Source organism: Aeromonas sp. Y289-2 (assembly GCF_027705925.1).
Lineage (GTDB): Bacteria > Pseudomonadota > Gammaproteobacteria > Enterobacterales > Aeromonadaceae > Aeromonas > Aeromonas veronii.
The window spans coordinates 522,079-579,749 of sequence record NZ_JAPDCH010000001.1; the positions used below are offsets into that span (position 1 = coordinate 522,079).

Below are 57,671 nucleotides of genomic sequence, written 5' to 3' on the forward strand. Positions count from 1 at the left end.
CGGCAATCAACTCGATCGCCTCATCAAAAGGAATGTCGCGGCTGCTGGAAGCTGGCGGCGGTGCAAAGAGATCCTCCGGCCCCAGATCGTCGAGACCAAGGCGCTCGGCCATCAGCTCCAGGGCGCGCTGGCCCAACCCACGGGCTCGCCAGGTTTCGCTCATCAGGGCATCGAGGGTGGCTCGCTCGATATGACTCTGGTGGCAGGAGAGATCCAGCGCATCGAGCACACGGGTTTTACCGCGCTGACGGGCCAGCTCCAGCCGCCAGCCGTTGAGGGCATTGAGGATGGCGGCCACCGTCTCCTGCTCTCCCTCCCAGCCAGCACTGATGGCATCAAAGGCTTCTAAACGCAGCGCACGTATCGGGCTGGAGAGCAGATTGCTCGCCTCGGCCAGCCCCATCTCGCGGCCATCAATGGTCAAGCGGATCTTGCCCACCAGATCGTTATAGAGGTTGCCCCAGGCGTGCAGACCATCGGTGCCCAGACCAATCACCAGCTGCTCCGCCGCCACCGGCAAGCGCTGATCCTGCAAACGACGCTCATGGCCCAAGCGGTACGCCTCCTCGCCGAGCAGCGGATCACTCATCAGCGCGGCAAATTCAACTTCCGGCAGCGCCAGCATCAGATCTTCCACCGGCGCCAGGATCTTGAACAGATCGGCGTTAAGGGCGCGGGCACGGGACGCCAGCTGTTTGGCCTGCGGATCCCGCGCATCCTGACTGCCGCGGCACGCGGCCAGAATGGCGACGTTCCAGCCGATATGGCGAATATCGCGGGCGCGCAGCCGCACTTCCCGCAAGAAATCCTGCAGCGCAGCGTCATCGCCGCGCACCCCGTCCAGGCCTGCCATATAGCTGGCCAGCTCTTCCAGCGCGTGGCGGGCGGCGCGCATGTCCGCTTCCAGCTCGGGGCTGTCGAGGCCCGGGTAGATATGGTCGTTATTCCACTGTTGTTGATACATAACTTCTCGCAAAGACCTTTATCGGGAGGTGCAGCAGACCTGCGGGCAGCAAGTCAGAGACCGGGCAACCCGAAGGCCAAAAAATGAAGAGAGGAAAAAAGAGACAATGGCCCGCAAGCTCGCTTATCCCTTGGCCGGGGCAAGACGGCTCACCAGCGTCATCACGGCAACCAGCAGCAGACCCGCCACCACACCGGCCACGGCGTTGAGCAGAGTCGGCGTCACCGCCGCCAGTACGGCCCCTACTGTGGGCAGGGTGGCAACGACAGCGGCTGCGCCTTCAATCAGGTGATGGGCAAAGGGCCAGCCATGCACCAGAATGCCACCGCCCACCATAAACATGGCGATGGTGCCGACCAGTGCCAGCAGGTGCATCAGACGAGGAGCCGTCACCAACAGTCCCTGCCCCACCCCGCGACGCAGGGCGCTGCCATCGGGCTTTTGCAGCAGATGCAGACCGATGTCATCGAGCTTGACGATCAGCCCCACCAACCCGTAGACCCCGATGGTCATCAGCAGGGCGATGCCCGCCACTACCGAGAGCTGCAGCGCGAGGCTTGCTCCCTGTACCGTGCCAAGGGCGATGACGATGATCTCGGCAGAGAGAATAAAATCGGTGCGGATCGCTCCCTTCACCTTCTGCTGCTCAAACGCCAGCAGATCATCGGGAATAGGAGCAGTGTGTGCCTCCCCCTCACTCGCCTCATGGGGCAGGAACTTGTGGGCCAGCTTCTCGGCCCCCTCAAAGCAGAGGTAGGCGCCTCCCAGCATCAATAGAGGCGTGATAAGCCAGGGCACCAGCGCACTTATGGCGATGGCGGCGGGCACCAGAATCAGCTTGTTGCGAAATGACCCCTTGGCCACCGCCCACACCACCGGCAGCTCCCGCTCGGCACGCACCCCGGAAACCTGCTCCGCGTTGAGGGCCAGATCATCCCCCAACACCCCGGCGGTCTTCTTCGCCGCCATCTTGGTCATCAGCGCCACGTCATCAAGCACGCTGGCGATATCGTCGAGCAGGGCCAACAAACTGGTTCCAGCCATATCAAAGATCCCTTATATCAGTGAGAAACGTCTTCCCGAAAAATGTCTCGCGCTTGTTCACCACGAACTTGGTCATCAGCGCCACGTCATCAAGCACGCTGGCGATATCGTCGAGCAGGGCCAACAAACTGGTTCCGGCCATATCAAAGATTCCTTATATCAGTGAGAACAACCCCGGGAGAGAGGTGTACGTCCCGATAACCACCAAGGTCAACAGGACCACCTCATGGCGATTGCAGGCCATCATCGGCCGAGCCAAGAATTCGGCGCTCGCCATCGGGGGGTTACGTCTTTCGGGCAAAAGATGGCACAGTGTAACGAGAAGCCGCCGTTTCGGCAGCACCCCTGAGCCATTTGTTCCTGGTTCCCTCTGAATCACCTCAAGGAGTTCCCATGCAACCCTGGCAACCTCTGCTCGATCTCTGGTTTGGCGACGAGGCCGATGATGTCCTGCGGGCCACACGGCAAGCCCCCCTCTGGTGGGGAAAAAGCAGCGAAACGGATGCCCTGCTGGCCAGCCGCTTTGGCGAGCTGGCAGAGGCGGCAGCCAAGGGCAGCCTCGCCCACTGGGCCGATGCTCCTAGCGGTCGGCTGGCGCAGATCCTGCTGCTTGACCAGCTGTCCCGCAATATCCATCGCGGCACGCCTGCGGCCTTTGCACAAGATCCGCTGGCAAGGGATCTCTGCCTGAAAGGGCTGTCCATCGGGGCGGACAAATCCCTCTCACCACTGGAGCGGGTCTTTTTCTATCTGCCGCTGGAGCATGCCGAATCCCGCGAACAACAAGCCAGAAGTGTGGCCCTGTTCGAGGCACTCGCTGCCGAGCAGGCTGGCACACCGGCGCAGGCGACCTTTGCCGGATTTGCCGACTTTGCTCGTCGCCATCAGGTGATCATCGAACGCTTTGGCCGCTTCCCCCACCGCAACGACATTCTGGGTCGCACCAGCACACCGGAAGAGGCGGCATTTTTGCAGCAACCGGGCTCAGGCTTCTAAGCAAGCCATATAAAAAATCCCCGCCAGCTGGCGGGGATAGCAGATGGATAACAACCGTCAGTATTACTGAATGCGGTAACGGGATATCTGCTGGTGGATGCTCTCGGTGGTGACATTGAGCTCCTCGGCTGCGGCAGAGGTCTCCTCTGCTGTGCTGCTGGTTTGCTGCACGACCTGAGCTATCTGCTCCACCTGATGAGCAATCGACTCGGCTGCCGAGCTCTGCTCGCGGATGGCATTGGTGATCTCGCCCACCTGCTCCATCACCCGGTGCGACGCACTGCGGATCTCGGCAATAATGGCGCCACTCTCGGTCGCCATGGTGACCCCCTGACTCACCTTCTCCTCCACCAGATGCATGCGGGAGACCGTATTGTTCGACTCCTGCTGGATCGCCTCTACAGTGGCAGATATCTCCTGAGTGGATTGGGCTGTGCGCTCAGCCAGTTTGCGCACTTCATCTGCCACCACCGCAAAGCCACGGCCGGACTCCCCGGCCCTCGCCGCCTCAATGGCCGCGTTCAAGGCCAGCAAGTTGGTCTGCCCCGCCACATCACGGATCACGTTGACCACACCGCCAATGCGCGAAATGCCCTCACCCAGCGCAATGACCTCGACCGAGGCCTGCCGAATGGAGTCGGCGATCTCGTTGATGGCATGGACTGTGCGCTCGATGGTCCGGCCCCCCTCGGTCGCCAGCTGCCCCGACTCGTTGGTGATACGGCTCGTCTCCTGGGTACGCTGGGAGATATCGGTGATGCTGACCGTCATCTCTTCCACACCAGCGGCTATCAGACTGGTGGCATCATTGGCCTGATTAGCCGAGCTGGCCAGGTGCTGCGCTGCCTGAGAGAGGGATTCGGCGGTGCTCTTGATCTGCAAGCTGCCGACGGAAAATTCGGTAAATGTCTGTTGCAGCGTATCGAGCAGCCGGTTGACCGCATTGAGGGTCAGGCCAATCTCATCCTGCTGTTTCACATCTGCTCTCAGGGTAAAGTTGAGGTCGCGCTGGATCCGGGTCAGGGTATCCATGGCGGTGCGAAGGGGATTGGCCACCTGATTGAACAACCAGACAAACAGCCCCATCGTCAGTACGGTGGCACCACCGGCGATAAACAACAGGGTTTGCAGGCTGTTGTCATAATTCTCCTGGCCCTGCTTCTTGAGCGCCAGTCCCAAATCCATATTGAAGTTGACGTGGAGCTCGATTGCCTTGGCAAACTGCTGGAACACTCTGGTGGCCTCTCCTGCCAACATGTCTCGCGCTTCATCGTTTTTGTTTTGTCTGGAGAGCTGCAGAACCTTGTCTATCTCCTGATAATATTGCGCAATAATGCGTTGATCATCGTCGGTCAGGCGCCGGTCTTCGTCATTGGAGAGCATCTCTGCTTTATATTTCTCCAGTTGCGAATTGATCTGTTTGCGATGCTCGGCAATATCCGCTTCTATCTGCTGCATCTTGTCATTGTCGGTGTTGAGGATATGGCTTTGAACCCGGGAGTGCAGCTCATAGAACGCAGCCTGCACCTCCTTGATCAGCGCAATACTGGGCACCGTATTGTCCGTCACATAGCTCAAGTCTCGATTGCCAGCCCCAAGGCGGTTGATACTGAACCAGCTGAGGAAAACAAGCGCCAGCATAACCAGCAGCGCTATCAGTTGAAGCCGACGAGCAATGTTCATAACCGTACACTCCAGATGAAAACTATCTAGCAGTGTAGACGAGCCATAAACAACAACGGCCCGCATTGGCGGGCCGTTGTTGTTTATTTTTCATGGCGTTGTGATCAGGCTTTGGCTGGCTCACTCTCGCCCAGCGCGACGGTTTCACCCAGACTGTCTTCGGTCTTGGCGACCACGCTGGCGGCGATGGCGTTGCCCAACACGTTGGTGGCAGAGCGGCCCATGTCGAGGAAGTGGTCGATCCCCAGCAGCAGCAGAATGCCCGCTTCCGGAATATGGAACTGGTTCAGGGTGGCGGCAATCACCACCAGAGAGGCGCGCGGTACCCCGGCCATCCCCTTGGAGGTGACCATCAACAGCAGCAGCATGGTGATCTGCTGGGCCATGGAGAGCTCGATACCATACGCTTGGGCGATGAACATTACCGCGAAGGTGCAGTACATCATGGAGCCGTCGAGGTTGAAGGAGTACCCCATCGGCAGCACGAAGCTGGCAATGCGCTTGTCACAACCGAACTTCTCGAGACGATCCAGGGTCTTCGGATAGGCCGCTTCGGAGCTGGCGGTCGAGAAGGCCAGCAGGATGGGCTCGCGGATCATCGCCAGCAGCTTGATGACGCGACCACGCAGGAAGACGCTGCCCATGGCGATCAGCAGCAACCAGAGGCAGGCCAGCGCGATATAGAACTGGGCCATAAAGCTGCCGTAAGTGACCAGAATACCCAGCCCCTCTTTGGCCACCATGGCGGCGATGGCGCCAAATACCGCGAACGGTGCAAAGTTCATCACATAACCGGTCACTTTCAGCATGATCTCGGCAGCGCTGGCCATCAGCACCACCACCGGCTTGGCCAGATCGCCGAGCGCGGCGGCAGCCAGACCGAAGAAGAGGGAGAAGACCACGATCTGCAGGATCTCGTTGGTGGCCATCGCCTCGACCACGCTCTTGGGGATGGCGTGGGTCACAAAATCTTTCAGGGTAATGGCACCGGCAGCAATGCCCGAGCTGGCGGTGTCATTGGGCAGGGAGAGCGAGAGACCCACACCCGGCTGCATCAGGGTCACCATCACCAGACCCAGGCTCAGGGACATCAGGGAGGCCAGCATGAACCAGCCGAGGGTCTTGGCACCGATACGCCCCACGGTGCGGGTGTCGCCCATCTTGGCGATACCGACCACCAGGGTAGTGAAGACCAGGGGAGCGATGATCATCTTGATCAGGCGCAGGAAGATATCGGTCAGGATCGTGATGTTATTGGCGAAATCCGCAGCCTGATCTGCGGCAAACATCCGATAGCCCTGGCCGGTGAGGATGCCAAACATCATGGAGATGAGGATGGCGACCGTCAGTTTATTCATTTTCATGGGGGAGTCCCGGTTTTGATTGGTGCAAGCCGTAAACAGTGGCGTGGGAGCCACTACAGTCCGTTTTTGTGATCCGAGCCGTTGATTCCTGGCGGCTGGTATGCTGGGAGAATGCCTAAAAGCAGGGGGTAAATCTAGAGGCTTTATCCAGAATTTTATCCTGCCATTAGGTGTATGTGATATAGATCTTGCAAACCACCAATATTAATCACTGTTTATTTTGATTTCGGCGAGATATTTCGCATTCAGAGTTCGCTCATCGAGTGCCCGTGGCAACAGGCGAAAAGTGAGCAGCGCCGAGATGGTATGCTGCACCTGCATCTGGGCCATAAAGAGATCAGGTTCATCTTCGTCAAAGCCGAAGATCGGCCGTGATGGGGTCACCCTGACGGCATCGCGGTTAATGGTCAGCTCATCGACCTTGAGCCAGGAGTAACCCTCTGCCAGTGCCAGCTCCCCTGCCCGCTTGAGCACATATTTGCGGGCGGTCTCCCTGTCCACCAGATCGTTGCCGACAAACTCCAGTTGCCACTTGTCCGGGCCAAGCCGAGTCTGGGAGAAGCCGGTCTGGCCGTTCCAGAATGACTTTTCACTCTCGTAAGGGGTGGCGCAGCCCACCAGCAGCAGGGTGAGCATCAGCAGACAACAGGGTTTAGATACGGATGCAGACACGAGAAACCTCGCCAGGCAAATGAGCAACAGAGTCGTTACTACAACATAAAGCGCAGTGGCTGCACAATCCGCTCGCGCCAGCAGCGACCAGCATGCATCACCACTGGCTTCACGCCTGTGCGGCAAATCGCAGGCAAAAGAAAAGGCCTTGTCGTTTGACAAGGCCTTTACCGGGGAATTTGGTCGGTGTGAGAGGATTCGAACCTCCGACCCTCTACACCCCATGCAGATGCGCTACCTGGCTGCGCTACACACCGACGGAGTCAGCTCGGCTGACGGGGGCAGAGTTTATGGAGATGACCCTGCCCTGTCAACAGGGAAACGCCGCCAATTCCTCGGCCACGGTGCGTTCGCCTGCTTTGCGAACAATCAGCGGTTAAAGGTCAGCCGCTTGCCCAGGATCTGGTCAGTCACCTGCCCGTTTTGCCAGGCGATCTGGCCATTCACCAACGTCATCTCCACCGTGCTGTGGAAGCGGTAGCCGTTGAAGGGCGACCAGCCACAGTGGTAGAGGATGTTGTCATCGTTGACCACATAGGGCTTGCCCAGATCCAGCAGCACCAAATCGGCGAAATACCCCTCGCGGATATAACCGCGATCCTGCACCTGGAAGCGCTCGGCCACCGCATGGGAGGTCTTCTTGACGATAGTCTCCAGGGTAAACACGCCGTTGTGGTAGAGCTCCAGCAGCGCCTGCAAAGAGTGCTGCACCAGCGGCACACCGGACGGCGCCTTGAAGTAGCTGTTCTGCTTCTCTTCCCAGGTGTGGGGAGCGTGGTCGGTGGCGATGATGTCGAGCACGTCGTTACGTACCGCATCCAGCAGTGCCTGCTGGTCGGCGGCACTCTTCACCGCAGGGTTGCACTTGATCAGGCTGCCCTGGGTCTCGTAATCGGCTTCATTGAAGAAGAGGTGGTGCACACACACCTCGGCGGTGATGTTCTTGTCCTTCAGCTCGCTCAGGTCGTGGCTGGCGGTAAACAGCGACAGCTCCTTGGCCGAGGTCAGATGCAGCACATGCAGCTTGGCACCGTATTTTTTCGCCAGCGCCACCGCCATGCTGGAGGATTTGTAGCACGCTTCGTCGCTGCGAATGCGGCCGTGCTCGCCCATCGGCACATTCTCGCCCCACTTGGCCCGCGCCGCCTCTTCGGCCTTGGCGATGGTCGGAGTGTCTTCGCAGTGGGTGACGATCATCACCGGACTTTCGCGGAAGATGGCCGCCAGGGTCTCCTGATTGTCCACCAGCATGTTGCCGGTCGAAGAGCCCATAAACACTTTGACCCCGCAGGACTGCTTGGGGTCGAGACGCTTGATCTCTTCCAGGTTGTCGTTGGTGGCACCGAGATAGAAGCTGTAGTTGGCGACGGAGGTGTTGGCAGCGATCTGGTATTTGGCTTCGAGGGCGTCGAGGGTGGTGGTCTGGGGATTGACGTTGGGCATTTCCATGAAACTGGTGGTACCACCGGCGACGGCGGCGCGGGATTCGCTGGCGATAGTCCCCTTGTGGGTCAATCCCGGCTCCCGGAAGTGGACCTGATCATCGATCATTCCGGGGATGAGATGGCGACCTGCGGCATCGATCACCAGCGCATCGGGCGCCTCGATATCCGGGGCGATGCGGGCAATCCGTTCCCCCTCGATCAACACATCGGAGGCATAGATGCGGCCTTCGTTGACCAAGGTGGCATTCTTGATAAGCAGTTTGTTCATGGGGGGTTCCAGTTCCTTTGCCGATAATCGCGGGTCATAATAGCGCAAAACTGCCCTTTCTCTGTAGCAAGGCCTGACTGATGAAGTTATTTGTAAGAGATTTGACCGTGATCGACTCCAGCTACCTGTGCGAACGCCGCGGCATGGTGGGCGAGAGCTGGCTGGTAGATATCGAAATGAGCGGTGAGCTCAACGAAATGAGCATGCTGCTGGACTTTGGCCGGGTAAAGAAGCTGATCAAGTCGATCATCGATGAAGAGGTGGACCACAAGCTGCTGGTGCCGACCGAGTGCCCGCTGATCCACGTCGAGACACTGGATGGTGACGAAAGCACAGTGGATCTGCTGCGCCCGGGTCGCTCCATCCATCTGCGCTGCCCATCCCAGGGCTTTGCCTTTATCCCGGCCCCGCAAGTTGATAAAGAGTCGGTGACCCGCTACCTGCTGGCGGTGCTGGCCAAACGGCTGCCGGGCAATATCAAGGATCTCTCCCTGACTCTGCGTCAGGAGGCGATCACCGGTGCCTTCTACCACTACAGCCACGGCCTGAAAAAGCACGATGGCAACTGCCAGCGCATCGCCCACGGCCACCGCTCTCCCATCGAGATCCACGTCGATGGCGAGCGCGACCATGAGCTTGAGCTCAACTGGGCCGAGCGCTGGGGCGATATCTATCTCGGCACCGAGGAGGACAAGGTGGCGCTGACCGAGCTCGCTTTGAGCCCCCGTGCCAATGCCCAGCTTGGTGCGCATCACTGCGGCTTCAAATATGTGGCGCCGCAAGGGCTGTTCCAGCTGGCCATCCCCAGCGCCGAGGTGGAGATGATCGACACTGACACCACGGTTGAGCTGCTGGCCTGCTATATCGCCCGCGAAGTGAAGAAGATGGTGGGCGACAAGTTCGTCAAGATTGTCGCTTATGAAGGGGTCGGCAAGGGCGCCATTGCCTACGCCTGATCCTCTTATCACTTACCCAAATAAGCAGGCCCCGCGACTGCGGGGCCTGCTGTTGTCAGCTCGTTGCCATCAGGCACTGAGGCGGAAACGCTTGACCAGGCTCTCTTGCTGCTCGGCAAGGGAGTCCAGCTGCTGGCTGGTCTCGGCTACCCGCTCAATCCCCTGATAGTTGAGATCCGAGATATCGGAGATGCGGTTGAGGTTGGTGGCGATATCGGCGCTGGTGGCCTGTTGCTGCTCGGCGGCAGAGGCGATCTGGCTCGACATGTCGCTGATCAGCACCACAATCCCCTGCACCTCCTCCATGGCGTTGTTGGCGTGAGAGCTCTGATCCACGCAGCTGTCCATCTCGCGAGAGCACTCCTGCATCACGGTCACCGCCTTGGCTACCCCCTGCTGCAGGTTCTCGATCATGGTCTGGATCTCGCTGGTGGACTGGGCGGTGCGGCCCGCCAGACTGCGCACCTCATCGGCCACCACCGCAAAACCGCGCCCCTGCTCGCCGGCCCGCGCCGCTTCGATGGCAGCGTTGAGGGCCAGCAGATTGGTCTGCTCGGCGATGCCGCGAATGACATCGAGGATATTGCCGATCTGGCTGCTCATGGCGCTCACATCGCCAATCACCTTGCCGGTCTGTTGCAGCTTGCCCGCCAGTTGATGAGTGGTGGTGATATTGCCTGCCATCACCTTGCGTCCCATCTCGGAGGCCTTCTCCACATCCTGCACCCGCTCCAGGGTCTGGTTGGCAGCCTGCGCCACCTCGCGCACCGAGGCCTCCATCTGGGTCATGGCGGCGGCGACCGAGGCGGTCTCCTGCCGCTGTTTCTCCAGATCTGCCCGCACTGATTCGGTGGTGTGGCGATTGCCGTGGGCGGCATCGTTAAGCTGGGCCGACGCTTGTGAAAGCTGCGCCAGCACCTCCCCCATCTGGGCAATCAGCAGGTTGATCTGGCTGCCCAGCTGACCAAATTCATTCTTGCTGCGAAAACCGATGCGCTGGGTCATGTCGCCCTGAGTCACTTCGGTCAGCACCCGCAGCAACTCCCTGAGCGGACGGCGAATGGCCTTGCCCAGGGTATAAGCCACCAGCATGGCGATCAGGATGGCGACGACGATGCTGGTTCCCTGTGTCAGGGTGCTCTGGCTCTGTGTGGCTTTGGCGTGCTGAATGCTTTGACTCATCAGCTGCTGACTCTGGCCGGTGATCCGCTCAAGCCGGTTCTGGATCTCGACGATCAGGGCACTCGCCTGCTTGCTCTTCTCCCGCATCTGTTCCTGCTGCTTCATCAGCGCCAGATACTGTGAGAGCACGCCTTCGCTTGCGGTGGTGTCGCGCACGAAGCCGTGAACATAGTGGCCCATGTCGTTCTCGAAGTTCTTCAGCTCCCCCTGCAGATCCTTGATGGTGCTGTTGAACCCCTCGATCTGCATCTTGTTGCGCTTGAGCGCCCCTTCGATGGGAGCCGGAATAGTCTGATTGAGGGCGTCCATGGTGGAGAGTTCAATGGCGGAGAGCTTGGTGGTCAGGGTCTCGGAGAGCATCTTGATAAAGCTGTCGTCGATGGTAACCATCATGTCACCCAGACTCTTCTTGAACTGGGGCAGACTGACCTGAAACTGCCCCTTGGCCAGATTGACCTTGTGCAGTCGGGTGAGCAGCGCCTCGTGTTCGCCGGGCAGGGTATCGGTCAGTTGCAGGTAGCTGTCGACCTGCTGGCTGAGGTTGCTCATCTCCCCTTGCAGTTCGGGGTGGTGGGCGACCTGCTGGCGCAAGACATCAAGGCTCTGGCCCACCGCGGCCTTGGCTTGTTTCAGTTCGGCCACTTCGGCCGGCAGCTGTTTGGGGTCCTGCTCGGTGAGCACATCCCCCAGCCACTTGTTGGCGCTGAGCAGGGTGATCTGGGTCTGGCTGCTGGCAATCACCAGCGGCATAGACTGCTGGGTCACCTGCTCCAGTGCGTTCCCCAGGGTCTCCTGACTACGAAATGTGAGCAGTGAACTGGCCACCATCACGGCCACCAGGATCGCGAAGCCAAGGTAGACTCGCTGCAAGATGGAGAGATCCGACATTGTTTGTTTCATTATTGTCCCGCTGTATATGCAAAAGTCCCTTGCCTGAGTACCCCGTCCTTTTGATACCCTGCAGACCACCCTGAACAGGCGCTGCAGATGACGTCCCTCTGGCTATCGGTATTTTTAACAATAACTGAAGGGAATGGGACATCAGCTGTGTCAAATGTCGGCTTGTGTCACACTTGGCGTGCTGCTCGCCCCCCTTTCGGGAGCCGCTTGGGGTTCTAGTTCAATTTTCTGTTTCATATAAGGGAGTTAGCCATGGCGCAAGAAACCATTTTCAGCAAAATCATCCGTAAAGAGATCCCCGCCGACATCCTTTATCAAGACGATCTGGTCACCGCATTCCGGGATATCCAGCCCAAGGCCAAGACCCATATTCTGATCATCCCCAATGTGCTGATCCCCACCGTCAATGACGTGAAAGCCGAACATGAACTGGCCCTTGGCCGGATGTTCACCGTGGCCCGCAAACTGGCAAGCGAGGCGGGCATCGCCGAAGATGGCTACCGCCTCATCATGAACTGCAACCGCCACGGCGGGCAGGAGGTCTACCACATCCACATGCATCTGGTCGGTGGCCAGCCGCTGGGACCGCTGCTCAGCCTGTAATGAATCGCCACGCCTCAACCTGCCGCAGCGCCCTGTTGCTCTGCGGTGCCCTGCTGTTGCTGGGAGGCTGCGCCTCCCGCTGGCAGGATATGTTCGTCTCCTACTCCGATCAGATGGTGCCCCTGCGCAACCAGCTGCTGCTGGGTCATGCCGCCGAGGCGCTGCCCGAGGTGCGTGACTCCACTCTTGGGGATGACACCTTTGTGCTGGATCGGCTCGAACAGGGGCGCATTGCCTGGCTGGCGGGTCAGGATGCGGGCAGCAAGCAGGCGTTTACCGCCGCCGACAGCCGCCTTCAGTGGGAAGACAATCAGGCCGAATACCGGCTGAGCCATGGTCTGGATCAGGTGGGCAGTCTGCTCACCAACGACCAGTCGATGGCCTATCTCACCCCCGATTACGAACGCACCATGCTGCACCACTATCTGGCCCTCAACTACCTGCAACGGGGAGATGCCGATGGCGCCTTGGTGGAGGTACGCCGGGCCAATCAGGTGCAGGAGCAGGCCCTGAAACGGCGAGCCGATGAGGTACGCAAAGCGAAGGATGAGAGCGAAGAGGCCGAAGCAGAAGGCGAGATGCGCCAGCTGATGTCGCGCGGCGCACCGGATCTCGACCGGTTGATCGGCAAGGTCAAGAACGGTTTTCAGAACGCCTACACCTTCTATTTTTCCGCCGTGCTCTATGAGGCGGCCGGGGATCTCAACGATGCCTGGGTCGACTATCAGCGCGGCTACCAGATAGCGCCGGACAACCGCAGCCTGCAAGATGCCTTGCTGCGTCTGGCGCGGCTGCGTGGCTCACCGGACGAGATCCGCGAGACCGAGAAAAAGATAGGCCGCAAAGCGCCGCCGCTTGCAAAAGATCAAGGCCAACTGGTGGTGCTGTTTGAAGATGGTTTGATCCCGGCGCGGCGCGAACTGTTCCTGCCGCTGCCCATCTCCACCTCCCGCGGCGATTTTCGCACCTTTACCGTCGCCATCCCCTATTACGATAATCGGGCCAGCGACACCGGCCCGCTGACGGTGGAAGTCGGCAAGCGGGCCTGGCAGACCAGCGAACTGGTGCGGCTGGAAGCGCTGGCCGCCAAAGATCTGCAGGAGCGGCTGCCCGGCATGCTGACCCGCCAGGCGCTGCGGCTGGTGGCCAAGGAGCAGATGCGCCGCACTGCCGCCAAAGAGGGGGGCGATGTGGGCAATATTCTGGTGGGGATCTTCAACACCCTCTCGGAGCGGGCCGATACCCGCAGTTGGCTGACGCTGCCAGCTCAGGCATCGAGCTGGCAGGGAATGGTGCCGGCCGGTGACATCAATCTCACCCTGGGCGCGGGGGCAGCGCAGCGGCAATTGCCGCTCACCATCCACAAGGGACGCACCACCCTGGTCTGGGTACAGCGCCTCGGCGCCGGTCTGACCACCCGGGTGATGCCGCTCTGAGCAGATGGCGAAGAGATATGAGCAAGACAATTAACCGGGCAGGCTCACACGCGGCCCCACTCACCCCGATTAAGGAGAGCAAGATGAAAGCATACGGGTTGGCCCTCGGGCTCGCGCTGCTGCTGACCGGCTGCGCCACCAACACCTCCGGCGTGGCGCTCTATGGCCCGGCGGGCGGTGCACCCACGCTGGAGCAGCATCAAAACGTCAACGTCACCCTGACCGAGCTGAGCCGCCGCCAGCAAAATGGCCTGCTGCAGGTCAATGTAGCCGCCGCCAGCACCCAGCGCGGCGATAACAAGCTGCAATATATCTTCTATTGGTATGATGAGGCCGGTCAGGAGGTCGCCAGCGATGGCTGCGGCTGGACCCCCATCAAGCTGCATGGCTATCAGACCCGCACCCTCTCGGCCCTGGCGCCCAGCCCGGCGGCGCAGGGTTACCGGATTTACGTACGCGAAGTGATTGAGGAATCCTACTGATGAAAATGAATCATGCCCTGCTGATATTGACCTCTGCATTGCTCTTGGGCGGCTGCTCCAGCACCACGGTCAGCTATGGCGATCCCACTGAAACCGAAACCGTCACCGTCGATTACGGCTCAAGCGATCTGCAGGCCATCGCCGACAAGATGGCAGACTCCATGCTCGCCTCCCCTGCCACCAGCGAGATCACCGCAGGCGGCCGTCCGGTGATGTTTATGGACTCTATCCGCAACAAGACCTCCGAGCACATCGATACCGAAGCCATCACCGACACCATCCGCACCAAGTTGCTGCGGGCCGGCAAGTTCCGCTTCGTCGACATGAGCAAAGTCGCCGCCGTCAAGCAGCAGCTCGAATATCAGCAGAGCAGCGGCATGGTGGATCCTGCCTCCATGGTACGTCTGGGCAAGCAGACCGGTGCCCGCTACATGGTCTATGGCAACCTCGCCAGCATCGTCAAAGACAATGGCAAGGTGAAGGATGTCTACTACCAGATGACCATGAACCTGATGGATCTGCAAAACGGCGAACTGCTGTGGGCCGATCAGAAAGAGATCCGCAAACAGGCGAAGAAATCCACCTTTGGCTGGTAACAGGCTCCCGCAGACAGGCAACTGTGATCCGCTACTGGCCAGCCTGCCCGCCCCCTGGCGGGAGGGGCAGCTGGAACCACTCGGGTTAGGCCTGACCAACTGCAACTATCGACTGCGCCTCCCCTCGGGGCGCAGTTACTTTTTGCGTCAGGGGCACCCCGACCCGGTGCGCCTTGGTATCGACCGTCCCACCGAGTGGCAGCTTTATCAGGGGGCGATGGCCGAAGGGTTGGCGCTGCCTTGCCACTATGGCGATCCCGCCAGCGGTCTGATGCTGCTCGAATGGTGCGATGAGCCAAACTGGGTACACGCGGCGCCACCGGCAGTCGATCAGCCCCGTCTGCTGGCTGAGGTGCTGCGCAAGCTCCATCGCTTGCCGCTGCCTGCGGTGGTGATGGCGGTGCGAGCCCACGCCGCGGGCTATCGCGCCCGACTGGCCCACATTCCCTCCTGGCTGCCCGCCCTGGAGCGGGGCTTGCTCGCCAGCAGTGAGCCAAATGATTGCTGGCGCCCTTGCCACCATGATCTCAATCCGGCTAACTTGTTGGGAAGCAAACCCTGGGTCATCGACTGGGAGTATGGCGCGGCAGGTCACCCCGGCTTTGAGCTCGCCAGCATCCAGCGCACCCATGAGTGGCCCGCCGAGCGGCGCGACGAGCTGGAAGCGCACTATCTGCAGGCCGTGCCGCGCCACCAGTGGCCCGATTTTCAGAGCGAGGCATTTTTACCCTGGGTCGACTATATCGGCCTGCTCTGGGCCCTGCTGATGGCAGAGCAACAGCCCTCACTCGACTATGACACCCTGATCGCCATCAACCGGCAACGACTGGAGTAACAGATGATAAACAAGGTGCGCTGGCACAAGCCGAAAACCTGGGGTCTGCTGCTGATCGGCCTGCTGCTGACCGGCTGCTCCACCCGGGTGATCTACTACTGGCTCGATACCGCCATCATCTGGCAGCTTGATGACTACTTTGCCCTCTCCTATTCGCAGAAGGATCTGCTCAGCCGCGAAGTGAAGGGGCTGATGGCCTGGCATCGCCAACACGAGCTGCCGCGCTACGCCAGGGATCTCGATGCACTGGCCAAGGCGGTGGCCAGCCCCATGACGCCGGAGCAGATCTCGACCAATCTCGATGCGGTGCAGCAGAGCCTGACCCGCACGCTGGAAAACACCATCCCCCGTGCGGTCAGGCTGGCGCGCACCCTGACCGACGAGCAGGTGGCCCGCTTTATGACCGATCGGGTCAAGCGGCAACAGGAGCGGCAAAAGGACTTTGCCACTGAGCCCAAAGAGCAGATGCTGGCGGAGTTTCGCGACAAGATGAACAAGCGGCTCGAGTTCTGGATTGGTGAGGTGAAACCGGCACAGGCGCCACTGGTGGCCCAGTGGGCCGAATGGCAATACGAGCTGATGCCCCCCTGGCTCGAGTTTCAGGAGTCCTGGACCCAGGAGCTGGACAGGTTGATGAAGCAGCGCCAGAGTCCCGACTTTACCCGCGAGTTGACCAACCTGCTGGCCGAGGGGGATGGACTGATGGATGGCCGCTTTACCGGCTATACCGAGCAGTCACGCCAGCGTACCGTCAATTGGCTGAGCGCCATGAGCCAGTCGCTGGATATCTCCCAGCGAGCCCATCTCTACTCCCTGCTCAAGGGCTACGCCCGCGACTTCAAGCAGATGAGCGGCAGCTGACGAGCGGCACCGAATGGTGCCATGCGCCCGGGCAACCTTGTTCAAACCGGGCGCTTATGGTAGTTTGCCCTTCCTATTTATCGGGAATTAACTTTTGCGCCTTATCGACAAAGTAAAACTGGTGCTGGTAACTCTGGTTATCGCCCTCACCCTGCTTTGTTCCATCGCCCGAATGGAAGGCCCGCTGCTACCCGCATCTCCCCAGAGTGAACAGCAGCAGACTCAGGTGTTCAATCAGCTTAGCGACAGCGATGATGGCATCATCAAGTTTGTCGGCAGCCATCAGAATCACCTGCTGCGTCTCGAACAATCCCTGCGCAGTGACAACCAGCCCAAGAGTGTGGTCTACGAGCTGATCCAGAGCTGGTCGGCCCAGGCCATCCTGCTGTTGCTGCTCGGCTGGCTGATGCTGGCACCCGAGCTCTATCACAAACAGAGTTTTCGCGAGCGCTTTGGCGCGATCCACCGGCGCCATCTACAGCGCCAACATCTGCAATATCGCTTCACCCAGAGCTATCTGAGCGCCTGACCCCGGAGGGGCTGGCACATCCACTGTTTGCTCATCTCCTCTTCCTGACGGATCCGGCAACTGCCTGATCCGCATCTGATGCATCCCATTTTTTGCGCCTTGCCGAGCCTTGTTGCTATCGGCCCGGGCACCATTCTCCTGACAGAGGCTTGTTTGCCATGAGAAAGAGCAATCGAACAGTTCTCAACCGCATGAGCAAGTGGCAGTACGCACTGCTGCTGTTGATGCTGTTGACCTTTACCTTTTACTCCCTGCCCACCTTTTTCGGTGAGCAGCCCTCCCTCGGCCTGCACGGACAGCCGCGCCTGACCACCCAGCAGCAGATGCTGCTGAGCGACAAACACCTGACCCCGCTCAAGGTGATCGAGCAACCCGAGCGAGTCGAGCTGGTCTTTGCCAACCAGGGCGAACAGCAGCGCGCCAAGCAGTTGCTGGAGCAGCAAGGGGTCGACAGTGCCGCCCTGACCCTGGAGTTTCACTCCAACGCACCGGCCTGGATCACCCGCCTCGGCGCCGATCCCATCAAGCTGGGACTCGACCTGCGTGGCGGCTCCCAGCTGCTGATCGGGGTAGACGTGGACTTTGTCATCGACAATCAGACCAAGAATCTGGTGGATACCCTGCGCACCCGCTTCCGTGAAGCCAATCTGCGCGGCGCCAGCGTCACGCGCAGCGCACAGGGCGCCGTAGCCGTCACCCTGCCGGAGGTTGCCGAACAGGAGAGCTGGCTCGCCATCATCAAAGAGAGTGCCGGTACCCGTCAGGATCAGTGGAAGCTGACCCGCTCCGGCAATGATCTGAAACTGGTGCTGAGCGATGCTGAGCGTACCCTGCTGGTCAACAACGCCGTGACCCAGAACCTGTCGATCCTGAAAAAACGGATCAACGAGCTCGGCATCGTCGAGGCATCGGTGGTGCGTCAGGGCCAAGATGGCATCCGTATCGAACTGCCCGGGGTACACAACCCCAAGCAGGCGAAAGAGGTGATCGGCGCCACCGCCTCGCTGGCCTTCTACGAGGCCAAAGCCGACAGCCACTTCTATATCGCCGATCGCAACGGCCAGGCCGTCGGCATGGCGCGCAAGCCGGTACTCACCGGCGAGCACATCGTCGATGCCCGCGCCAACATGGGCGAGATGGGTCAACCCCAGGTCAATATCGTGCTCGACACCCTGGGCGGCAGCAAGATGAACCAGTTCAGCCGCCAGCATGTGGGCAAGCCGATGGCGACCGTCTTCACCGAGTACAAAACCAACGCCCAAGGCAAACTGCGCGCCCAGAGCGAGGTGATCAACGTCGCCACCATCCAGACTGCCCTTGGCAACCAGTTCCGCATCACCGGCATTGGCAGTCTGCCGGAAGCTCAGGAGCTGGCCATGCTGCTGCGTGCCGGCGCCCTCACCGCCCCTCTCAAGATCCTGGAAGAACGCAGTATTGGCCCGACGCTGGGGATGCAGAATATCGAGGCGGGCTTCACCGCGCTGGCCTTCGGCATGGCAGGCATGATGCTGTTCATGATGGCCTGGTACCGCAAGTTCGGCTGGGTTGCCATCACGGCGCTGGTCGCCAACCTGTTGATGCAAGTCGGTATGCTGGCAGTGCTGCCGGGCGCCGTGCTGACCCTGCCGGGGATCGCCGGTCTGGTGCTGACGGTGGGCATGGCTGTGGATACCCATGTGCTGATCTTCGAGCGGATCAGGGACCGTCTGCGAGAAGGGGGCTCACTGGCCAACGCCATCGACTTTGGCTATCGCTCGGCCTTCCACACCATTTTCGATGCCAACATCACTACGCTCATCTGCGCTGTGGTGCTCTACTCCATCGGCTCCGGGCCGCTGCAGGGCTTCTCCATCACCCTCATTCTGGGTCTGCTCTCCAGCATGATCACCGGGATCTGGGGAACGCGTGCCATCATCAACCCCCTCTGGGGACGCAGCAGCGAGCGCACGCTGAAGGTGTAACGGGACAGTTGTCCCTCTGATGAGCGGCTTTGGCTGCGCCATCGGCCATGGATATGGCCGGAGCGGCCAAAGCAGAACACTATTTTCCCGGCGTGTCGCGACACGTCGTGATGGGCCAACAGCCTGATGCTGGCTGGCCAAGGAGAGAATTATGTTGAGAATGATCGTTGCAATGGGGTTGACCCGTTGGCGTTATATCGGCCTGTGGGCTTCCATCCTGCTGACTGTGGCCAGTGTCGCCATCTTGCTGGTGAACGGCCTGACACTGGGGCTCGATTTTACCGGCGGGATCCTGCTGGAGTTTCATATCCAGACCCTGAAAGAGGCCCATGAGCTCAATGCCATGCTGGTCTCCCCGCTGGCGGGAGCCGTTGAGCTGAGTTCGGCCGGTATTCCCGGCGAGTGGCTGATCAAGCTGCCCCCCCACGAACTTCCCTGGCCCGCGGCGGATCTCGCCACCATGCTGACCCAGCAGTTGGGGATGCCGGTCGAGTTGCTGCGCACCACCATCGTCGGCCCTCAGGTGGGTGCCGAACTGTTCCAGCAGGGTATGCTGGCGGTGCTGGTCGCTTCGCTGGCGATGTCGGCCTATCTGGCGTTTCGCTTCGAGTGGCGTCAGGCCATCGGCATTCTGCTCTCGGTGGTCCATGACGCCATCGTGGCGCTGGGGCTGCTGTCACTCTTTCAGATCGAATTCGATCTGAACATCATCGCCGGTTTGATGGCGGTGATCGGCTACTCCCTCAACGACAGCATCGTCATCTCGGACAGGTTGCGGGATCTGCTGAGCTCGCGTACCCAGATGGGCATCCACGAATGCTCCGATGTGGCCATCAAGGCGACCTTCAGTCGCACCATGATCACCTCGGGCACCACCCTGTTTACCGTGGGTGCGCTGCTGCTGTTTGGCGGTGACGCCCTCTACGGCTTCTCCTTCACCCTGTTTGCCGGGATCCTGGTGGGCACCGTCTCCTCCATTACCGTCGCCTCGACCGTGCAGGAGCTGCTTGGGCTCACCCCGCAGGCCTACCAGAAGAAGACCGAGGAGCCACTGGCCAACGCAGCCTGAACCTTGTTAATCAGACCCGGCTTACCGGGTCTCAACGAACCGGGCCCCTGCCAACCATTGGCAGGGGCTTTTTCCATCCCTCCTCTCGGTCTCTCGCCGCCCCTTTTGTTGCTCGGCTCGCTTCAATTGACAACTGACCATATTGAAAGCAATGACGGATCAACCCGTCATTTTTAATAACAAAAAAGTCATTTTATTACGTCAGAAACCATAAAATGTGACTGAAAGCACTTTCTTGAGGGCTCAAAGGAGGCAACATTGTAGTGATTTATCTACAAAGGGATATGAGATGTTGTTACAACCTGCCAATACAGCAAAATCCAGACAGTTGCTGAACGAGACCATGGCTTTGGTACTCGCAGGAGGGCGGGGTAGTCGCCTCAAACAGTTAACCGACAACCGTGCAAAACCTGCCGTTCATTTCGGCGGCAAATTCCGCATCATCGATTTCGTGCTCTCCAACTGCATCAACTCCGGCATTCGTCGGGTCGGTGTCGTGACCCAGTACAAATCCCACAGCCTGTTGCGCCATCTCCAATCGGGCTGGTCTTTCCTGCGCTACCAGATGAACGAGTTTATCGATCTGCTCCCTGCCCAGCAGCGGGTGGATGAGGTGAACTGGTATCGGGGTACCGCCGATGCGGTCTACCAGAATCTGGATATCATCCGCGATCACGCCCCCAAATATGTGGTGGTGCTGGCAGGCGATCACATCTACAAGATGGATTACGCCGCCATGCTGCTCGACCACGTCAATATGGGCGCCAAGGTGACCGTTGCCTGCATCGAGGTGCCACGCAGTGAAGCAAGCGCCTTCGGGGTAATGGCGGTGGATGATGATCGCAAGATCAATGCCTTCGTCGAAAAGCCTGCCAACCCGCCCGCCATGCCGGGCAAGGCCGACACCGCGCTGGCCTCCATGGGCGTCAATATCTTCGATGCGGAGTATCTCTATCAGCTGCTGGAAGAGGACATTGCCAACGAGCAGTCCCATCACGATTTCGGCATGGACGTGATCCCCCGCGTGGTGAAAGAGGGCACCGCATTCGCTCACCCGTTTGGCATGTCCTGTGTCGGCTGCTGTCCGGATCGCCGCCCCTACTGGCGCGATGTGGGCACCGTGGACTCCTTCTGGGAGGCCAATATGGATCTCGCTTCCGTCACGCCTGAGCTGGATATCTACGATCAGGACTGGCCCATCTGGACCAGTCAGAACATGACTCCTCCCGCCAAGTTCGTGCAGGACCGAAACGGCCAGCACGGCATGACCATCAACTCCATGTTTGCCGGGGGCACCATCGTCAGTGGCTCTTTCATCCTGAGTTCGGTGCTCTTTACCAATGTGCGGGTCGACTCCTTCTGCACTCTGGATCAGGCCGTTATCTTCCCGGGTGTGGAGATTGGTGCCGGTTGCCGACTGCGCCGGGTGGTGATCGACAAGGGGTGCAAACTGCCGGAAGGCACGGTGATAGGTGAAAACGCCGATGAAGATGCACGTCGCTTCCACCGCTCCGAGCAGGGCATAGTGCTGGTCACCCAGGGGATGCTCACTCGCCTGAACAAAGAGCTGCAGGGAAAACAAAAGCGCTGATCCGCAGCCAGACGGGATCCCCCTTCCTACCGCAAAGGGAGCCATTATGGCACCCTCTTTCTATGGCTGACCAGATAGCCACCTCACACCATCATTGCCATCGCGTTGCAGTCTCCCAGAGATACCATTTACTGTGGGTAAACAGCTGGACAACGCAGCCTTCACGCCCTCAAGTCGTAAACATTGGGTTACACAAAAACCATTAAGCCTCCGAAAAACCCTCTGTATTATTCCTGTTCGCGCTATATAGCAGCTCCTTTATCTGACTTTTTAGCGGTAAACCCACTGGTTTCACTTGATTGTTTGTTTTTCCTTGGTAAGGTGATGGCGGTTGCGTAACAAAGCAGGTACCAGTGTAAACATATAGGTACAGCCGCTTTTGGCTTAATACAGTAGAGAGAATGAAATCATGCAAAGAGACCCCCTGAACAACATCCATATCCAGTCCGAACAAGTGATGATCACGCCTGCCCAGCTCAAGGAGAAGTTACCCATCTCCGACAAGGCGCTGGCATTCGTGCAAGGGGCCCGCAATACCATCGCCGACATCATTCACCGCCGCGATCACCGCCTGTTGGTGATCTGTGGTCCCTGCTCCATCCACGACATGGACGCCGCCAAAGAGTACGCAACCAGACTCAAAGCGCTGCATGATGCCTATCAGGACTCTCTCTACATTGTCATGCGGGTCTACTTTGAGAAGCCGCGCACCACGGTCGGCTGGAAAGGCTTTATCAACGACCCCAATCTGGATGGCACCTTCGATGTGGAGCTGGGGCTGCACCGTGCCCGCGAGCTACTCTGCTGGCTGGCGGAGCTGGAGCTGCCGCTGGCCACCGAAGCGCTCGACCCCATCAGCCCGCAATACCTGGCGGAGCTCTTCTCCTGGTCAGCCATCGGCGCCCGCACCACCGAATCCCAGACCCACAGGGAGATGGCGTCAGGTCTCTCCATGCCGGTCGGCTTCAAGAACGGCACCGACGGCAACCTGGGGACAGCCATTAATGCGTTGCAGGCGGCCTCCTCCCCTCACGCCTTTATGGGGATCAACCAGCAGGGTCAGGTTGCGCTGCTGCAGACCCAGGGCAACCCGGATGGCCACGTGATCCTGCGCGGCGGCAAGCACCCGAACTACGACTCGGTCAATGTGTCGCTGGCGGAAGAGGCACTGGAAAAGGCGGGCCTGCTGCCCGGTCTGGTGGTAGATTGCAGCCACGGCAACTCCAGCAAGGATCACCGTTTGCAGCCCAAGGTGGCCGACAACGTCATCCACCAGATCCAGGAGGGCAACCGCTCCATCATCGGGGTGATGCTCGAATCCAACCTGTTCGAGGGAAACCAGTCCAGCGAGCAGCCCAAGGAGCAGATGCGCTACGGGGTCTCCATCACCGATGCCTGCATCGACTGGGACACCACCGCTACCCTGCTGGACCGCTGCCACAACCAGCTGGCTGACCCCCTCAAGGGCAGAACTGCACGGTAAGCCGTGGTATCTTGTCGTAACCTATTGAACAATCGAGGTATCACCGCTGGTGGCATCAAGCCGCTCACGCCGTGATACCTTGTTGCATCTTGATTTTCAGGGCGCCGCCGCTCGCGGCGCCAGCAGGGACTGGATATGGCTGAAGAGTTGAATGTACTCAGGGACAAGATAGATGCGGTGGACAAGCAGCTGATCGATCTGCTGGCCGCCCGTCTGGCCCTGGTGGGAGAAGTGGGTGAGGTAAAGAGCCGCCACGGCCTGCCCATCTATGCACCGGATCGGGAAGCGAGCATGCTGGCCCGCCGCCGCGCCGAGGCTGAGCAGTTGGGGGTGCCCGGCGATCTCATCGAAGACGTGCTGCGCCGGGTGATGCGTGAATCTTATGCCAGCGAGAAAGATACAGGCTTCAAATGCATAAAGCCGGATCTTGGCAAGGTGGTCATCATCGGTGGTCAGGGCCAGCTTGGCCGCTTGTTCGGCCACATGTTCAGCCTCTCAGGCTATCGGGTCGAGACGCTGGAACAAGCCGACTGGCCGCGTGCTGACGAGCTCCTCACCGGAGCCGGTCTGGTGATGGTGGCGGTGCCCATCGATATCACCTGCCAGATCATCGACCGCCTCGGCAACCTGCCCGCCCACTGCCTGCTGGTCGATGTCACCAGCGTGAAAGCGGCACCGCTCGAACATATGCTGGCGGTGCACCAAGGGCCGGTACTGGGACTGCACCCCATGTTCGGGCCGGATGTGGCGAGTCTCGCCAAGCAGGTGATCGTCTGCTGCCAGGGTCGTGACCCCGCCGCCAGCCAATGGCTGCTGGATCAGATGACCATCTGGGGCGCCCGCTTGCAACAGGTGGAAGCCAAGGCCCACGATGATGCCATGACCCTCATTCAGGCACTGCGTCACTTCGCCACCTTTGCCTATGGCTGGCACCTCTCCCAAGAGCAGGCCAATCTGGATCGCCTGCTGAGTTTGAGCTCCCCCATCTACCGGCTGGAGCTCGCCATGGTGGGGCGGCTGTTCGCTCAGGATCCCCACCTCTATGCCGACATCATTTTGTCGTCACCGCAGAATCTGGCGATGATCCGTCGCTACTACCAAAACTTCGGTGAAGCGCTGGGGCTGCTGGAACGGGGGGACAGGGACGGTTTCATCGCGGCCTTCTCGCAAGTCTCCGGTTTCTTCGGCGAACACGCCGACCAGTTCCTGCGTGAAAGCCGCATGCTACTGGCCCAGGCCAACGACCGCCGCCAACACGGCTGATCCTGCAAAAGTAGTAACAACTCATGCCACTCGGAAGGAGCCGCCACCGTTCATGACTGGATGCGAGCCAAAGATCTCCATTGGAAGGGGCGATTAAGCGTGCAGGTTGCCATTAACAATGGCAACCCGCTTTGCAACTAGTCTCGCAGCAAACCCAGTCCTACCGAATCGTCGCCATCTGCCGCACGCAGCGTTGCTCTCTGTCATCCACCCGCTTGGCAAACCAGGCGGTGGTAAGGTTTCGGGTGATTTTCGGGCTCTTTAGCTGAATGCCGGGCAGGATGGCACGGGGCAATCGCTTGCCCGCTTGCTTGTCGGCCAGGGTAAAGATGCGATGGTAGAGATCGGTCTCGGCAAATTCGGCGGTATCCCCTTTACGCAGGCTCTGGTGGATCGCCTGTTTGCTCATATTGACCCGGTTGGCGAGGGTGTAGACGGCCAGCTCGGTATTGCCCGGCAGATCCGAGTCATAGCGGATCAGATCCCCGTCCAGCGCCAGAGTTTTGCCACTCAAACGGCTGACGGCAGCTTGAAAAGCGGCATTGCGACTGGCGTACCAGCCGGCGTTGAAATCGGCAAAGCGGTAGAGGGTATCCGGGTAGTCGGCGGGATAACCGAAGATATGTTTGGTGCCAAACCAGATGCCGCCGCGACGGGTAAAGACCTCGTGGCGGATGGAATCCTTGATTGGATAGGGGTAGCCACGGGCGTTGGCCTCGGCAAAGGCGATGCTCACCTGCATCGGGCCGCCGGTATGCACCGGGTTGAGGTTGCCAAACAGCGTCTTGCCCATCGGCAGCATGCTGATCATGTCTTCGAAGATTTCACTCATCTCCCGCTCGGTACGCAACTTGTCGATCCGCTCGGCGTAGCTCTTGCCGGTGGGCGAGTTGATGGAGAGCGCGGCACGCACCATAAATTCGGGGATCAGCAGCTTGGCTGCCCGTGAGTTGATCTCTTTCCAGGCGATCTTGCCAAGGCCCGGCACCACGGGGTCGGCCTGATAAGTGGCTTCCTGCTCCGCCACCGCCAGCACGCTACAGACATTGTGATCATTGACCGTCACCCCCTGGGTGGTGAGCGCCGTCACCACGTCGTTGGCCCACCCTTGTTTGTCAGGCACCTGGCGGGGCAAGAAGCGCACGATGCGGCTCTTCATATCCGCCGGTTTGCGCGGCTGCATGGCAGGCGGCGTTTTGGGGTTGCTCACGCTCGCCTCTTTGGCAGGCGCGGAGGCGGGATCACTGGCACAACCGGCCAGCAGCAAGGCAGAGCAGAAGGCAAGAAGACGACAGGAAGGCAAAGCGGTCATAAGCATGTCCATTTTTTGTAGGCCCTACAGGCAGCGCCGCTGGCACTGCACTGACAAGCAAAGTGGGGCCATTGTAGAGGATTGCCTGCTGCAGTTGAAACCCGCGCTCGCAGCATCCCCTCCCCTTGCCAGCTTTTGCCACCCCACGCGCCATCCGTTGTCTGCGATACGGAACTCATGACCTTCTTCAAGGATTCACCCGGCCCGAACCGAACGGTGAGCGACAGATAAAAAGAAACCCCCGCCATCGCTGGCGGGGGTTGGTCGTCTGGCAAGTCGGGCTGATGCCCGCTGCAAACTCTTAGCGGTTTTTCACCTTCTGGTGCAGCTCCTGCACCGAGTTGACGTTGGCGGTTGCATCCACGCTGATGGCCATGCAGGTGGCAAACGCCTCATTCATGGTGGTGGTATACGCCACTTTGTTCTGCAAGGCGGCGCGACGCAGCTGCTTGGAGTCCTGGATCGCCACCCGCCCTTCGGCGGTGTTGACGATGTAGGTGTACTCGCCATTCTTGATGCGGTCGAGAATGTGCGGGCGACCTTCGTGCACCTTGTTGACCAGACGCGGGTTGATGCTCGCCTCACCCAGCGCGACGGCTGTGCCGTGAGTGGCATCCAGCTCGTAGCCCAGCTCCAGCAGCTTGGCGGCCAAGTCAACCACCTGCGCCTTGTCGCTGTGACGCACTGACAAGAGGGCACGACCCTCTTTCGGTACGGCGTGGTTGGCACCCAGCTGCGCCTTGGCATAGGCCTCGGCAAAGCTGCTGCCCACTCCCATCACCTCACCGGTAGAGCGCATCTCTGGCCCCAGCAGCGGGTCAACCCCCGGGAACTTGGCAAACGGCAGTACCACCTCTTTCACCGAGTAGTAGGGCGGGATGATCTCTTTGGTGAAGCCCTGCTCTTGCAGCGACTGACCGGCCATCACGCGGGCGGCAATCTTGGCCAGCGGAGCACCGGTCGCCTTGGAGACAAACGGCACGGTACGGGCGGCACGCGGGTTCACCTCGATGAGGTAGATGTCATCGCCCTTGACCGCGAACTGCACGTTCATCAGGCCGATAACACCGAGCTCCAGCGCCAGCTTGCGCACCTGCTCGCGGATCTCGTCCTGAATTTTCTTGGACAAGGTATAGGGAGGCAGGGAGCAACCGGAGTCACCGGAGTGGATACCGGCCTGCTCGATGTGCTCCATGATGCCGCCGATGACCACGTCGGTGCCGTCGCAGATGGCATCCACGTCCAGCTCGGTGGCATCGTCCAGGAAGCGGTCCAGCAGTACCGGCGATTCGTTGGAGACGCTCACCGCCTCGGCGAAGTAGCGACGCAGATCCTGCTCGTCATAGACGATTTCCATGGCGCGGCCACCCAGCACGTAGGAGGGGCGAACCACCAGCGGGTAGGTAATGCGCTCGGCCAGCAGCACGGCCTGCTCCAGCGCGGTGACGGTGCCGTTTTCCGGCTGCTTGAGGCCGAGGCGCTCGACGGCAGACTGGAAGCGCTCGCGGTCTTCGGCGCGGTCGATGGCATCTGGGCTGGTACCGATGATCGGCACGCCGTTGGCTTCCAGTGCACGGGCCAGTTTCAGCGGGGTCTGGCCACCGTACTGAACGATGACGCCCTTGGGTTTTTCGATGCGCACGATTTCCAGCACATCTTCCAGGGTCACCGGCTCGAAGTAGAGACGGTCGGAGGTGTCGTAATCGGTGGAGACGGTCTCCGGGTTGCAGTTGACCATGATGGTCTCGTAACCATCTTCGCGCAGGGCCAGCGCCGCGTGGACGCAGCAGTAGTCGAACTCGATACCCTGACCGATACGGTTCGGGCCGCCGCCGATGATCATGATCTTGTCGCGGTTGCTCGGGGCCGCTTCGCACTCCTCGTCATAGCTGGAGTACATGTAGGCGGTGTTGGTGGCGAACTCGGCAGCGCAGGTATCGACCCGCTTGTAGACCGGGAAGATGTTGTGGCGGGCGCGCAGTTTGCGCACTTCCCCTTCGGCCACGCCGAGGATCTTGGCCAGACGGGCATCGGCAAAGCCTTTGCGCTTGAGGGCACGCAGGAAGTCGGCATCCAGACCCGCCATGCCGCGCTCTTTCACCTCTTCTTCCAGTTTCACCAAGTCTTCAATCTGCACCAGGAACCAGGGGTCAATCTTGGTCAGCTTGAAGATGCCATCCATGGAGAGACCGGCGCGGAATGCATCGGCGATGTAGAAGATACGGTCGCTACCGGCGTCCTGCAGCTCGTGACGGATGCGGGTCAGGGAGTCCGGGGCATTGAGGTCAACCATGGGGTCGAAGCCGGTTTTGCCGGTTTCGAGGCTGCGCAGCGCCTTGTGCAGGGACTCCTGGAAGTTGCGGCCGATGGCCATCACTTCACCGACCGACTTCATCTGGGTCGTCAGACGGTCGTTGGCACCGGCGAATTTCTCGAAGTTGAAGCGCGGCACCTTGGTCACCACGTAGTCGATGGCCGGCTCGAAGGAGGCCGGAGTGCGACCGCCGGTGATGTCGTTCATCAGCTCGTCGAGGGTGTAACCGATGGCGAGTTTGGCGGCGATCTTGGCGATGGGGAAACCCGTTGCCTTGGAAGCCAGCGCGGAGGAACGCGACACCCGCGGGTTCATCTCGATGATGACCATGCGGCCATCTTTCGGGTTGATGCCGAACTGGACGTTGGAGCCGCCGGTCTCGACGCCGATTTCGCGCAGCACCGCCATGGAGGCGTTGCGCATCAGCTGGTACTCCTTGTCGGTCAGCGTCTGGGCTGGCGCGACCGTGATGGAGTCACCGGTGTGGATACCCATGGGGTCGAAGTTTTCGATGGCGCAGACGATGATGCAGTTGTCGTTGCGATCCCGCACCACTTCCATCTCGTACTCTTTCCAGCCGATCAGCGACTCGTCGATGAGCAGTTCTTTGGTCGGGGAGAGATCCAGACCACGCTCGCAGATCTCGACGAACTCTTCGGTGTTGTAGGCGATGCCGCCACCGGAGCCACCCATGGTAAAGGAGGGACGGATGATGCAGGGGAAGCCGACCATCTGCTGCACGCCCCACGCCTCTTCCATATTGTGGGCGATACCGGCACGCGGGCACTCGAGGCCAATGCTGCGCATCGCCTTGTCAAAGCGGGAGCGGTCTTCGGCCTTGTCGATGGCGTCGGCGGTGGCACCGATCATCTCGACACCGAACTCGGCCAGCACGCCATGCTTCTCCAGCGCCAGTGCGCAGTTAAGCGCAGTCTGGCCGCCCATGGTGGGCAGGATGGCGTCCGGGCGCTCTTTCTTGATGATTTCGCGTACCACTTCCCAGGTGATGGGCTCGATGTAGGTGGCGTCTGCCATCTCCGGGTCGGTCATGATGGTGGCCGGGTTGGAGTTGACCAGAATAACGCGGTAGCCCTCCTCGCGCAGGGCTTTGCACGCCTGGGCACCGGAGTAGTCAAATTCGCAGGCTTGGCCGATGACGATGGGGCCGGCGCCGAGGATCAGGATGCTCTGAAGGTCGTTACGTTTTGGCATGAAACTCTTTCCTCTATTTCTTAGGCGCGATACTGCTTAATCAATTCAATAAAGTGGTCAAAAAGACCGGCACAGTCGTGCGGGCCCGGGCTCGCTTCGGGGTGCCCCTGGAAGCTGAAGGCCGGACGGTCGGTGCGATGGATACCTTGCAGGGAACCATCGAACAGGGAGACGTGGGTGGCGCGCAGGCAATCCGGCAGGCTGTTCTCGTCTACCGCAAAGCCGTGGTTCTGGGCGGTGATCATCACTGTGTTGTCATCAAGGCTCTTCACCGGATGGTTGGCGCCGTGGTGGCCAAACTTCATCTTGACGGTCTTGGCACCGGAGGCCAGACCCAGCAGCTGGTGACCCAGACAGATACCGAACACCGGCGTGTTGGTATTAAGGAAAGCCTTGATGGCCTCGATGGCGTAGTCGCACGGCTCGGGGTCGCCGGGGCCGTTGGAGAGGAAGATGCCATCCGGGTTCATCGCCAGTACCTCGGCGGCCGGGGTCTTGGCAGGCACCACGGTCAGGCGGCAGCCGCGGTCAACCAGCATCCGCAGGATGTTGCGCTTGACGCCAAAGTCATAGGCCACTACGTGATATTTCAGCTGGTCGGCATCCGGGGTGACGTGCCCCTTGCCAAGCTGCCAGCTCCCTTCGGTCCAGTTGTACGCCTCACCAACCGTCACCTCTTTGGCCAGATCCATCCCCTTCAGACCAGGGAAGGCGCGGGCCTGTTCGAGAGCATAGGCTTCATCGACCTGTTTCCCGGCCAGAATGCAGCCCGCCTGAGCGCCTTTCTCGCGCAGAATGCGGGTCAGTTTACGGGTGTCGATGTCGGCGATGCCAACGATGTTGTGAGACTTGAGGTATTCGGAGAGGGATTGCTGATTGCGGAAATTGGAGGCAAGTATCGGAAGGTCCCGGATGATCAATCCCTGAGCATGGATCTGACTGGACTCTTCATCTTCGCTGTTGGTGCCGGTGTTGCCTATATGGGGGTAAGTGAGGGTGACTATCTGACGGGAATAAGAGGGATCGGTGAGGATTTCCTGATAGCCCGTCATCGACGTATTGAAAACCACTTCACCAACGGAACATCCCTCGGCGCCTATCGACACGCCTTTGAACACAGTTCCATCTTCCAGCACTAGCAATGCAGTGTGATTCAAGACAACCTCCAGTTATTTAGCTTTAAATTCAGCAATTTACCTGGGTGTTGCGGGCTCGGTTCCGGTCTTGGACAGGACTCGAACCCGGCAGATTTCTGGCAAATTGGGCGCATTCTACTTAAAAAAAGTGGCATTTCAACGTCTTTTCTCAGATGAAATGCATCTAAATTCAATAAAAAAGCAACATTACCCATTATCTATGCACTCAATCGCTTTGCAACCCCCTCCCACGAAAGAAAAGGAAAAACCACCATCAAAAGATGCCGCCAAGCCAGCGATAACGACAAAAACAAACAAAAAAACCAATTAAAACAATGGCATTTATTTTTACACAAAAAACATTAATGACAAATTTAACGCTTTTACGATGACAAGAGTGAACGTGAAAAATGGAAAACGTTTTTCTGTGTTTGAATTTTTAGTCTTTTTCGGTCCGTGTAAAAAAATGGCTTTATCCGCCATAAAGATGCTCAAATCTGTTACCTGGTGATGACATTCAGGAAGGGAAAATCTGGTGGATAACGCAATAGTGTGATTTATAAGGCATTCAGATAAAAATTGCAGGCAGTGTGTCTTTTTATACAAACTCTGGCTGACTGACAGCAAAAACCCCGGCAAGCCGGGGTTTTTCACTGGGGTAGCAGTAGTACGAAAGTGCCGCTCAGAGGCATCACTTGAGATTGAGCACATCCTGCATGTCATAAAGACCGGCACCCTGCTGACCAAGCCACTTGCCCGCCCGCACAGCACCATTGGCGAAGGTCAGACGGCTGGAGGCCTTGTGGCTGATCTCCACCCGCTCGCCTATATCGGCAAACATGACGGTATGCTCCCCCACCAGATCGCCAGCACGAATGGTGGCAAAGCCGATAGTGTTGCGATCCCGCTCGCCAGTGATCCCCTCGCGGCCATAGACGGCGCACTCTTTCAGATCCCGACCCAGGGTTTTGGCGACCACTTCCCCCATGGAGAGCGCAGTACCGGATGGCGCATCCACCTTGTGGCGATGGTGGCCCTCGATGATCTCGATGTCGGTGTAATCCCCCATCACCTTGGCGGCCTGCTCCAGCAGCTTGAACACCAGGTTGACCCCGACCGAGTAGTTGGAGGCGAACACGATACCGATCTGCTTGCCCGCCTCTTTCAGGGCGGCCTTGCCTGCATCGTCAAAACCGGTGGTGCCGATCACCATCTGCTTGTGGTGGGCCAGCGCAAAGGCCAGATTGGCCAGGGTCACCTCGGGGCGGGTGAAGTCGATGATGAGATCAAACTCATCGCGCACCTTGTCAAGACTGTCGCTGATGGCCACACCCAGATGGCCCAGCCCATTGAGCTCACCGGCATCAAGACCGATCACCGCCGAACCCGGCCGCTCCAGCGCGGCACCGACCACTACGCCATCGGTGTTGGTGATGGCCTCCAGCAGCACCTTGCCCATACGACCATTACAGCCCATCACGGCCACACGGATCGGATTGTCCATCTCCACCCTCTCATCTCTTTTAATTATGGAAAGAGACCGTTTTACCAGCCCGCGCCGGGTTTGAAAAGCCATGATGCCACCACTCCTTGCTGCGCTCGCCAACGGCAGCGCACACTGGCTGGCCAAGAACTTCCTTTTGGTCACAGGCCGTTTTTCATCGTCTCACTCCATCATTTGGCAGACCGGGTGCCATCTGATAGGTTCGAACGAGTGAAATGCCAGCATAAGCAAAATCAGGGCAACGCCCGTGTCGATATCAAACGAGGTGCAAGGATGAGCGCAGGATTGCTGTTTGCTGTGGGGTTGATATCACTGACCCTGGTCATACTGGCCGCGGCTCTGCTGTTTGGTGGGCCGAGCTCGGCATCGGCGATGGCCAGCATCAACGACCCTTTCAAGGGGAGTGGCTGGAGCAACATGCCACCCCTCTCAAGATACCCGGCGCGTGACGGCACGCAGCTGGCCTATCGGCACTATGGCGCAGAGGGCAATACGAAGAACAACAAGGTCAAGGGCAGTGTGGTATTGGTTCATGGCTCTTCTGCCAGCAGCCAGAGCATGCACAAGATGGCGGACGCCTTTTCGCAAGCGGGATATGACGCCTACGCCCTCGATATTCGCGGCCATGGCGCATCGGGCAACAAAGGCACCATTGCCTACATCGGCCAGCTTGAGGACGATCTGGAAGATTTCATCAAGTCGGTAGCCCCCGACAAGCCTGCAACACTCGTCGGCTTCTCGTCAGGGGGTGGCTTTGTGCTGCGCGTTGCTGGCAGTGCGCGACAAACCCTGTTCGAGAGCTATCTGCTGCTCTCCCCCTATCTTGGCCCCACCGCCGCCAACTACCGGCCCAACAGCGGTGGCTGGGTGCGTGTCGGCTTGCCTCGCCTCATCGCCCTGAGCATCCTCAACGGTTTCCATATTTCCGCACTCAACCATCTGACCGTGCTGAACTTTGCCCTCAATGATGAGGCGAAATCCCTGCTGACCCCCTCCTACTCCTTCAACCTTGCTTCGAACTTTCAGCCGGAGCGTGACTACCAGCAGAACATACGCAATGTGCAACGCCCCTGCGCCGTGATCGCGGGTGCAAATGACGAAGCCTTCCAAACAGATCAACTTGAACCTGAGTTAAGACGTCTCGGCATCTCCTGGCCTGTCACCCTGCTGCCCGGTATTGGCCACATTCCCCTGACGCTGGAACAGGATGCTCTCGCGACAGCCGTTCAGGCGGTGGAGAAACTGGCACAGTAACCACACAGCCCAGGTCTTGTGTCCACGCGTTCTGGAAATATCCGTACCATGCTCACGTAGAGATAGAGAGAGGTGCGGCTGACGTTTGGCTGCGGGAGAAATCCCCAAGATGGCATGCAGAGATCTTATCGTTTACCTCTTTCCTTATTAAAGGCACGCGATACCCCCAGATACCGGCGGACTGTGTCAGAACAGCAATGAACAATAATCAGCACTAACTTCTTTTTCCGAATATTCTTTGGATATCTCAACAACACCAGAATCATCAAACAAAAACACCTATCCATCTGGACGTCTATCTTGACCAAGCGAGGTTGACTCACTACTGTGGGCACCCCAATGCGGCAGGATGCCCGCCCTGTTTTCCCCCTATCCCTATCCGATACAGGTACAAAGCAGTTTATGACAGGAGGTCATTGTTCAATTTCAGAGGAACACATGATCCAGACTCAACCCAGTGCCAGGGCCTTGTTGCCACTTCTGGTTTTTCTCGCACTCTTTATCGGTACCGGTACCTGGCTGACCCTGCAGGGGGTCGAATTCGCCTTCTATCAGCTGCCCGCTCCGGTTGCTGCCCTGCCTGCGGTGATGCTCGCCCTGCTGCTTGGCAAAGAGAGCTTCAACAGCAATCTGGAGACCTTCTTCAAGGGGGTCGGCCACAGCAATATCATGGCGATGTGCCTTATCTATCTGCTGGCGGGGGCCTTTGCCAGCGTGGCCAAGGCCACCGGCGGCGTTGATGCCACCGTGGCGCTGGGTCTCTCCCTCATTCCCGGCTGGGCGCTGTTGCCCGGACTGTTCCTCATCTCTGCCTTTATTGCTACCGCTATGGGCACCTCCATGGGCACCATAGGTGCCGTGGCGCCGGTCGCGCTGGGCGTGGCGCAGGCGGCTGGTATCGATCCGGTACTGATGGCAGGCACCATTCTCTCCGGCGCCATGTTTGGCGATAACCTCTCCATCATCTCCGACACCACCATAGCAGCAACCCGCAGTCAGGGGTGCGAGATGAAGGACAAGTTCCGCGAAAACTTCAAGATTGCTGCCCCTGCTGCCATCGCGGTGATCCTGCTCTATCTGACCCTGGGCTCAGTGGGTGAATCCCCTGCCAGCGGCAGCGCCATCGAGCTGTTCAAGGTGATGCCTTATCTGCTGATCTTGGGGCTGGCGCTCGCCGGAGTGAATGTGTTTGTGGTGCTGGGGATAGGTATTCTGGCCGCCGGAGTGGTGGGCATGATCAACGGCTACGCCATCGGTCAGTTCAGCAAGGATATCTATCAGGGCTTTACAGGCATGCAGGAGATCTTCCTGCTCTCCATGCTGATCGGCGGCCTCGGCGCCCTGATGGAGCGTCAAGGTGGACTGGCATGGATCAGCGAGCGCATCAGCGCCCTGATTGCCCGTTTCACTCGCGAGCACAATGGTGAACAGAACGAGAAAGCGGCCGAGCTCGGCATCGCCGGGGTGGTGAGCCTAACCAACCTGTGCACCGCCAACAACACGGTGGCTATTATCGTCGCCAGCAAGGTAGCCCGAGATCTGGCCGAACACCACGGTGTCACCCCGCGCCGCGCCGCCTCCATGCTCGATATCTTCTCCTGCGTGGTACAGGGTCTGATCCCCTGGGGCGCACAGGCGCTGCTGCTGGGATCCATCTTCGCCCTGTCGCCGTTGGCGGTGGTGAGCATGAGTTTCTACCCGATGGCGCTGGCTGTAGCGGCACTGATTGCCGTGTTTGTGAAGCACCAGATGCGCGGCAAGGCTGAGAAGTAACTGACCAGAGGCTGACGCGCCGACATGCCATCAACACGGGCCACATCCTGGCCCTTGTTGGCTCACTAACGGATCCACCAGCATTTATCCCACCGTCCCGGGCATCAGCCGTCCGGGGCGGGAGTTCCCCTGCCCCCCTTAACGTCAAGAGTGAATGTGCTAAGGTAGAGCGCGTTCAAGCCATCGATGCGCAGCTATACCAGAGGTTCCCCATGCATGAGTCCCAACCCGAACGTCAATCCCTGCGCCAACTGGTTCGTCAACGCCGCAAAAATCTGAGTCCGGCCGAGCAGCAATTGGCGGCCCAACAGCTGCTGGCCCAGTTCAAGCAACACCCCGAGATCCTCGCCGCCAAACGCATTGCCCTCTATCTGGCCAATGACGGGGAGATCAACCCCTTGCCCACCATCCATTGGCTGTGGGCCCAGCACAAAGAGGTCTACCTGCCGGTGCTCCACCCCTTTACCCCGGGTCACCTGCTCTTTTTGCGCTATACCGCCACCAGCCCCATGGTACGCAACCGCTACGGCATCGAAGAGCCGGAGCTGGATATCCTGCAGGTGGTGCCCCACAGCACGCTCGATCTTATCTGCACCCCGCTGGTCGCCTTCGATGCCCAGGGCAATCGTCTTGGCATGGGGGGCGGCTACTATGATCGCACTCTCGCCATCTGGCATGAGCACAAGCTGGGGCCCAAGCCACTCGGCATTGCCCACGACTGCCAGCAGGTAGATTCCGTCCCGCAAGAGGAGTGGGATGTGCCGCTGCCCCAGATCATCACCCCAAGCCACTGCTGGCGCTTTGAATAGGCTGTTTTTGGCCGGCAGCCCCGGCTTTGTGCGCGCAAACGCAGAATAAACAGGCAAACGATTTACAAAGTTCCTCTTTTTGCCCAGGAACGTGAGCAACAAGGTCGCGACGGGGTACCGGGTTGGATATAATGCGCCCGCTTTTTTCTTAAGGAACGATCATGACTCAAGATGAAATGAAGAAGGCGGCCGGTTGGGCTGCGCTCAAGTATGTGGTTCCCGGCACCATCGTCGGGGTGGGCACCGGCTCTACCGTCAACCACTTTATCGACGCGCTGGCGACCATGAAGGACGAGATCAAGGGGGCGGTATCCAGCTCCGTGGCCTCTACCGAGCGCCTCAAGGGCTTCGGCATCACCGTATATGATCTCAACGAGATCGACGCCCTCTCCGTCTATGTGGATGGCGCCGACGAGATCAACGCAACCCGCGACATGATCAAGGGTGGTGGCGCAGCCCTGACCCGCGAGAAGATCGTTGCCGCCGTCGCTGACAAGTTCATCTGCATCATCGACAACACCAAGACCGTCGACGTGCTGGGCCAGTTCCCGCTGCCGGTCGAAGTGATCCCGATGGCCCGCGAATACGTGGCCCGCGAAATTCGCAAACTGGGTGGCAACCCGGTGTGGCGTGAAGGGGTCGTCACCGACAACGGCAACCACATTCTGGATGTGAAAGGCATGGCCATTACCGACGCCAAGGCGCTGGAAGTACGACTGAACGCCATTGTTGGTGTGGTCACCAACGGCCTGTTCGCCGCCCGCGGCGCCGATGTGGTCCTGATCGGTACGCCGGACGGCGTGATTACCCAGTAATCCCGACACCGGCAGCACAGTGCAGCGGCATCCTCCCTCGCACGCCAGCGCCACTCTGCAACCTCTGACGCAGCAGCGGCGTTGATTGAGCCCCGGGATGGGATATGACCCAAACATTGCACTGTGAATAAATGACGGCGCCTGATGGCGCCGTTTTTATTTATCCCTCAACAAGTTGCATACGGATGTTTACAACATTCGTTGATAACTTCAAAGAATTTGACTTTCGTCACAAATATTCCCTCTCCCAAACGTTTTTGCTACTTTACGGTTTTCTTCGCACACCAAATCTGCACTTACGTTTGCACATACAGAGGGATCGTCATGACTGCCAAGTTTTCGTTGGACAAGGATAAAATCAAGGTTCTGCTGCTGGAGGGGGTTCATCCCAACACCGTAGAGACCTTTCGTGCCGCAGGTTACACCAGTGTGGAGTATCTCAAGACCTCGCTCTCCGAAGAGGAGCTGATCGAGCAGATCCGCGACGTCCATTTCATCGGGCTGCGCTCCCGCACCCAGATCACCGAGAAAGTCCTCGACGCCGCCAACAAGCTGGTTGCCATCGGCTGCTTCTGCATCGGTACCAACCAGGTCGAGCTGGAAGCGGCCCAGATCCGCGGTATTCCGGTCTTCAACGCCCCCTTCTCCAACACCCGTTCGGTCGCCGAGCTGGTTCTGGGCGAGATCCTGCTGCTGCTGCGCGGCATCCCCGAGAAAAACGCCAAGTGCCATCGCGGCGTGTGGGAAAAACTGGCCAACCGCTCGGTGGAAGCGCGCGGCAAGAAGCTCGGCATCATCGGCTACGGCCACATCGGTACCCAGCTTGGCATCATCGCCGAAAGCATCGGCATGAAGGTTTATTACTACGATATCGAGAACAAGCTCTCGCTGGGTAACGCCATTCAGGTGCCGAGCATGGTCGAGCTGCTCAATATGTCTGACGTCATCAGCCTGCACGTGCCGGAGACCGCCTCCACCAAGAACATGATCGGAGCCGAGCAGCTGCGGATGATGAAACCGGGCGCCATCTTCATCAACGCCGCCCGCGGTACCGTGGTGGATATCGATGCGCTGGCTGACGTCATCAAGAGCGGCCATATCGCCGGTGCCGCCATCGACGTCTTCCCGGTCGAGCCCAAGTCCAATGACGAAGAGTTCCAAAGCCCGCTGCGTGGGCTGGAGAACGTCATCCTGACCCCGCACATCGGTGGCACCACCCATGAGGCGCAGGAGAACATCGGGCTGGAAGTAGCCAACAAGCTGGTCAAATACTCCGACAACGGCTCTACCCTCTCCGCCGTCAACTTCCCGGAAGTGTCGCTGCCAGGCCACAAGGGCTCCAGCCGCCTGCTGCACATTCACCGCAACCAGCCGGGCGTGATGAACCAGATCAACCAGATCTTCGCCGAAGAGGGGATCAACATCGCCGGTCAATACCTGCAGACCAGCAGCCATATAGGTTACGTGGTGATCGACGTGGAGACCGAGCACAGCGAGAAGGCGCTCGCCAAGCTCAAGGAGATCAACGGCACCATCCGAGCCCGCATTCTCCACTGATAGACCCTTATCTGCGCAGCAAAAAGCCCGTCGTGATGACGGGCTTTTGTATGAAGCAGAACCTAAAGGCAGCGTGATGGCTTACCACCACCCCAACAGGTTGCGCCCCACCAGCGCCCCCCATACCAGAGCATTGAGGGCCAGCGCGATAAAGACGGCGGCGGAGCCCAGATCCTTGGCGCGGCCGGAGAGCTCATGATGCTCGGAGCCAACCCTGTCTACCACAGCTTCAATGGCGGAGTTGAGGATCTCGACGATCACCACCAGCCAGCTGATGACGATAAGCAGCAGGATCTGGTTGAGAGAATCCCCCAGCCAGAAGGCAAGTGGCATCAGCAACAGGATCAGCATCAGCTCCTGCCGAAAAGCCGCCTCGTTAATCCAGGCTGACTTGAGCCCCTTCATGCTGTAACCGGTTGCGTTGATGATGCGGGTGACCCCTGTTGCCCCTGGCTTTGCCACGCTATCTACCTCATTTGGAATCGATTTTGGCCTCACATCCTATCAGAGCCCCCCAAGGTTTCAATCAGGGGACTTTTGCTTTATTTTATCTCTTTGCTTTTTCGCCCCTTGCGGCTGACACCACCCACTCGAGACTTGAGTTGTATGTCCATTCACACAGATGAATTGCGCACCCGTCGCCTGGAGTCACTGATCACTCCGAGCGAGCTTGCACACGCGTTTCCGATCACCGATACCATTGCCCAGAATCTGCTGGATGCCCGTCGCGAAGTGGAAGCCATTCTGGCCGGAGACGATCAGCGCCTGCTGGTCATTGTCGGCCCCTGCTCTATCCATGATCCCGCTGCTGCTCGCGAGTATGCCCAGCGCCTCAACGCCCTGCGCGAGCAGTATAAAGAGAGCCTCTGCATCGTGATGCGCACCTACTTCGAGAAACCGCGCACCATCGTCGGCTGGAAAGGGCTCATCAACGATCCGCGCCTCGATGGCAGTTTCGACGTCAACGAAGGGCTGAAACTGGCGCGTAAACTGCTGGTCGACATCAACGAGATCGGCATGCCCACCGCCACCGAGTTCCTCGATATGGTGACCGGCCAGTATATTGCCGACCTCATCACCTGGGGCGCCATCGGCGCACGCACCACCGAATCCCAGGTACACCGCGAGATGGCCTCGGCCCTCTCCTGCCCGGTTGGCTTCAAGAACGGCACCGACGGCAATACCCGCATCGCCATCGATGCGGTGCGCGCCGCCCGTCACAGCCACATCTTCTATTCGCCGGACAAGGACGGCAAGATGACCATCTACCGCACCGCCGGTAACCCCTTTGGTCATGTGATCCTGCGTGGCGGCCACCGACCCAACTACGACACCGCCAGTGTCGATGAAGCCTGTGAAGCGTTGGCCGATGTGGGCCTGCCGGAGCGTCTGGTGGTCGATTTCAGCCACGGCAACAGCATGAAGGATCACCGTCGTCAGCTGCTGGTGGCGCAAGATATCTGCGATCAGCTGCGCCGCGGCCGTACCGGCATCGCCGGCATCATGGCAGAAAGCTTCCTGGTGGAAGGGCGTCAGGATGTGGAGAACGGCTGCGCCGCCACCTTCGGCCAGAGCATCACCGATGCCTGCCTGTCATGGAGCGATACCGAAACTCTGCTGGCGATGCTGGCAGAAGCCGCGCAGGTACGCCTGAGCAAACAGGCTTGAACTGCGAATAAAACCAAAGGGGCCGGTATTTTTGATACCGGCCCCTTCTTCTTGCTGTCAGCCGATTAAGCTTCGCTAATCGGCCCTACATGCGCCCTCTTTCCTGTACACCCTACTTACAAACTGGGCATAAACCACACCCGGCCTGCCGCTTCGATGCGGTCGGAGCGGATCTGGAATACCTGCGCCAGCAGCGCCTCATCCACCAGCTCGACACCCCCTTCGCGCACCACCGCGCCCCCTTGCAGGCAGAGAATGCGGTCGGCCCAGTCGATGGCCAGATTGATATCGTGGATGGCGAGCACCACCAGTAATCCCTGCCCGGCCAGGGTTTTCAGCAACCGCAACAGCGCCAACTGATGATGCAGATCGAGCCCCGCCAGCGGTTCATCCAGCAGCAGCACCTTGCCGGTCGGATTGAGGCTCGGCCACACCTGCAGCAGGGTGCGGGCAATCAGCACCCGCTGCTGCTCGCCCCCCGACAACCGGCTGAAGTCACGAGCCAGCAAAGCTTCCAGCTCCAATGCCTCGCACAATGCATTTATCGCCTCGTTCTGTCTGGCGGGTGCAACCATCTCATCGAACCCCAGGCTCAACACCTGAAACACCGGAATATGAAACAGCTGGGGCTGACGCTGGGGCAGCATGGCGCGCCGTTTGGCAAGCTCGGGCCAGCTCAGGTCAGTGAGCACTTCCCCTCCCAGCAGCACTGTGCCTTCGGCGGGCAAGATCCCCGCCAACGCCCCGAGCAGGGTAGACTTGCCACTGCCATTAGGTCCAAGCAGCGCCACCAGCTGGCCGCCATGCCAGCGAAGATCGAGGGGAGAGAGCCGTCCAGCAATAGCGAGTGCGCGCGCCTCCAGCAGCGGCGCAGCTGCACGAGAAGAAACAGGCATGGGATCAGCGGGTGACATCGGCATCTTGCCTCAACAACGGGTAAATAAGGAGACTGCGCGCCCCGACCAAATCATGCAGATATTCATGCAGCACCATCGGCAGTTTGCCTCAATAGCAGGTAGATAAAGAGCGGCGCCCCCACCGAGGCGGTGATGACGCCGATAGGCAACTCCCCCGCGCTCAGGGTGGATCGAGCAACCAGATCGGCCGCCAGCAGCAGGGCCCCGCCGCCAAGCGCCGAAGCTGGCAGCAGAAAACGCTGATCGCTGCCACCGCAGAGCCGCAGCAGATGGGGCACCACCAACCCGACAAAACCGATGACACCACACAACGACACCGCCACACCGGTCAGCAGACAGACCGCCAGCACCAGCCGCACCCGCATCTTGTCGACATCCATCCCCATCAGGCGGGCCTGGGTCTCCCCCAGCAGCAACTGTTGCAGCGCCTTGCCCTGCCAGCAGAGCCAACCTAGGGTGAGCGGCAGCACCAGCCACCACCAGCCGAACTGCTGGCTGCCGTAAGAGAGGCTGCCCATCATCCAGAACATGAATTCACGCAAGGAGCCATCATCAGCAAAGTACATCAGCCAGGTCATGGCGGCATTGGTGAGAATGCCGATGGCGACGCCAAACAGCAGCAAGCGGGCATGACCGAGACGCGCCCGGCGAGCCAGCCGAATGAGCAGCATGGTTACCAGCAGGGCGCCACCGAAGGCCGCCAGCGACAGCCCCCAGCCGGGCAGATAGAGGCCGAGGGACTTGGCCACCGCCATCGCCACCATGGCGGCCAGTCCTGCCCCGCTCGAGACACCAAGCAGCCCGGGCTCCGCCACCGGATTGTGCAGCATCACCTGCAATACGGCGCCGCCACAGGCAAGGGCTGCGCCAGCCAATAGGGCCAGCAAGGCACGGGGTAGCCGCAGCTCCAGCAAGATGCGCTGTTCGAGATCGCCAAGGGGCTGCCAGGGCAGCAGCACAAACTCGCCCCAGACGAGGGAGAAGAGAAACAGCAGCAGGGTCAGCAGCGTCAGGCCACAGAGCCAGCGCCGCTGCCAGCGCTGCTGACGGGCGATAAGGGAGAGGTACAAGGAGGATCCCCGACAATAACAAGGCTTCATCCCCGGCCCGGTCGCAGCGCCGGGGGGAAGCAGGAAAAGGGCATGATAACAGTGGCTTGCCACCCAAGGTCAAGGCTGGTAACGCTTGGCCATCACGCTTATCTCGCCGCTGGCCACCAGATTTTGCAGCGCCACCAGCAAGGGCTGGCGCAGCGACTGGTGAGGTGAGTGTTTGCTCATCCCCAGATAGAGGGTCACCGGCGTGGCGGGGCGGTAGTCCGCCTTGCCTATCCGGCTGGCATTTCCCTGACTCAGGGCATAGTCAACCTGACAGTCGGTGCCAATCATCAGTGGCAGGTGACCCCGCTGCACCATGCGCAGCAGCTGATCTTCGGTGGGTACTCCGTGCTTGTCGAGGCGGCTGTCACTGTTGAAGGGCTCAAAGTAGGCGGAGTTGAGCACATAGCCCACCTTCACCCCCTGCAGATCGCGGTATTGGTGGATCCGGGCCACATTGACCGGCTGACCATAAAACGCGGGCCAACACTGATAGTAGGCAGGCTGCAGATAGTCGATGAACTGCGCCCGCTCGGCGGTATAGGCGAGTCCAATCATCAGATCGACCTGACCGGTCTGCATCTGCTTGAGCGCCCTGCCCCACGGCATCCGCCGTACCTGCAACTCAATGCCGCTCGCCTGTTGCAACCGGCGCAGGATGTCCATGTCGAGCCCCTGCAACCGGCCATCCGCTTGCAGGATGCGAAATGGCGGCCACAGATCGGTGGCCACCGTCAGCGTCGGGGTCGCTCGCACCGGCATGGCAAATAACAGTAACAACACAATCCCGCATAACTTGCCCATCCCGTCGCATACCTCGCACGGCTTATCCTGTTGGTTAAAAATACCCTCCCGCACCACGTATGAAAACCCGTGGTTCAGGGATAAAATGCGCCGGATTTTCAAGGAGAACCCTATGAACCCGATTTTCGCCAGTATCGGTCTGCTGCTCTGCAGCAACGTCTTTATGACCTTCGCCTGGTACGCTCACCTCAAGAGCATGAACCATAAACCCTGGATCATTGCCGCCCTGGTGAGCTGGGGTATCGCCCTGTTCGAATACCTGCTGCAAGTGCCTGCCAACCGCATCGGCCATACGGTGATGAGCGTGGGCCAACTTAAAATCCTGCAAGAAGTGATCACACTCACCGTATTCGTCCCCTTCTCTATCTTCTATCTCAAGGAAGATCTGAAATGGGACTATCTCTGGGCAGGGCTCTGCATTCTCGGTGCGGTCTTTTTTGTCTTTCGCGAGAAACTGACCGGCGCCTGAGGCTGTACACTCAATATCATCCCGCTCATGGCATCTCATTGATCGACGAGGCAAAAAAATGGAATTGCGAGACATGTTACAGATCCTGGCCAAGCAGGATGGCTCAGACCTCTATCTGTCGACCGGCGCGCCCCCCTGCGCCAAGTTTAACGGCGGCCTGCGCCCCCTCAACGAAACGCCGCTGGAGCCGGGGGAAGTGGCGCGGATCGCCGCCGAGATCATGGATGGCGAGCAGAAGCAGCAGTTCGAGAAGGATCTGGAGATGAACCTCGCCATCTCCCTGCCCCAGATCGGCCGCTTTCGGGTCAACATCTTCAAGCAGCGCAACGAAGTCTCTCTGGTGGCCCGCAACATCAAGACCGAAATCCCCCGCTTTGAAGATCTCAAACTCCCGCCTGTGCTGCTCGACACCATCATGGAGAAACGCGGTCTGGTGCTGTTTGTCGGCGGTACCGGCTCGGGCAAATCCACTTCGCTGGCGGCCCTTATCGACCATCGCAACCGCAACAGCGGTGGCCACATCATCACCATCGAGGACCCGGTGGAGTTCGTTCATCGCCACCGCAAGAGCATCATCAACCAGCGGGAGGTTGGCGTGGATACCCGCAGCTTCCACGCAGCCCTGAAAAACACCCTGCGTCAGGCGCCGGACGTCATTCTTATCGGTGAGATCCGCGATCGCGAGACCATGGAACATGCGCTGGCCTTCTCCGAAACCGGCCACCTTGCCATTTCCACCCTGCACGCCAACAACGCCAACCAGGCGCTGGATCGCATCATCAACTTCTTCCCCGAGGAGCGCCGCCCGCAGTTGCTCAACGATCTGGGCAACAACCTCAAGGCCTTTGTCTCCCAACGGCTGGTGAAAACCACCGATGGCGGCCGCCGGGCCGCAGTAGAGATCATGCTCGGCACCCACACCATCCGCGACATGATCAAGCGCGGCGAATTTGGCGGCCTCAAAGAGGTGATGGAAAAATCCAAGGCCCTCGGCATGGTTACCTTCGACAGTGCACTGTTCGATCTGGTGGTGGAAGGGGTGATTGAGGAAGAAGAGGCGGTGAAGAACGCCGACTCGGCCAACAACCTGCGCCTCAAGATCAAGCTGTGGAAGGAGAAGGGGCAGATTGCCAGCAGCAGCGGTGCCACCGGCTGGAGCCTCGAACCCACCAAGGACGAGAAGGGCGATTTTTTCTAACCTGCCCCTCGAGAACCCCGGGCCCGCCCGGGGTTCTCTTTATCCAGCACGGCTGACCCGACTTATCCCTCAGCTCACGCAGCTCACAGCCAGTCAGCACCAACGGCGAACACGCTGGCAATACGCCACATACTCGCCGCCGAAACGGGCGCGCAGCAGCCGCTCCTCCGGCATGATCTGAAAGCGGGTCAGCCAGGCAACCAGCACGATTGGCCCAACCCAGACCCAACTTCCACCGAGATAACAGCCCCAGGCGGCCAGCCAGCAGAGCAGCCCCAGATACATGGGATTGCGACTGACACGATAGACGCCACAAGTCACAAGACGACTGGTGTGCTGAGGTTTGGTGGGGCTGACCGTGGTCTGGTGGTGACGAAACCGTTGCAGGGCACCAAAGCCCATGATGGCCCCCGCCACGACCAGCACAGCCATCAGCGTCATTGCCCAGATACCGGGCTGGCTCCCCCCTCTTAGCCACCACATGGCCCCGGCACAGAGCAGAAAGATCAGCGGTGGTGGCAAACGTAGCTCAAGATTGACCATTTTATTCCCTTGACGAGTGTCGGCCGAACCCGTGTTGCGGTAGACTCCCAACCAGTCAGCGCCTGTTGAGAGTGACAAAGATCATAATAATAACAACAAGTTGTGGTTAAACCACCACCAATGTGGCCGACCCCGTCCAAACTATCCAACGCGAACAACAAAAAGGAATCACCATGCACAAGAAAACTCTGCTGGCTACCCTGATCTTCGGCCTGCTCGCGGGCCAAGCCGTTGCGGCTCCCTATCTGCCCCTTGCGACGGATCATCGCAGCGGCCAGGAGCAAACCGCCAGCAACGCCTGGTTGGAAGTGGATCTGGGCGCCTTTGAACACAATATCCAGACCCTCAAGGATCGCCTCGGCGACAAGGGCCCGCAGATCTGCGCCATCATGAAGGCCGACGCTTATGGTCATGGCATCGACCTGCTGGTCCCCTCCGTGGTCAAGGCCAATATCCCCTGCATCGGCATCGCCAGCAACGAAGAGGCGCGCGTCGCCCGCGAGAAGGGCTTTACCGGCCGTCTGATGCGGGTGCGTGCTGCCACCCCGGATGAAGTAGAGCAGGCCCTGCCCTACAAGATGGAGGAGCTGATCGGCAGTCTGGTGAGTGCCCAGGGTATCGCCGATATCGCCCAGCGCCACCACACCACCATTCCGGTGCATATCGCGCTCAACTCCGCCGGCATGAGCCGCAACGGCATCGACCTGCGTCTGGCCGATGCTAAGCAGGATGCGCTGGCCATGCTCAAGCTAAAGGGGATCACCCCGGTCGGCATCATGACCCACTTCCCGGTTGAGGAGAAAGAGGACGTCAAGATGGGACTGGCCCAGTTCAAACTGGACTCCCAGTGGCTGCTGGAAGCGGGCAAACTGGATCGCAGCAAGATCACCATCCACGCCGCCAACTCCTTCGCCACTCTGGCCGTGCCGGACGCCTACTTCGACATGGTGCGCCCGGGCGGCCTGCTCTACGGTGACTCCATCCCCTCCCACACCGAGTACAAGCGGGTGATGGCGTTCAAGACCCAGGTCGCCTCTGTCAACCACTATGCAGCGGGCAACACCGTCGGTTATGACCGCACCTTTACCCTCAAGCGTGACTCCTGGCTCGCCAACCTGCCGCTGGGCTACTCCGATGGCTATCGCCGCGCCCTCAGCAACAAAGCCTATGTGCTGATCCAGGGTCAGAAGGTGCCGGTGGTCGGCAAGACTTCCATGAACACCATCATGGTGGACGTGACGGATCTGAAAGGGGTGAAACCCGGTGACGAGGTGGTGCTGTTTGGCCGTCAGGGTGACGCCGAAGTGAAACAGGCGGATCTGGAGGAGTACAACGGCGCCCTGCTGGCGGACATGTACACCATCTGGGGCTACACCAACCCCAAAAAGATCAAACGCTGATCACGCGATATGAAAAAGGGCTCCCGCGGGAGCCCTTGCTGTTATTGCTTAATTGTCTGCCGCGCTCAAGCGGCCTTTTTACGGGTCACAAACAGACTCAGCCCCATGGATGCCAGCAGGATCAACGCGACTACGCCCAGTGCTATGCCGGTCGGGATTTTGAAGATATCCAGCAGCAGCATCTTGACCCCGATAAACATCAGGATAAGCGCCAGACCGTACTTGAGCAGGGCGAAGCGATCAGCCACACCGGCCAGCAGGAAGTACATGGCACGCAGACCCATGATGGCGAAGATGTTGGAGGTCAGCACGATGAAGGGATCCGTGGTCACCGCGAAGATGGCCGGGATACTGTCCACCGCGAAGATGAGATCGCTCACCTCCACCAGCACCAGGATCAACAGCAGCGGGGTGGCATAGCGCACACCGTCACGCCAGACGAAAAACTTCTCCCCTTCCAGGGTCTCGGTCACCTTGAAGCGACGGCGCATCCAGCCTAGCAGCGGATTGTTGGCCAAGTCAGGCTCCTTGTCGGCCGCCCACAGCATCTTGGCACCGGTCAGCAGCAGGAAAGCTCCGAACAGGTAGAGGATCCAGTGGAACTGCTCGATAAGCCAGCTACCGGCGAACACCATACCGGCACGCATCACGATGGCACCCAGCACCCCGTAGAGCAGTACCCGGCGCTGCAGCTCGGCCGGAATGGCAAAGTAGCCGAACAGCATCAGCCAGACGAAGACGTTGTCCACTGCCAGCGCTTTCTCGATGAGGTAGCCGGTGAGGAACTCCAACCCCTTCTGGTTGGCGATTTCACGGCCCGCGCTGTGATCGAGCCAGAGCCAGATAGCCAGGTTGAAGAGCAGGGCCACACTGACCCAGATGAGGGACCAGACGCCCGCCTCTTTGAGGGACACCTTGTGTGACTTGCCGCCACCGACAAAGCGTATGTCTATCCATAACAGGACCAGCACTATGCTGAAGAAACCGGTCCACATCCACCATTCACCCATTTTCACTTCTCCCAAAAACGACAAAACCCACGACCGAGAGGCGTGGGTTTGCGTTTGGAGCAGATACACCTTGCCTCTCGGCAAGGTCTCACTTACAGCTGATTTGCATCGACTGCCCGGCTGCCGGGTGCACTGCAGGAAATGGGTGCACCGTAATGACGACAAACCGGCGAGAAGTTACTCCCCTTGTTGCGCGGATAGTAGCAGCGGTAAATGATAACGCCAAGAGGCATCTTCACTGCCGTCAAAAATAAATCGGGGCCCCATCAAGGAGCCCCGCAAGCAGGTTCAACACATCCCCATCAGAGCGGGTCGACCTTGAGGCAGGAGACCGCGTGATCGAAGTTCCCCTCCAGCACGGGGCGGGTCTTGGCGCACTCGGGGCCAGCCACCGGGCAGCGGGTGCGGAACACGCAACCGGACGGCGGGTTCATCGGTGAGGGCAAATCCCCCTCCAGGATCTGGATCACCTTGTTGCGCTCCAGCTCAGGGTCCGGGATCGGCACCGCAGACATCAGCGCCTTGGTGTAGGGGTGCAGCGGATTGGCGAAGATCTCCTTGCGGGTCCCCAGCTCAACGGCGTTGCCCAGATACATCACCAGCACCCGATCGGAGATATGTTTGACCACCGACAGGTCGTGGGCGATGAAGATAAGCGACAGCCCCATCTCCTTTTGCAGGGATTTGAGCAGGTTAACCACCTGCGCCTGAATGGAGACGTCAAGCGCCGAGACCGGCTCGTCGCAGATGATCATCTTGGGCTCGAGGATCAGCGCCCGGGCAATCCCGATCCGCTGGCACTGACCGCCAGAGAACTCGTGCGGGTAGCGGTTTACCAGGTTGGGCAAGAGCCCCACTTTGCTCATCATGGCGCGCACCTTCTCTTTCACCTCTTCCCGCGGCAGGTTGGGATAGAAGGTGATAAGTGGCTCGGCAATGATGTCGCCGATGGTCATGCGCGGGTTCAGAGAAGCCAGCGGATCTTGGAAAATCATCTGGATCTCTTTGCGCTTCTCGCGCAGGGCATTCTGATCGAGCTTGGTGAGATCGTCACCCAGCCACACCACCTTGCCATCGGTGGCCGGTACCAGACCGATGATGGCGCGGGCAAAGGTCGATTTGCCGCAGCCGGACTCCCCCACCACACCGAGGGTTTCACCCTCATAGAGACGCAAGGTCACCCCATCGACCGCCTTGAGGTCAGACGGCTTGGCCCAAGGCCACGCCTTGCCACTCTTGATACTGAAGTGGACCTTGAGGTCAGACACTTCCAACAGCAATTTTTTGTCGGCACCCATTTAGTTGGCCCCCTTGTTCATGGCATCCGAAACCCAGTGACAAGCACGCTCCCGACCATCGTTGAACGGAGTCAGGATCGGTGACTGCTGGCCGCAAATCTCGCTGACCCGGTGGCAACGCTCCTGGAAGGGGCAGCCGGTGGGCAGACGCAGCAGGTTGGGCGGATTGCCCGGGATGGTGGGCAGCACTTCCCCTTCGGTATCGAGACGAGGAATGGCGCGCAGCAGGCCTTCTGTGTAGGGGTGGCTCGGGCGATAGAAGATATCGTCTACCTTGCCGTACTCCATGGTACGACCGGCATACATCACCAGCACCTTGTTGCAGATACCGGCGACCACGCCAAGGTCATGGGTGATCATGATGATGGCGGTGTTGAACTCACGCTTGAGCTCGTTCATCAGAGTCATGATCTGGGCCTGTACGGTCACGTCGAGCGCGGTGGTCGGCTCGTCGGCGATCAGCAGTTGCGGCCGGCAGAGCAGTGCCATGGCGATCATCACCCGCTGACGCATGCCGCCGGAGAACTCGTGGGGATACATCCCCATCCGCTTGCGTGCTTCGGGAATTTTGACCGCATCGAGCATCCGCACCGACTCTTCGAACGCTTCCGCCTTGCTGACGCCCTTATGCAACATCAGCACTTCCATCAGCTGATCCTGCACCTTCATGTAGGGGTTGAGCGAGGTCATGGGGTCCTGGAAGATCATGGCGATCTTCTCGGAGCGGATCTTGTTGAGCTTGGACTCCGGCAGGTTGAGGATCTCTTCGCCCTGAAACTTGGCGGAACCGGTAATAATGCCGTTTTTGGCCAGCAGCCCCATGATGGCAAAGGCCGTCTGGGATTTGCCGGAGCCGGACTCGCCGACGATCCCCAGAGTTTCACCGGCAGAGAGAGAAAAGTTGAGGTCGTTGACCGCCACCACATTGCCGTCCGGGGTCTTGAACTCGACCCGCAGATCTTTCACATCCAGTAACTTCATATAAAAACTCCTTATCGATCTTTCGTGATGCTTTCCTGTCGACCCGATGCTCGATTAACGATCTTTCGGATCGAGGGCGTCACGCAGACCATCCCCGAGGAAGTTGAAGCAAAACAGGGTCACCACCATAAAGCTGGCGGGGAACAGCAGTTGCCAGATGGCCACTTCCATCGACTTGGAGCCTTCATCCAGCAGGGCACCCCAGCTGGTCATCGGTTCCTGAACACCAAGGCCCAGGAAACTCAGGAAGGATTCAAACATGATCATCCCCGGCACCAGCAAGGTGGCGTAGACGGCCACGATACCGAGTACGTTCGGTACGATATGGCGGGTAATGATCTTCCATTTGGAGACGCCACAGACGTGAGCCGCCTCGATAAACTCCTTGCTCTTGAGACTCAGGGTCTGGCCCCGCACGATCCGCGCCATGTCGAGCCAGCTCACCGCCCCGATGGCGATAAAGATGAGCGCCAGATTGCGGCCAAAGAAGGTGACCAGCATGATGACAAAGAACATGAAGGGGAAGGCGTTGAGGATCTCCAGTACCCGCATCATCAGGCTGTCGACCCGACCACCGATAAAGCCGGAGGCCGCACCATACAGGGTGCCGATGATGACCGCCACCATGGCGCCCATGATGCCGACCATCAGGGAGATGCGACCGCCCAGCAGGGTGCGCACGAACAGATCGCGCCCCAGGCTGTCGGTTCCGAAGTAGTGACCCGCTTCCATATCGGGCGGCGACTGCATGGCGCCCCAGTCCGGATCGTCAAAGGTGTATTGGGACAGATGGGGGCCAAAGATGACCGCCAGACCGATGATGGTCAGAATGATCAGGCTGGTCAGGGCCGCCTTGTTGCGCAGGAAACGGCGACGGGCATCCTTCCACAGGGAGCGCCCCTCCACCACTTCCACTTTTTGCGCGAACGCCTCGACGGCATCGCGTTTTTCAGTTGAAACAACCATGATGAACTCCCGAATTAGTAACGGATCTTGGGATCGATAAAGGCGTAGAGAATATCGACCACTGCGTTAAAGGTGATGGTGAGGGCGCCGACCAGAATGGTCAGACCGAGCACCATGGAGTAATCACGGTTAAGGGCACCGTTGACGAACAGCTGACCGATCCCCGGCAGGCCGAAGATGGTCTCGATCACCACGGAACCTGTGATGATGCCGACAAAGGCCGGGCCCAGATAGGAGACCACTGGCAGCATGGCCGGACGCAGCGCGTGTTTCAGGATGATGTGGCGCAGCGGCAAGCCCTTGGCACGGGCGGTACGGATGAAGTTGGAGTTCATGGTCTCGATCATGCTGCCCCGCATGATCCGCGAGATGGCAGAGATGTAGTACATCATCATGCCGAACACCGGCAGCACCATAAACTGGATGCCACCACCCTGCCATCCACCGGCAGGGAACCAACCCAGATGAATACTGAAAAACAGCACCAGCAAGGGCGCCAGCACAAAGCCCGGGATCACCACCCCGGCCATGGCCGACGACATCAGTAGATAGTCGATGATGGTGTTCTGTTTCAGTGCCGCTATGGTGCCGAAGGTGACCCCCAGCAGCACGGCGAAGAAGAAGGCCGTGGTCCCGATCTTGGCGGAAACAGGCAGCGCCTGACTCACCAGATCATTGACGGTGAAATCTTTGTATTTGAAAGAGGGGCCCAAATCACCCTGCACCAGGTTGCCCAGGTAGGTGAGATATTGCATGCCAATGGGTTTGTCGAGCCCATATTTGGCCTCGATATTGGCGATGACTTCGGGGGGCAGTGAACGTTCGCTGGTAAAGGGGTTACCCGGGGCGAAACGCATCATGAAGAAAGAGACGGTGATCAAGACCAGCAGAGTCGGGATCGCTTCCAATAGCCGTTTAAAAATGAATTTCAACATAGACATTTCCTGTCCTGTACTGCTTCCAAATGGTCGCGGTTGTAATAAAGGCCCGCCGTCTGGCGGGCCCTGCTTGTTATGCGACTTGTTGCTTTAAATCAGTGAGCAATGATGTACATATCTTTGCTGTAGAGGTTATCCAGCGGGTTGGCCGGATAGCCGCCTACATAGGGTTTGACCATACGGGCAGTCACGTACTGGTAGATGGGGGCAATCGGCATGTCCTTGGCCAGGATCTCTTCAGCCTGGACGTAGAGCTTGTTACGGGCAGCCACATCAACCTGATCACGGGACGAATCCATCAACTTGTCGAACTCCGGATTGGAGTACTTGCCGTCGTTGTTGCCGTGGGTGGTCTGCATCAGATCCAGCATGGAGGAAGCTTCGTTGTAGTCGGCGATCCAGCCTGCACGACCTACGTCAAACTGACCCTGTTTCTTGGTTTCCAGGTAAGTTTTCCACTCCTGGTTGACCAGGCTCACCTGCACGCCCAGCTTCTTCCACATGGATGCCACGGCCACAGCCACTTTCTTGTGGTTGTCGTCGGTGTTGTAGAGCAGCTCGAACTTCAGCGGCTTGCTGGCATCGAAACCGGCCTCTTGCAGCAGCGCCTTGGCCTTGGCATCACGCTCGGCCTGGGTCATCTTCGACCACTCGGGCGCTACCGGCTTGAAGCCATCGACAAAGTCCGGCACCAGGGTGTAACCCGGCGTCTGACCCTGACCCATCACCTTGTCGGCGATCACGTTGCGATCGATGGCATAGGAGAGCGCAGTACGGACACGCACATCGTCAAACGGCTTCTTCTTGACGTTGTACTGGTAGTAGTAAGTACCAACATAACCGGTCACTTTCAGCTCGTCCGGCTTCTCTTTCTTCATCTGCTTGAAGCGCTCGATGGGCATCTGATAGGTGATGTCCACTTCGCCCGCCAGATAGCGGCTCAGGTCGGCGTTGGTAGACTGGATGGGCAGATAGACCACCTTGTTGATAACTGTCTTGCCATCGTTCCAGTAGTGCTTATTGCGCTCCACTTCGACGCGCTCGTTCACCACCCAGTTCTTCAGGGTATAGGCACCGTTGGATACCATATTTTCCGGCTGGGTCCACTTGTCACCAAACTTCTCGATCACCTTCTTCGGTACCGGATAGGTGGTGGTGTGGGAGAGCATGCTGACGAAGTAAGGGATCGCTTTCTCAAGCTGCACTTCGAAGGTGTAGTCGTCGGTTGCCTTCACACCCAGCGTATCAGCCGGCTTTTTACCTGCGATGATCTCGGAGGCATTGGCAATAGTCGGGATCTCCAGATACCAGGAGTAAGGAGAGGCGGTTTTCGGATCAACGGCACGCTGGAAAGCAAAAACGAAATCGTGGGCAGTGACCGGGTCACCGTTGGACCACTTGGCATCTTTGCGCAGGTGGAAGACGTAGTGCTTGTTATCCTTGGTTTCCCAGGATTCAGCCACCGCCGGGAGAATTTCCCCTTTCGGGCCGGATGCAACGAGACCCTCGAACAGGTCGCGCAGGATATTGGATTCGACCGTTCCTTCGGTCTTGTGCGGGTCAAGGGTCGCAGGCTCGGAGCCGTTGCCTTTTACCAGTTGCTGGACTTCAGCCAGCTTGGTTCCCGCCGGGACATCGGCAGCCTGAGCCACATTGACGCCACCAAACAGTACAGCCATCAGCAATGTGTTAATCATTGTTTTTTTATGAGTCATTTCCCTACTCCAACAAGAACATTCCATGCATTTTTTAAAGTGACGGGGTTAAAACCCGCTCCCAGCATAATTCCCTGCCAATTCCGATAATGCAACAGATATTGTCAGGGTAATCGTCATTTTCTGGTCAAAAAATCAGCTAGCATGCGCTTTTTCAGTATTAAAACACCAGCAAAGCGCTCATTTTTCACACAAACGACCGATTCTAGAAAAGACCGAGCAAAAAGCAACCAATAAAAAGCCGGTCACGAGGACCGGCTTTCATAAAGCGGAGCTGGCTCACATCAGGCTGGGGAAAACCCCCTTGATACCGGCCACCATGATCTCGATACCCAGCGACATCATGATAAGACCCATGATACGGGTCACCACGTTGATGCCGGTGTTGCCCATGATCTTGAACAGCAGCGGCGCGGCGCGGAAGATGAGCCAGGAGCAGAAGGAGAAGACCACGACAACCACTGACATGCCGAGCAGCTGCTGCCAGTGGCTCTGGCTGGCATAGACAATCACCGAGGAGATGGCACCGGGGCCCGCCATCAGCGGCAGCGCCAGCGGTACCACGGCGATAGACTCGCGCACCGCCAGTTCGCCCTTTTCCTGTTTGTTGTGCTTCACCTCGCCCAGCTTGCCCTGCAGCATCGACCAGGCAATCAGGGTAATCAGCGACCCACCGGCAATACGGAACGATGCCAGCGAGATACCAAACCCATCGAGGATCAGCTGCCCCATATACATGGAGACCAACAGGATCACCATCACCGCGATATTGGCGGTGGTATTGGTTTTCATCCGCTCGGCCTGGGTATGGTGGCTGGTCAGGCTGACAAACACCGGCAACAAACCAAGCGGGTTGATAATTGCGAACAAACCGACAAAAAACTTCAGATACAACGAGACGTCAATTGCTGCCATAGGCGCCTTCCAATAGAGTTTCGGGCCCAGCGGGCCAGTCCATTAATTTCGTGCGTAAATTTACATCATAGCCAGAGTGGGTACCAATCAAATAATCTCACCATTTTGAGGGTTTTTTAGTTAGTTCATCTAATGCATCCGCGCTAACTGGCATAAACCGATGCCAAAAGCCCTTTCTACCGCCCGACACGCGCCAGAAAAGTGAGCGCAAGCCTGCTTAATCATGACCAGAGAGTCCGACGATGACTGACCGAATGACTAAGCGACTCGAAAGAATCTAGGCTTTGCCTTCCCACTATTTCAGGCCAGACATCACTTCATTGACTCGGCAAGAGAGTCACAATGCAAAAACCGGGAAAGCGGGCAGAAATGGCCCCCTCGGGGAATAAAGCGGATTAGTCATGGATTAAAACAACAATCATTTTTGCAACAAACGCTGGAATAAAGTGCGTTTGTCGGTGATTTTGAAACCGATTCACTCATATTTGCTAACCTATACCGCCAAAATAGCTCTACCATCCTATGACCAAGTGCAATTAACCACTTGATAAATGTGGTTTATTACCCTGCGTTAACAAGTCTCTCATCTTTCCCTTTGATGCACATTCCGATAACATCAGTCAAACAAGGATTGTGAAATAAAATTTCTTTTGTTCTTTTGTTACACATGATCCAGATCAAGTTTTTCTGAGTCAGCCCCGCTCTATAATCGACTCAGAAAGCGATTTAGTAAGGCATGTGAAAAAGCTGTTGCAACGATACCGTCTTGACAGGGCGACTATAATTGCCGGGCATTGCCAACGTCTTACTAAACAGTTTTCAAATAATCAGGAGATAAACATGGCAGTAACCAATTTGGCTGAACTGGATGCACTGGTCGCCCGCGTTAAGGAAGCCCAGCGTGAATTCGCCAGCTTCTCTCAAGAGCAGGTAGACAAGATCTTCCGTGCCGCCGCCCTGGCCGCCAACAACGCCCGTATCCCCCTGGCCCAGATGGCCGTGGAAGAATCCGGTATGGGTATCATCGAAGACAAGGTTATCAAGAACCACTTCGCCTCCGAATACATCTACAACAAGTACAAAGACGAGAAGACCTGCGGCATTCTGAGCGAAGACGATCAGATGGGTACCATCACCATCGCCGAGCCGGTAGGTATCATCTGTGGTATCGTTCCGACCACCAACCCGACCTCTACTGCGATCTTCAAATCCATGATCGCGCTCAAGACCCGCAACGCCATCATCTTCTCCCCGCACCCCCGTGCCAAGAACTCCACCAATACCGCAGCCAAGCTGGTACTGGATGCAGCTGTTGCCGCCGGTGCACCGAAAGACATCATCGGCTGGATCGACCAACCGTCTGTTGAGCTCTCCAACGCCCTGATGAAGCACGAAGACATCAACCTGATCCTTGCCACCGGTGGCCCGGGCATGGTGAAAGCAGCCTACTCCTCCGGTAAGCCTGCTATCGGTGTGGGTGCCGGTAACGTACCTATCGTTATCGACGAAACCGCCGACGTGAAGCGTGCCGTTGCCTCCATCCTGATGTCCAAGACTTTCGATAACGGCGTGGTCTGTGCTTCCGAGCAGGCAGTCATCGTTGTTGATGCCATCTACGACCAGGTTAAAGAGCGCTTTGCATCCCACAAGGGCCACGTGCTCTCCAAAGAAGATGCTGACAAGGTACGTAAAGTCATCCTGATCAACGGTGCCCTGAACGCCAACATCGTTGGCCAGCCAGCCACCAAGATTGCCGAGATGGCAGGCGTGACTGTACCGGCTGATACCAAGATCCTAATCGGTGAAGGCGTCAAGCTGTGTGCAGAAGATGAGTTTGCTCACGAGAAATTGTCCCCGCTGCTCGGTATGTTCCGTGCAAGCAGCTTCGAAAACGCCGTTGATATGGCCTGTGACATGGTCAACATCGGTGGTATCGGCCACACCTCAGGTCTGTACACCGACCAGGACCGCAACGCTGACCGCATCAAGTACTTCGGCGACAAGATGAAAACCGCGCGTATCCTGATCAACACTCCGTCTACCCAAGGCGGTATCGGTGACCTGTACAACTTCGCAATGGCACCGTCCCTGACCCTGGGTTGCGGCTCCTGGAGCGGTAACTCCATCTCCGAAAACGTGGGTCCGAAGCACCTGATCAACAAGAAGACAGTCGCAAAACGGGCAGAAAACATGCTGTGGCACAAACTTCCGAAATCCATCTACTTCCGTCGTGGTTCCCTGCCGATCGCTCTGAGCGACCTGGAAGGTAAAAAGCGTGCCATGGTCGTAACTGACCGCTTCCTGTTCAACAACGGCTACGCCGATGAACTGGTCAGCCTGCTGAAAGCACAGAATATGGAAGTGGAAGTGTTCTACGAAGTAGAAGCTGACCCGACCCTGGCTGTGGTTCGCAAGGGTGCCGAGATGGCCAACTCCTTCAAACCGGACGTTATCCTGGCGCTGGGCGGTGGTTCACCGATGGATGCGGCCAAGATCATGTGGGTAATGTACGAGCACCCGAACACCGCGTTCGAAGATCTGGCCATGCGCTTTATGGATATCCGCAAGCGTATCTACAAGTTCCCGAAAATGGGCGTGAAGGCCGAACTGGTCTGTATCACCACCACTTCCGGTACCGGCTCTGAAGTCACTCCGTTTGCAGTAGTAACCGATGAAGTGTCTGGTCAGAAGTATCCGCTGGCTGACTACGAGCTGACCCCGAACATGGCCATCGTTGATGCCAACCTGGTCATGGGTATGCCGAAGTCCCTGTGTGCCTTCGGTGGTATCGATGCCGTGACTCACGCCATGGAAGCCTATGTTTCCGTACTGGCTAACGAGTACTCCGACGGCCAGGCGCTGCAAGCCCTGAAAATGCTGAAAGAGTACCTGCCGTCCAGCTACCAGAACGGTGCCAACGACCCGATCGCTCGTGAGAAGGTGCACAATGCTGCCACCATCGCCGGTATCGCGTTCGCCAACGCCTTCCTGGGTGTGTGCCACTCCATGGCTCACAAACTGGGTGCCGAGTTCCACATTCCGCACGGTCTGGCTAACGCCCTGCTGATCAGCAACGTCATCCGCTACAACGCGAACGACAACCCGACCAAGCAGACTGCGTTCTCCCAGTACGACCGTCCGCAGGCTCGTCGTCGTTACGCCGAAGTCGCTGACCACCTGGGTCTGACTGCTGCCGGTGACCGCACCGCTGCCAAGATCGAGAAGCTGCTGACCTGGCTGGACGAGCTGAAGGCTACCCTGGGTATCCCGGCCTCTATCCGCGAAGCTGGCGTGACTGAAGCTGACTTCCTGGCCAAGGTTGACCAGCTGGCTATCGAAGCTTTCGATGACCAGTGCACCGGCGCCAACCCGCGCTACCCGCTGATCAGCGAGCTGAAGCAGGTTCTGCTGGACTCCTACTACGGTCGTCCGTTCACCGAAGCCGCTCCGGTAACTGCTGCCCCGGTTGAAGCCAAGGTTGAAGGCAAGAAGAAATCCAAGGCCTGATAACCAGTCCTGAGATAACAAGCCCGCGCACTGCGCGGGCTTTTTTTATCTGCCACTAATCACAGCCATCATCTCCCTGACGATTGCGCAAGTGCAGCCCCTAACTTCCCAACCAACCCGCCCCAGCCAATCCGTTATCGGCAGCCCAACCAGTGACTCAGCATTGATGCCCTCGGTGATAACAAGAGCGCGCCCCATCACCTCCTCTCCCCTACCCGCAAAGCAATTACCCTGACGGGCAGATGTGAGCAGCCAACGCCATCTAAGAGCTAAAGGTGTGATAAACAGGATAAGCGGAGCCTCACTAACGCAATGCAGCAGAACTGCTGACTGGCGTACGTGCAGGGCTAACCGACTGGCAGGAACAGAACAATGA

General features: G+C 58.8%; 48 protein-coding genes and 1 tRNA gene (1 of these 49 running past the window's edge). 24 read left to right on the top strand and 25 right to left on the bottom strand.

Annotated elements, in window-relative coordinates; all coding sequences use genetic code 11:
- From OKC43_RS02285 to OKC43_RS02295, 3 genes are all read right to left on the bottom strand, one after another.
- Positions 1-964, bottom strand: partial view of a M3 family oligoendopeptidase gene (locus OKC43_RS02285; RefSeq protein ID WP_270803792.1) — the 5' portion only. 833 nt of this gene lie to the left of the window's left edge; 964 of the gene's 1,797 nt are visible here — the first part of the coding sequence; it begins with the start codon at positions 962-964; its stop codon lies beyond the left edge, outside the window.
- 123 nt (positions 965-1,087) lie between these two features.
- Positions 1,088-2,008, bottom strand: a complete 921-nt coding sequence (locus OKC43_RS02290; protein ID WP_201957679.1) for a DUF808 domain-containing protein — start codon at positions 2,006-2,008, stop codon at positions 1,088-1,090.
- A gap of 1 nt (position 2,009) precedes the next feature.
- Positions 2,010-2,150, bottom strand: a complete 141-nt coding sequence (locus OKC43_RS02295) for a hypothetical protein (RefSeq protein ID WP_167572119.1) — start codon at positions 2,148-2,150, stop codon at positions 2,010-2,012.
- A 251-nt stretch (positions 2,151-2,401) separates the two neighbouring features.
- Here OKC43_RS02295 and OKC43_RS02300 point away from each other — a divergent pair, with 251 nt between their 5' ends.
- Positions 2,402-3,004, top strand: coding sequence for a DUF924 family protein (locus OKC43_RS02300; RefSeq protein WP_270803793.1), 603 nt, complete (start codon positions 2,402-2,404; stop codon positions 3,002-3,004).
- A gap of 63 nt (positions 3,005-3,067) precedes the next feature.
- On the opposite strand, the gene OKC43_RS02305 is transcribed toward OKC43_RS02300, so the two are convergent.
- The 5 genes from OKC43_RS02305 to OKC43_RS02325 all read right to left on the bottom strand — a co-directional run bounded on the left by OKC43_RS02305 (position 3,068) and on the right by OKC43_RS02325 (position 8,436).
- Entirely contained in the window at positions 3,068-4,687 is a 1,620-nt protein-coding gene (locus OKC43_RS02305; protein ID WP_270803794.1) for a methyl-accepting chemotaxis protein, read from the bottom strand.
- A 104-nt stretch (positions 4,688-4,791) separates the two neighbouring features.
- Positions 4,792-6,051 (bottom strand): dicarboxylate/amino acid:cation symporter, encoded by a 1,260-nt coding sequence (locus OKC43_RS02310; protein WP_005334018.1) that lies wholly within the window; start codon positions 6,049-6,051, stop codon positions 4,792-4,794.
- 204 nt (positions 6,052-6,255) lie between these two features.
- Positions 6,256-6,687: a CC0125/CC1285 family lipoprotein gene (locus OKC43_RS02315; protein ID WP_041235087.1), complete on the bottom strand. Its 432-nt coding sequence runs from the start codon at positions 6,685-6,687 to the stop codon at positions 6,256-6,258.
- 216 nt (positions 6,688-6,903) lie between these two features.
- Positions 6,904-6,980, bottom strand: a tRNA-Pro gene (locus OKC43_RS02320).
- A gap of 112 nt (positions 6,981-7,092) precedes the next feature.
- On the bottom strand, positions 7,093-8,436 hold the full coding sequence (locus OKC43_RS02325) for a dihydroorotase (RefSeq protein ID WP_270803795.1): 1,344 nt from the start codon (positions 8,434-8,436) through the stop codon (positions 7,093-7,095).
- A gap of 80 nt (positions 8,437-8,516) precedes the next feature.
- On the opposite strand from OKC43_RS02325, the gene OKC43_RS02330 reads away from it, so the two are divergent.
- The gene (locus tag OKC43_RS02330) at positions 8,517-9,392 is read left to right on the top strand and encodes a 6-pyruvoyl trahydropterin synthase family protein (protein WP_270803796.1); all 876 of its coding nucleotides are present in this window, start codon (positions 8,517-8,519) and stop codon (positions 9,390-9,392) included.
- A gap of 69 nt (positions 9,393-9,461) precedes the next feature.
- On the opposite strand, the gene OKC43_RS02335 is transcribed toward OKC43_RS02330, so the two are convergent.
- Complete coding sequence (locus tag OKC43_RS02335; protein ID WP_270803797.1) at positions 9,462-11,474, bottom strand: methyl-accepting chemotaxis protein; 2,013 nt, start codon at positions 11,472-11,474, stop codon at positions 9,462-9,464.
- Between the two features lie 252 nt (positions 11,475-11,726).
- Here OKC43_RS02335 and hinT point away from each other — a divergent pair, with 252 nt between their 5' ends.
- The 12 genes from hinT (at position 11,727) to tyrA (ending at position 24,183) form a co-directional block, all read left to right on the top strand.
- Entirely contained in the window at positions 11,727-12,077 is a 351-nt protein-coding gene (hinT, locus tag OKC43_RS02340) for a purine nucleoside phosphoramidase (protein ID WP_270803798.1), read from the top strand.
- Complete coding sequence (locus OKC43_RS02345; RefSeq protein ID WP_270803799.1) at positions 12,077-13,513, top strand: COG3014 family protein; 1,437 nt, start codon at positions 12,077-12,079, stop codon at positions 13,511-13,513. Before hinT ends, OKC43_RS02345 begins: the two co-directional genes overlap by 1 nt.
- Before the next feature lie 83 nt (positions 13,514-13,596).
- A complete protein-coding gene (locus OKC43_RS02350; RefSeq protein WP_270803800.1) occupies positions 13,597-13,995 on the top strand; it encodes a YcfL family protein in 399 nt (132 codons plus the stop codon).
- Positions 13,995-14,591, top strand: a complete 597-nt coding sequence (lpoB, locus tag OKC43_RS02355) for a penicillin-binding protein activator LpoB (RefSeq protein ID WP_005334041.1) — start codon at positions 13,995-13,997, stop codon at positions 14,589-14,591. Before OKC43_RS02350 ends, lpoB begins: the two co-directional genes overlap by 1 nt.
- Entirely contained in the window at positions 14,581-15,426 is an 846-nt protein-coding gene (locus OKC43_RS02360) for a phosphotransferase (protein ID WP_159143489.1), read from the top strand. The genes lpoB and OKC43_RS02360 overlap by 11 nt, the downstream gene beginning before the upstream one ends.
- 3 nt (positions 15,427-15,429) lie before the next feature.
- Entirely contained in the window at positions 15,430-16,287 is an 858-nt protein-coding gene (locus OKC43_RS02365) for a DUF6279 family lipoprotein (RefSeq protein ID WP_064336756.1), read from the top strand.
- Positions 16,288-16,381: 94 nt separating this feature from the next.
- A complete protein-coding gene (locus OKC43_RS02370) occupies positions 16,382-16,816 on the top strand; it encodes a hypothetical protein (protein ID WP_081253334.1) in 435 nt (144 codons plus the stop codon).
- A gap of 158 nt (positions 16,817-16,974) precedes the next feature.
- Positions 16,975-18,777 carry a protein translocase subunit SecD gene (gene secD, locus OKC43_RS02375; RefSeq protein WP_159143488.1) on the top strand — a complete coding sequence of 601 codons (1,803 nt, stop codon included), beginning with the start codon at positions 16,975-16,977 and terminating at the stop codon, positions 18,775-18,777.
- 151 nt (positions 18,778-18,928) lie between these two features.
- Positions 18,929-19,846 carry a protein translocase subunit SecF gene (gene secF, locus OKC43_RS02380; RefSeq protein ID WP_270803801.1) on the top strand — a complete coding sequence of 306 codons (918 nt, stop codon included), beginning with the start codon at positions 18,929-18,931 and terminating at the stop codon, positions 19,844-19,846.
- Between the two features lie 289 nt (positions 19,847-20,135).
- On the top strand, positions 20,136-21,437 hold the full coding sequence (glgC, locus tag OKC43_RS02385) for a glucose-1-phosphate adenylyltransferase (RefSeq protein WP_270803802.1): 1,302 nt from the start codon (positions 20,136-20,138) through the stop codon (positions 21,435-21,437).
- A 409-nt stretch (positions 21,438-21,846) separates the two neighbouring features.
- Entirely contained in the window at positions 21,847-22,920 is a 1,074-nt protein-coding gene (locus tag OKC43_RS02390) for a 3-deoxy-7-phosphoheptulonate synthase (protein ID WP_115521029.1), read from the top strand.
- A gap of 135 nt (positions 22,921-23,055) precedes the next feature.
- The gene (gene tyrA / locus OKC43_RS02395) at positions 23,056-24,183 is read left to right on the top strand and encodes a bifunctional chorismate mutase/prephenate dehydrogenase (RefSeq protein WP_270803803.1); all 1,128 of its coding nucleotides are present in this window, start codon (positions 23,056-23,058) and stop codon (positions 24,181-24,183) included.
- 160 nt (positions 24,184-24,343) lie between these two features.
- On the opposite strand, the gene OKC43_RS02400 is transcribed toward tyrA, so the two are convergent.
- From OKC43_RS02400 to dapB, 4 genes are all read right to left on the bottom strand, one after another.
- Positions 24,344-25,495: a DUF1615 domain-containing protein gene (locus OKC43_RS02400; RefSeq protein ID WP_047437512.1), complete on the bottom strand. Its 1,152-nt coding sequence runs from the start codon at positions 25,493-25,495 to the stop codon at positions 24,344-24,346.
- Positions 25,496-25,796: 301 nt separating this feature from the next.
- Positions 25,797-29,021 (bottom strand): carbamoyl-phosphate synthase large subunit, encoded by a 3,225-nt coding sequence (gene carB / locus OKC43_RS02405; protein ID WP_005337626.1) that lies wholly within the window; start codon positions 29,019-29,021, stop codon positions 25,797-25,799.
- Positions 29,022-29,041: 20 nt separating this feature from the next.
- Positions 29,042-30,178, bottom strand: a complete 1,137-nt coding sequence (gene carA / locus OKC43_RS02410; protein ID WP_005337628.1) for a glutamine-hydrolyzing carbamoyl-phosphate synthase small subunit — start codon at positions 30,176-30,178, stop codon at positions 29,042-29,044.
- A gap of 670 nt (positions 30,179-30,848) precedes the next feature.
- A complete protein-coding gene (gene dapB / locus OKC43_RS02415; RefSeq protein ID WP_005347132.1) occupies positions 30,849-31,661 on the bottom strand; it encodes a 4-hydroxy-tetrahydrodipicolinate reductase in 813 nt (270 codons plus the stop codon).
- 273 nt (positions 31,662-31,934) lie between these two features.
- Here dapB and OKC43_RS02420 point away from each other — a divergent pair, with 273 nt between their 5' ends.
- The 5 genes from OKC43_RS02420 to serA all read left to right on the top strand — a co-directional run bounded on the left by OKC43_RS02420 (position 31,935) and on the right by serA (position 37,869).
- Positions 31,935-32,915, top strand: a complete 981-nt coding sequence (locus OKC43_RS02420; RefSeq protein ID WP_270803804.1) for an alpha/beta hydrolase — start codon at positions 31,935-31,937, stop codon at positions 32,913-32,915.
- 438 nt (positions 32,916-33,353) lie between these two features.
- A complete protein-coding gene (locus tag OKC43_RS02425; RefSeq protein ID WP_069555428.1) occupies positions 33,354-34,688 on the top strand; it encodes a Na+/H+ antiporter NhaC family protein in 1,335 nt (444 codons plus the stop codon).
- 212 nt (positions 34,689-34,900) lie between these two features.
- Positions 34,901-35,497 carry a 5-formyltetrahydrofolate cyclo-ligase gene (locus OKC43_RS02430; protein WP_216953270.1) on the top strand — a complete coding sequence of 199 codons (597 nt, stop codon included), beginning with the start codon at positions 34,901-34,903 and terminating at the stop codon, positions 35,495-35,497.
- Between the two features lie 161 nt (positions 35,498-35,658).
- Positions 35,659-36,312: a ribose-5-phosphate isomerase RpiA gene (gene rpiA, locus OKC43_RS02435; protein WP_005353106.1), complete on the top strand. Its 654-nt coding sequence runs from the start codon at positions 35,659-35,661 to the stop codon at positions 36,310-36,312.
- A 324-nt stretch (positions 36,313-36,636) separates the two neighbouring features.
- Positions 36,637-37,869 (top strand): phosphoglycerate dehydrogenase, encoded by a 1,233-nt coding sequence (serA, locus tag OKC43_RS02440; protein ID WP_005337639.1) that lies wholly within the window; start codon positions 36,637-36,639, stop codon positions 37,867-37,869.
- Between the two features lie 81 nt (positions 37,870-37,950).
- Here the strand turns inward: serA and OKC43_RS02445 are convergent, their stop codons facing one another.
- Positions 37,951-38,331, bottom strand: a complete 381-nt coding sequence (locus OKC43_RS02445; protein WP_005337641.1) for a diacylglycerol kinase — start codon at positions 38,329-38,331, stop codon at positions 37,951-37,953.
- A 144-nt stretch (positions 38,332-38,475) separates the two neighbouring features.
- Between OKC43_RS02445 and OKC43_RS02450 the strand changes: the two genes are divergently transcribed.
- Positions 38,476-39,537, top strand: a complete 1,062-nt coding sequence (locus OKC43_RS02450; protein ID WP_064336455.1) for a 3-deoxy-7-phosphoheptulonate synthase — start codon at positions 38,476-38,478, stop codon at positions 39,535-39,537.
- Between the two features lie 116 nt (positions 39,538-39,653).
- Here OKC43_RS02450 and OKC43_RS02455 read toward each other — a convergent pair whose 3' ends face one another.
- The 3 genes from OKC43_RS02455 to OKC43_RS02465 form a co-directional block, all read right to left on the bottom strand.
- A complete protein-coding gene (locus tag OKC43_RS02455; protein WP_270803989.1) occupies positions 39,654-40,451 on the bottom strand; it encodes an ATP-binding cassette domain-containing protein in 798 nt (265 codons plus the stop codon).
- A gap of 65 nt (positions 40,452-40,516) precedes the next feature.
- A complete protein-coding gene (btuC, locus tag OKC43_RS02460; RefSeq protein ID WP_043825636.1) occupies positions 40,517-41,524 on the bottom strand; it encodes a vitamin B12 ABC transporter permease BtuC in 1,008 nt (335 codons plus the stop codon).
- Between the two features lie 99 nt (positions 41,525-41,623).
- Entirely contained in the window at positions 41,624-42,355 is a 732-nt protein-coding gene (locus tag OKC43_RS02465; RefSeq protein ID WP_013723600.1) for a substrate-binding periplasmic protein, read from the bottom strand.
- A gap of 112 nt (positions 42,356-42,467) precedes the next feature.
- Between OKC43_RS02465 and OKC43_RS02470 the strand changes: the two genes are divergently transcribed.
- Together OKC43_RS02470 and tapW are read left to right on the top strand one after the other, a co-directional pair.
- On the top strand, positions 42,468-42,824 hold the full coding sequence (locus OKC43_RS02470; RefSeq protein WP_005353120.1) for a DMT family protein: 357 nt from the start codon (positions 42,468-42,470) through the stop codon (positions 42,822-42,824).
- Positions 42,825-42,882: 58 nt separating this feature from the next.
- Positions 42,883-44,022: a type IVa pilus ATPase TapW gene (gene tapW / locus OKC43_RS02475; RefSeq protein WP_270803805.1), complete on the top strand. Its 1,140-nt coding sequence runs from the start codon at positions 42,883-42,885 to the stop codon at positions 44,020-44,022.
- A gap of 93 nt (positions 44,023-44,115) precedes the next feature.
- Here tapW and OKC43_RS02480 read toward each other — a convergent pair whose 3' ends face one another.
- Positions 44,116-44,565: a methyltransferase family protein gene (locus OKC43_RS02480; protein WP_101530486.1), complete on the bottom strand. Its 450-nt coding sequence runs from the start codon at positions 44,563-44,565 to the stop codon at positions 44,116-44,118.
- A 173-nt stretch (positions 44,566-44,738) separates the two neighbouring features.
- Between OKC43_RS02480 and alr the strand changes: the two genes are divergently transcribed.
- Positions 44,739-45,965: an alanine racemase gene (gene alr / locus OKC43_RS02485; protein ID WP_040067860.1), complete on the top strand. Its 1,227-nt coding sequence runs from the start codon at positions 44,739-44,741 to the stop codon at positions 45,963-45,965.
- Between the two features lie 65 nt (positions 45,966-46,030).
- On the opposite strand, the gene OKC43_RS02490 is transcribed toward alr, so the two are convergent.
- The 7 genes from OKC43_RS02490 to OKC43_RS02520 form a co-directional block, all read right to left on the bottom strand.
- Positions 46,031-46,975: a TerC family protein gene (locus OKC43_RS02490; protein WP_005337664.1), complete on the bottom strand. Its 945-nt coding sequence runs from the start codon at positions 46,973-46,975 to the stop codon at positions 46,031-46,033.
- A gap of 302 nt (positions 46,976-47,277) precedes the next feature.
- On the bottom strand, positions 47,278-48,273 hold the full coding sequence (gene oppF / locus OKC43_RS02495; protein ID WP_005337666.1) for a murein tripeptide/oligopeptide ABC transporter ATP binding protein OppF: 996 nt from the start codon (positions 48,271-48,273) through the stop codon (positions 47,278-47,280).
- A complete protein-coding gene (locus tag OKC43_RS02500; protein WP_005337668.1) occupies positions 48,274-49,254 on the bottom strand; it encodes an ABC transporter ATP-binding protein in 981 nt (326 codons plus the stop codon).
- Between the two features lie 54 nt (positions 49,255-49,308).
- The gene (gene oppC, locus OKC43_RS02505) at positions 49,309-50,220 is read right to left on the bottom strand and encodes an oligopeptide ABC transporter permease OppC (RefSeq protein WP_005347162.1); all 912 of its coding nucleotides are present in this window, start codon (positions 50,218-50,220) and stop codon (positions 49,309-49,311) included.
- 14 nt (positions 50,221-50,234) lie between these two features.
- Positions 50,235-51,155 carry an oligopeptide ABC transporter permease OppB gene (oppB, locus tag OKC43_RS02510; RefSeq protein WP_005337672.1) on the bottom strand — a complete coding sequence of 307 codons (921 nt, stop codon included), beginning with the start codon at positions 51,153-51,155 and terminating at the stop codon, positions 50,235-50,237.
- Positions 51,156-51,253: 98 nt separating this feature from the next.
- Complete coding sequence (locus OKC43_RS02515; RefSeq protein ID WP_270803806.1) at positions 51,254-52,873, bottom strand: ABC transporter substrate-binding protein; 1,620 nt, start codon at positions 52,871-52,873, stop codon at positions 51,254-51,256.
- A gap of 279 nt (positions 52,874-53,152) precedes the next feature.
- The gene (locus OKC43_RS02520) at positions 53,153-53,788 is read right to left on the bottom strand and encodes a YchE family NAAT transporter (RefSeq protein ID WP_005337678.1); all 636 of its coding nucleotides are present in this window, start codon (positions 53,786-53,788) and stop codon (positions 53,153-53,155) included.
- An 840-nt stretch (positions 53,789-54,628) separates the two neighbouring features.
- On the opposite strand from OKC43_RS02520, the gene adhE reads away from it, so the two are divergent.
- Positions 54,629-57,295 (top strand): bifunctional acetaldehyde-CoA/alcohol dehydrogenase, encoded by a 2,667-nt coding sequence (gene adhE / locus OKC43_RS02525; RefSeq protein ID WP_019446648.1) that lies wholly within the window; start codon positions 54,629-54,631, stop codon positions 57,293-57,295.
- Positions 57,296-57,671: the final 376 nt, after the last annotated feature.

Coding starts and splice junctions, on each gene's coding strand:
- OKC43_RS02290 (WP_201957679.1), bottom strand. CDS start 2,008: ATGGCTGGAACCAGTTTGTTGGCCCTGCTCGACGATATCGCCAGCGTG.
- OKC43_RS02295 (WP_167572119.1), bottom strand. CDS start 2,150: ATGGCCGGAACCAGTTTGTTGGCCCTGCTCGACGATATCGCCAGCGTG.
- OKC43_RS02300 (WP_270803793.1), top strand. CDS start 2,402: ATGCAACCCTGGCAACCTCTGCTCGATCTCTGGTTTGGCGACGAGGCC.
- OKC43_RS02305 (WP_270803794.1), bottom strand. CDS start 4,687: ATGAACATTGCTCGTCGGCTTCAACTGATAGCGCTGCTGGTTATGCTG.
- OKC43_RS02310 (WP_005334018.1), bottom strand. CDS start 6,051: ATGAAAATGAATAAACTGACGGTCGCCATCCTCATCTCCATGATGTTT.
- OKC43_RS02315 (WP_041235087.1), bottom strand. CDS start 6,687: ATGCTCACCCTGCTGCTGGTGGGCTGCGCCACCCCTTACGAGAGTGAA.
- OKC43_RS02325 (WP_270803795.1), bottom strand. CDS start 8,436: ATGAACAAACTGCTTATCAAGAATGCCACCTTGGTCAACGAAGGCCGC.
- OKC43_RS02330 (WP_270803796.1), top strand. CDS start 8,517: ATGAAGTTATTTGTAAGAGATTTGACCGTGATCGACTCCAGCTACCTG.
- OKC43_RS02335 (WP_270803797.1), bottom strand. CDS start 11,474: ATGAAACAAACAATGTCGGATCTCTCCATCTTGCAGCGAGTCTACCTT.
- hinT (WP_270803798.1), top strand. CDS start 11,727: ATGGCGCAAGAAACCATTTTCAGCAAAATCATCCGTAAAGAGATCCCC.
- OKC43_RS02345 (WP_270803799.1), top strand. CDS start 12,077: ATGAATCGCCACGCCTCAACCTGCCGCAGCGCCCTGTTGCTCTGCGGT.
- OKC43_RS02350 (WP_270803800.1), top strand. CDS start 13,597: ATGAAAGCATACGGGTTGGCCCTCGGGCTCGCGCTGCTGCTGACCGGC.
- lpoB (WP_005334041.1), top strand. CDS start 13,995: ATGAAAATGAATCATGCCCTGCTGATATTGACCTCTGCATTGCTCTTG.
- OKC43_RS02365 (WP_064336756.1), top strand. CDS start 15,430: ATGATAAACAAGGTGCGCTGGCACAAGCCGAAAACCTGGGGTCTGCTG.
- secD (WP_159143488.1), top strand. CDS start 16,975: ATGAGAAAGAGCAATCGAACAGTTCTCAACCGCATGAGCAAGTGGCAG.
- secF (WP_270803801.1), top strand. CDS start 18,929: ATGTTGAGAATGATCGTTGCAATGGGGTTGACCCGTTGGCGTTATATC.
- glgC (WP_270803802.1), top strand. CDS start 20,136: ATGTTGTTACAACCTGCCAATACAGCAAAATCCAGACAGTTGCTGAAC.
- OKC43_RS02390 (WP_115521029.1), top strand. CDS start 21,847: ATGCAAAGAGACCCCCTGAACAACATCCATATCCAGTCCGAACAAGTG.
- tyrA (WP_270803803.1), top strand. CDS start 23,056: ATGGCTGAAGAGTTGAATGTACTCAGGGACAAGATAGATGCGGTGGAC.
- OKC43_RS02400 (WP_047437512.1), bottom strand. CDS start 25,495: ATGACCGCTTTGCCTTCCTGTCGTCTTCTTGCCTTCTGCTCTGCCTTG.
- carB (WP_005337626.1), bottom strand. CDS start 29,021: ATGCCAAAACGTAACGACCTTCAGAGCATCCTGATCCTCGGCGCCGGC.
- dapB (WP_005347132.1), bottom strand. CDS start 31,661: ATGGACAATCCGATCCGTGTGGCCGTGATGGGCTGTAATGGTCGTATG.
- OKC43_RS02420 (WP_270803804.1), top strand. CDS start 31,935: ATGAGCGCAGGATTGCTGTTTGCTGTGGGGTTGATATCACTGACCCTG.
- OKC43_RS02425 (WP_069555428.1), top strand. CDS start 33,354: ATGATCCAGACTCAACCCAGTGCCAGGGCCTTGTTGCCACTTCTGGTT.
- OKC43_RS02430 (WP_216953270.1), top strand. CDS start 34,901: ATGCATGAGTCCCAACCCGAACGTCAATCCCTGCGCCAACTGGTTCGT.
- rpiA (WP_005353106.1), top strand. CDS start 35,659: ATGACTCAAGATGAAATGAAGAAGGCGGCCGGTTGGGCTGCGCTCAAG.
- serA (WP_005337639.1), top strand. CDS start 36,637: ATGACTGCCAAGTTTTCGTTGGACAAGGATAAAATCAAGGTTCTGCTG.
- OKC43_RS02450 (WP_064336455.1), top strand. CDS start 38,476: ATGTCCATTCACACAGATGAATTGCGCACCCGTCGCCTGGAGTCACTG.
- OKC43_RS02455 (WP_270803989.1), bottom strand. CDS start 40,451: ATGTCACCCGCTGATCCCATGCCTGTTTCTTCTCGTGCAGCTGCGCCG.
- OKC43_RS02465 (WP_013723600.1), bottom strand. CDS start 42,355: ATGGGCAAGTTATGCGGGATTGTGTTGTTACTGTTATTTGCCATGCCG.
- OKC43_RS02470 (WP_005353120.1), top strand. CDS start 42,468: ATGAACCCGATTTTCGCCAGTATCGGTCTGCTGCTCTGCAGCAACGTC.
- tapW (WP_270803805.1), top strand. CDS start 42,883: ATGGAATTGCGAGACATGTTACAGATCCTGGCCAAGCAGGATGGCTCA.
- OKC43_RS02480 (WP_101530486.1), bottom strand. CDS start 44,565: ATGGTCAATCTTGAGCTACGTTTGCCACCACCGCTGATCTTTCTGCTC.
- alr (WP_040067860.1), top strand. CDS start 44,739: ATGCACAAGAAAACTCTGCTGGCTACCCTGATCTTCGGCCTGCTCGCG.
- OKC43_RS02490 (WP_005337664.1), bottom strand. CDS start 46,975: ATGGGTGAATGGTGGATGTGGACCGGTTTCTTCAGCATAGTGCTGGTC.
- oppF (WP_005337666.1), bottom strand. CDS start 48,273: ATGGGTGCCGACAAAAAATTGCTGTTGGAAGTGTCTGACCTCAAGGTC.
- OKC43_RS02500 (WP_005337668.1), bottom strand. CDS start 49,254: ATGAAGTTACTGGATGTGAAAGATCTGCGGGTCGAGTTCAAGACCCCG.
- oppC (WP_005347162.1), bottom strand. CDS start 50,220: ATGGTTGTTTCAACTGAAAAACGCGATGCCGTCGAGGCGTTCGCGCAA.
- oppB (WP_005337672.1), bottom strand. CDS start 51,155: ATGTTGAAATTCATTTTTAAACGGCTATTGGAAGCGATCCCGACTCTG.
- OKC43_RS02515 (WP_270803806.1), bottom strand. CDS start 52,873: ATGACTCATAAAAAAACAATGATTAACACATTGCTGATGGCTGTACTG.
- OKC43_RS02520 (WP_005337678.1), bottom strand. CDS start 53,788: ATGGCAGCAATTGACGTCTCGTTGTATCTGAAGTTTTTTGTCGGTTTG.
- adhE (WP_019446648.1), top strand. CDS start 54,629: ATGGCAGTAACCAATTTGGCTGAACTGGATGCACTGGTCGCCCGCGTT.